The 57,671-nt window shown below is 58.3% G+C and carries 53 protein-coding genes and 1 pseudogene (2 of these 54 running past the window's edge); 34 read left to right on the top strand and 20 right to left on the bottom strand.

Annotated features, from left to right (window positions below):
- The 3 genes in view from NHF56_RS11220 to NHF56_RS11210 are tightly spaced (at most 3 nt apart) and all read left to right on the top strand, a layout consistent with a single transcriptional unit that may run on beyond the window.
- Positions 1-550 carry the 3' portion of a pyridoxal-phosphate dependent enzyme gene (locus NHF56_RS11220; protein ID WP_252804327.1) on the top strand. 509 nt of this gene lie to the left of the window's left edge, so the window shows 550 of its 1,059 coding nt (coding positions 510-1,059); its start codon lies beyond the left edge, outside the window; its stop codon occupies positions 548-550.
- Entirely contained in the window at positions 551-1,708 is a 1,158-nt protein-coding gene (locus NHF56_RS11215; protein WP_252804325.1) for a M24 family metallopeptidase, read from the top strand.
- 3 nt (positions 1,709-1,711) lie between these two features.
- Positions 1,712-2,461 carry an Asp/Glu racemase gene (locus NHF56_RS11210; RefSeq protein ID WP_252804323.1) on the top strand — a complete coding sequence of 250 codons (750 nt, stop codon included), beginning with the start codon at positions 1,712-1,714 and terminating at the stop codon, positions 2,459-2,461.
- On the opposite strand, the gene NHF56_RS11205 is transcribed toward NHF56_RS11210, so the two are convergent.
- Positions 2,458-2,997, bottom strand: coding sequence for a LuxR C-terminal-related transcriptional regulator (locus NHF56_RS11205; RefSeq protein ID WP_252804321.1), 540 nt, complete (start codon positions 2,995-2,997; stop codon positions 2,458-2,460). The two genes, NHF56_RS11210 and NHF56_RS11205, sit on opposite strands and share 4 nt — an antisense overlap.
- An 84-nt stretch (positions 2,998-3,081) precedes the next feature.
- Between NHF56_RS11205 and NHF56_RS11200 the strand changes: the two genes are divergently transcribed.
- The 7 genes from NHF56_RS11200 to NHF56_RS11170 all read left to right on the top strand — a co-directional run bounded on the left by NHF56_RS11200 (position 3,082) and on the right by NHF56_RS11170 (position 12,306).
- Entirely contained in the window at positions 3,082-4,401 is a 1,320-nt protein-coding gene (locus NHF56_RS11200; protein ID WP_252804319.1) for an acetylornithine deacetylase/succinyl-diaminopimelate desuccinylase family protein, read from the top strand.
- A gap of 99 nt (positions 4,402-4,500) precedes the next feature.
- On the top strand, positions 4,501-5,988 hold the full coding sequence (locus tag NHF56_RS11195) for an ABC transporter substrate-binding protein (protein ID WP_252804318.1): 1,488 nt from the start codon (positions 4,501-4,503) through the stop codon (positions 5,986-5,988).
- A 296-nt stretch (positions 5,989-6,284) separates the two neighbouring features.
- A complete protein-coding gene (locus tag NHF56_RS11190; protein WP_252804317.1) occupies positions 6,285-7,235 on the top strand; it encodes an ABC transporter permease in 951 nt (316 codons plus the stop codon).
- Positions 7,232-8,098 (top strand): ABC transporter permease, encoded by an 867-nt coding sequence (locus NHF56_RS11185; protein ID WP_252804316.1) that lies wholly within the window; start codon positions 7,232-7,234, stop codon positions 8,096-8,098. Before NHF56_RS11190 ends, NHF56_RS11185 begins: the two co-directional genes overlap by 4 nt.
- Positions 8,099-8,246: 148 nt before the next feature.
- Positions 8,247-9,863 (top strand): ABC transporter ATP-binding protein, encoded by a 1,617-nt coding sequence (locus NHF56_RS11180; protein ID WP_252804314.1) that lies wholly within the window; start codon positions 8,247-8,249, stop codon positions 9,861-9,863.
- A 171-nt stretch (positions 9,864-10,034) separates the two neighbouring features.
- Positions 10,035-11,483 carry an aldehyde dehydrogenase family protein gene (locus NHF56_RS11175; RefSeq protein WP_252804312.1) on the top strand — a complete coding sequence of 483 codons (1,449 nt, stop codon included), beginning with the start codon at positions 10,035-10,037 and terminating at the stop codon, positions 11,481-11,483.
- Between the two features lie 76 nt (positions 11,484-11,559).
- On the top strand, positions 11,560-12,306 hold the full coding sequence (locus NHF56_RS11170) for an SDR family oxidoreductase (protein WP_252804311.1): 747 nt from the start codon (positions 11,560-11,562) through the stop codon (positions 12,304-12,306).
- A gap of 41 nt (positions 12,307-12,347) precedes the next feature.
- Here NHF56_RS11170 and NHF56_RS11165 read toward each other — a convergent pair whose 3' ends face one another.
- Positions 12,348-13,175: an Abi family protein gene (locus tag NHF56_RS11165; RefSeq protein ID WP_252804309.1), complete on the bottom strand. Its 828-nt coding sequence runs from the start codon at positions 13,173-13,175 to the stop codon at positions 12,348-12,350.
- 220 nt (positions 13,176-13,395) lie between these two features.
- Positions 13,396-13,605 (bottom strand): heavy-metal-associated domain-containing protein, encoded by a 210-nt coding sequence (locus NHF56_RS11160; protein ID WP_252804307.1) that lies wholly within the window; start codon positions 13,603-13,605, stop codon positions 13,396-13,398.
- 250 nt (positions 13,606-13,855) lie between these two features.
- Between NHF56_RS11160 and NHF56_RS11155 the strand changes: the two genes are divergently transcribed.
- Positions 13,856-16,318, top strand: coding sequence for a heavy metal translocating P-type ATPase (locus NHF56_RS11155; protein ID WP_252804305.1), 2,463 nt, complete (start codon positions 13,856-13,858; stop codon positions 16,316-16,318).
- Between the two features lie 23 nt (positions 16,319-16,341).
- Here NHF56_RS11155 and cysN read toward each other — a convergent pair whose 3' ends face one another.
- From cysN to NHF56_RS11130, 5 genes are all read right to left on the bottom strand, one after another.
- Positions 16,342-17,817 carry a sulfate adenylyltransferase subunit CysN gene (gene cysN, locus NHF56_RS11150; RefSeq protein WP_252804303.1) on the bottom strand — a complete coding sequence of 492 codons (1,476 nt, stop codon included), beginning with the start codon at positions 17,815-17,817 and terminating at the stop codon, positions 16,342-16,344.
- Position 17,818: 1 nt separating this feature from the next.
- Positions 17,819-18,769 carry a sulfate adenylyltransferase subunit CysD gene (gene cysD / locus NHF56_RS11145; protein ID WP_252804301.1) on the bottom strand — a complete coding sequence of 317 codons (951 nt, stop codon included), beginning with the start codon at positions 18,767-18,769 and terminating at the stop codon, positions 17,819-17,821.
- Between the two features lie 21 nt (positions 18,770-18,790).
- Positions 18,791-19,546 carry a phosphoadenylyl-sulfate reductase gene (locus tag NHF56_RS11140; RefSeq protein WP_252804299.1) on the bottom strand — a complete coding sequence of 252 codons (756 nt, stop codon included), beginning with the start codon at positions 19,544-19,546 and terminating at the stop codon, positions 18,791-18,793.
- A gap of 128 nt (positions 19,547-19,674) precedes the next feature.
- Positions 19,675-21,075 (bottom strand): chloride channel protein, encoded by a 1,401-nt coding sequence (locus NHF56_RS11135; protein WP_252804297.1) that lies wholly within the window; start codon positions 21,073-21,075, stop codon positions 19,675-19,677.
- Positions 21,076-21,356: 281 nt separating this feature from the next.
- Positions 21,357-21,938: a hemerythrin domain-containing protein gene (locus tag NHF56_RS11130; protein WP_252804295.1), complete on the bottom strand. Its 582-nt coding sequence runs from the start codon at positions 21,936-21,938 to the stop codon at positions 21,357-21,359.
- 169 nt (positions 21,939-22,107) lie between these two features.
- On the opposite strand from NHF56_RS11130, the gene NHF56_RS11125 reads away from it, so the two are divergent.
- Positions 22,108-25,590 carry an indolepyruvate ferredoxin oxidoreductase family protein gene (locus NHF56_RS11125; protein WP_252804293.1) on the top strand — a complete coding sequence of 1,161 codons (3,483 nt, stop codon included), beginning with the start codon at positions 22,108-22,110 and terminating at the stop codon, positions 25,588-25,590.
- A 211-nt stretch (positions 25,591-25,801) separates the two neighbouring features.
- On the opposite strand, the gene NHF56_RS11120 is transcribed toward NHF56_RS11125, so the two are convergent.
- Entirely contained in the window at positions 25,802-26,587 is a 786-nt protein-coding gene (locus tag NHF56_RS11120; protein WP_252804291.1) for a DUF3825 domain-containing protein, read from the bottom strand.
- Positions 26,588-26,883: 296 nt separating this feature from the next.
- Positions 26,884-28,122, bottom strand: coding sequence for a phosphoglycerate dehydrogenase (serA, locus tag NHF56_RS11115; RefSeq protein ID WP_252804289.1), 1,239 nt, complete (start codon positions 28,120-28,122; stop codon positions 26,884-26,886).
- Between the two features lie 447 nt (positions 28,123-28,569).
- Here serA and NHF56_RS11110 point away from each other — a divergent pair, with 447 nt between their 5' ends.
- The 4 genes from NHF56_RS11110 (at position 28,570) to NHF56_RS11095 (ending at position 29,717) form a co-directional block, all read left to right on the top strand.
- Positions 28,570-28,779: a cold-shock protein gene (locus tag NHF56_RS11110; RefSeq protein WP_252804287.1), complete on the top strand. Its 210-nt coding sequence runs from the start codon at positions 28,570-28,572 to the stop codon at positions 28,777-28,779.
- A gap of 110 nt (positions 28,780-28,889) precedes the next feature.
- On the top strand, positions 28,890-29,225 hold the full coding sequence (locus tag NHF56_RS11105; protein WP_252804285.1) for a cold-shock protein: 336 nt from the start codon (positions 28,890-28,892) through the stop codon (positions 29,223-29,225).
- 1 nt (position 29,226) lies between these two features.
- Positions 29,227-29,463: a 30S ribosomal protein S21 gene (gene rpsU, locus NHF56_RS11100; RefSeq protein ID WP_252804283.1), complete on the top strand. Its 237-nt coding sequence runs from the start codon at positions 29,227-29,229 to the stop codon at positions 29,461-29,463.
- Between the two features lie 32 nt (positions 29,464-29,495).
- Positions 29,496-29,717 (top strand): hypothetical protein, encoded by a 222-nt coding sequence (locus NHF56_RS11095; RefSeq protein WP_252804282.1) that lies wholly within the window; start codon positions 29,496-29,498, stop codon positions 29,715-29,717.
- Between the two features lie 60 nt (positions 29,718-29,777).
- On the opposite strand, the pseudogene NHF56_RS11090 reads toward NHF56_RS11095, so the two are convergent.
- Positions 29,778-29,930: pseudogene (locus NHF56_RS11090) on the bottom strand (flagellin); the annotation flags it as partial.
- Between the two features lie 90 nt (positions 29,931-30,020).
- Entirely contained in the window at positions 30,021-31,670 is a 1,650-nt protein-coding gene (betA, locus tag NHF56_RS11085; protein ID WP_252804972.1) for a choline dehydrogenase, read from the bottom strand.
- Positions 31,671-31,750: 80 nt separating this feature from the next.
- Between betA and NHF56_RS11080 the strand changes: the two genes are divergently transcribed.
- Both NHF56_RS11080 and NHF56_RS11075 read left to right on the top strand, forming a co-directional pair.
- Positions 31,751-31,996 (top strand): type II toxin-antitoxin system RelE/ParE family toxin, encoded by a 246-nt coding sequence (locus tag NHF56_RS11080; RefSeq protein ID WP_252804280.1) that lies wholly within the window; start codon positions 31,751-31,753, stop codon positions 31,994-31,996.
- A 6-nt stretch (positions 31,997-32,002) separates the two neighbouring features.
- Positions 32,003-32,353, top strand: a complete 351-nt coding sequence (locus NHF56_RS11075) for a helix-turn-helix transcriptional regulator (protein ID WP_252804278.1) — start codon at positions 32,003-32,005, stop codon at positions 32,351-32,353.
- A gap of 225 nt (positions 32,354-32,578) precedes the next feature.
- Here the strand turns inward: NHF56_RS11075 and betB are convergent, their stop codons facing one another.
- The 3 genes from betB to betI are packed head-to-tail and all read right to left on the bottom strand — an operon-like array spanning position 32,579 to position 36,170.
- The gene (gene betB / locus NHF56_RS11070) at positions 32,579-34,042 is read right to left on the bottom strand and encodes a betaine-aldehyde dehydrogenase (protein ID WP_252804276.1); all 1,464 of its coding nucleotides are present in this window, start codon (positions 34,040-34,042) and stop codon (positions 32,579-32,581) included.
- The gene (gene betC, locus NHF56_RS11065; RefSeq protein WP_252804274.1) at positions 34,042-35,571 is read right to left on the bottom strand and encodes a choline-sulfatase; all 1,530 of its coding nucleotides are present in this window, start codon (positions 35,569-35,571) and stop codon (positions 34,042-34,044) included. Before betC ends, betB begins: the two co-directional genes overlap by 1 nt.
- On the bottom strand, positions 35,568-36,170 hold the full coding sequence (betI, locus tag NHF56_RS11060) for a transcriptional regulator BetI (RefSeq protein WP_252804272.1): 603 nt from the start codon (positions 36,168-36,170) through the stop codon (positions 35,568-35,570). Before betI ends, betC begins: the two co-directional genes overlap by 4 nt.
- A gap of 223 nt (positions 36,171-36,393) precedes the next feature.
- Between betI and NHF56_RS11055 the strand changes: the two genes are divergently transcribed.
- Positions 36,394-38,238, top strand: coding sequence for an EAL domain-containing protein (locus tag NHF56_RS11055; protein WP_252804270.1), 1,845 nt, complete (start codon positions 36,394-36,396; stop codon positions 38,236-38,238).
- A 71-nt stretch (positions 38,239-38,309) separates the two neighbouring features.
- Here NHF56_RS11055 and NHF56_RS11050 read toward each other — a convergent pair whose 3' ends face one another.
- Positions 38,310-38,567 carry a DUF1344 domain-containing protein gene (locus tag NHF56_RS11050; protein ID WP_252804267.1) on the bottom strand — a complete coding sequence of 86 codons (258 nt, stop codon included), beginning with the start codon at positions 38,565-38,567 and terminating at the stop codon, positions 38,310-38,312.
- 298 nt (positions 38,568-38,865) lie between these two features.
- Between NHF56_RS11050 and NHF56_RS11045 the strand changes: the two genes are divergently transcribed.
- From NHF56_RS11045 to NHF56_RS11030, 4 genes are all read left to right on the top strand, one after another.
- Positions 38,866-39,888, top strand: a complete 1,023-nt coding sequence (locus tag NHF56_RS11045; RefSeq protein WP_252804265.1) for an NAD(P)H-quinone oxidoreductase — start codon at positions 38,866-38,868, stop codon at positions 39,886-39,888.
- An 8-nt stretch (positions 39,889-39,896) separates the two neighbouring features.
- Complete coding sequence (locus NHF56_RS11040) at positions 39,897-40,340, top strand: thioesterase family protein (RefSeq protein WP_252804262.1); 444 nt, start codon at positions 39,897-39,899, stop codon at positions 40,338-40,340.
- Positions 40,341-40,346: 6 nt separating this feature from the next.
- Positions 40,347-40,793, top strand: coding sequence for a YiiD C-terminal domain-containing protein (locus tag NHF56_RS11035; RefSeq protein WP_252804261.1), 447 nt, complete (start codon positions 40,347-40,349; stop codon positions 40,791-40,793).
- 64 nt (positions 40,794-40,857) lie between these two features.
- The gene (locus NHF56_RS11030) at positions 40,858-42,753 is read left to right on the top strand and encodes a hypothetical protein (protein WP_252804260.1); all 1,896 of its coding nucleotides are present in this window, start codon (positions 40,858-40,860) and stop codon (positions 42,751-42,753) included.
- A 7-nt stretch (positions 42,754-42,760) separates the two neighbouring features.
- On the opposite strand, the gene NHF56_RS11025 is transcribed toward NHF56_RS11030, so the two are convergent.
- Positions 42,761-43,690 carry a sensor domain-containing diguanylate cyclase gene (locus tag NHF56_RS11025; RefSeq protein WP_252804259.1) on the bottom strand — a complete coding sequence of 310 codons (930 nt, stop codon included), beginning with the start codon at positions 43,688-43,690 and terminating at the stop codon, positions 42,761-42,763.
- 214 nt (positions 43,691-43,904) lie between these two features.
- Between NHF56_RS11025 and NHF56_RS11020 the strand changes: the two genes are divergently transcribed.
- From NHF56_RS11020 to NHF56_RS10990, 7 genes are all read left to right on the top strand, one after another.
- Positions 43,905-44,909: an asparaginase gene (locus NHF56_RS11020; RefSeq protein WP_252804258.1), complete on the top strand. Its 1,005-nt coding sequence runs from the start codon at positions 43,905-43,907 to the stop codon at positions 44,907-44,909.
- Positions 44,910-44,992: 83 nt separating this feature from the next.
- Complete coding sequence (locus NHF56_RS11015; protein ID WP_373456273.1) at positions 44,993-45,616, top strand: glutathione S-transferase family protein; 624 nt, start codon at positions 44,993-44,995, stop codon at positions 45,614-45,616.
- A 95-nt stretch (positions 45,617-45,711) separates the two neighbouring features.
- A complete protein-coding gene (locus NHF56_RS11010; protein WP_252804257.1) occupies positions 45,712-47,643 on the top strand; it encodes a hypothetical protein in 1,932 nt (643 codons plus the stop codon).
- Between the two features lie 275 nt (positions 47,644-47,918).
- Positions 47,919-48,809 (top strand): LysR substrate-binding domain-containing protein, encoded by an 891-nt coding sequence (locus NHF56_RS11005; protein ID WP_252804256.1) that lies wholly within the window; start codon positions 47,919-47,921, stop codon positions 48,807-48,809.
- Between the two features lie 108 nt (positions 48,810-48,917).
- Positions 48,918-50,069 carry a cytochrome-c peroxidase gene (locus tag NHF56_RS11000; protein ID WP_252804255.1) on the top strand — a complete coding sequence of 384 codons (1,152 nt, stop codon included), beginning with the start codon at positions 48,918-48,920 and terminating at the stop codon, positions 50,067-50,069.
- 178 nt (positions 50,070-50,247) lie between these two features.
- The gene (locus tag NHF56_RS10995) at positions 50,248-50,634 is read left to right on the top strand and encodes a hypothetical protein (RefSeq protein ID WP_252804254.1); all 387 of its coding nucleotides are present in this window, start codon (positions 50,248-50,250) and stop codon (positions 50,632-50,634) included.
- A gap of 139 nt (positions 50,635-50,773) precedes the next feature.
- A complete protein-coding gene (locus tag NHF56_RS10990) occupies positions 50,774-51,292 on the top strand; it encodes a copper chaperone PCu(A)C (RefSeq protein WP_252804252.1) in 519 nt (172 codons plus the stop codon).
- Between the two features lie 67 nt (positions 51,293-51,359).
- On the opposite strand, the gene NHF56_RS21025 is transcribed toward NHF56_RS10990, so the two are convergent.
- Both NHF56_RS21025 and NHF56_RS10980 read right to left on the bottom strand, forming a co-directional pair.
- A complete protein-coding gene (locus NHF56_RS21025) occupies positions 51,360-52,289 on the bottom strand; it encodes a DUF4189 domain-containing protein (protein WP_252804250.1) in 930 nt (309 codons plus the stop codon).
- A 20-nt stretch (positions 52,290-52,309) separates the two neighbouring features.
- Positions 52,310-52,933, bottom strand: a complete 624-nt coding sequence (locus NHF56_RS10980) for a DUF2799 domain-containing protein (protein ID WP_252804248.1) — start codon at positions 52,931-52,933, stop codon at positions 52,310-52,312.
- 270 nt (positions 52,934-53,203) lie between these two features.
- On the opposite strand from NHF56_RS10980, the gene NHF56_RS10975 reads away from it, so the two are divergent.
- The 3 genes from NHF56_RS10975 (at position 53,204) to NHF56_RS10965 (ending at position 54,900) form a co-directional block, all read left to right on the top strand.
- The gene (locus NHF56_RS10975; protein WP_252804246.1) at positions 53,204-53,614 is read left to right on the top strand and encodes a universal stress protein; all 411 of its coding nucleotides are present in this window, start codon (positions 53,204-53,206) and stop codon (positions 53,612-53,614) included.
- A gap of 39 nt (positions 53,615-53,653) precedes the next feature.
- Positions 53,654-53,977, top strand: coding sequence for a TraR/DksA family transcriptional regulator (locus NHF56_RS10970; RefSeq protein ID WP_252804244.1), 324 nt, complete (start codon positions 53,654-53,656; stop codon positions 53,975-53,977).
- Between the two features lie 239 nt (positions 53,978-54,216).
- On the top strand, positions 54,217-54,900 hold the full coding sequence (locus NHF56_RS10965; RefSeq protein ID WP_252804242.1) for a hemolysin III family protein: 684 nt from the start codon (positions 54,217-54,219) through the stop codon (positions 54,898-54,900).
- On the opposite strand, the gene msrB is transcribed toward NHF56_RS10965, so the two are convergent.
- Entirely contained in the window at positions 54,866-55,285 is a 420-nt protein-coding gene (gene msrB / locus NHF56_RS10960) for a peptide-methionine (R)-S-oxide reductase MsrB (protein ID WP_252804240.1), read from the bottom strand. The genes NHF56_RS10965 and msrB overlap by 35 nt on opposite strands.
- A gap of 231 nt (positions 55,286-55,516) precedes the next feature.
- On the opposite strand from msrB, the gene mbhE reads away from it, so the two are divergent.
- Positions 55,517-57,671: the 5' portion of a hydrogen gas-evolving membrane-bound hydrogenase subunit E gene (gene mbhE, locus NHF56_RS10955; protein WP_252804238.1), read on the top strand. It continues 287 nt past the right edge of the window; 2,155 of the gene's 2,442 nt are visible here — the first part of the coding sequence; it begins with the start codon at positions 55,517-55,519; its stop codon lies beyond the right edge, outside the window.

The following is a 57,671-nucleotide window of genomic DNA, read 5'->3' as shown; positions in this document are numbered from 1 at the left end:
CAATGGCTGGCAATTGCTGTCGGATAGCTCATGGCCAGGTTATATGGACCGGCCCTGGCGGCTGATGGAAGGCTATCTGCAGCTTGCCGCAGAAGCCGCCGACCAGATGGGTCAAGCGCCGACGCACATTTTTCTGCAAGCCGGGGTCGGCGGTCTGGCCGGTGCTGTTGCCGCCTATGCCCGTCACATCTGGGGCGACGCGCCGATCATCATCGTTGTGGAACCCGAAGAAGCGCCGGCTCTTTACGAAAGCATCGAGGCGGGAAAACCGGTTGTCGCCGAAGGCGGCGTTTCCTGCATGGGGCGGCTCGATTGCAAGGAGCCATCGCTGATCGCATTGAAGGGCCTTGCGCGCGATGCTGATGTGTTCATGACGCTTTCGGAGGGCACGGCAGAGGCAGCGATCCCGCCTCTGGTGGCCGCAGGTCTTGCCACCACCCCATCGGGTGGTGCGGGCCTTGCAGCACTTCTCGCACTTGGCGGCAAGGCGGAGGGGGCGGGGCTGAATGCGAATTCCCGTGTTCTCACAATTCTGAGCGAGGAAGCTTAGGTGGAAAATAATCTGCAACGTGGCTTTCCGGCAGATGAATTTGAGGCTCGCCTCAGCCGCGCGCAGACCTTGATGCGGGACGCCGGTCTCGATGCTCTTCTGCTGACGACCGAGCCGGAAATCCGCTATTTCACCGGCTATCTCACCCGTTTCTGGGAAAGCCCGACGCGCCCATGGTTCCTGCTGGTGCCGCAAGCAGGAAAACCGGTCGCCGTCATCCCGGCCATCGGCGAACCGCTCATGCGCCGCTGCGGTCTCGACGATATCCGCACCTGGCCGTCGCCCGCGCCCGATGATGGGGTGAGCCTGCTGGCCGATACCATTCGCGAAATCGCCCCCGGCGGCCGCATTGGCGTTCCCGATGGGCCGGAAACCCATCTGCGCATGCCGCTTGCAAGCTTCCAGGCGGTGGCCGAGCGTATCGCGCCCGCGACCATCGGCGGGGACAATGGCATCCTGCGCCAGCTGAGGCTCATTAAATCCGCTGCCGAAATCGCCAAGATTGAAAGAGCCTGTGCCCTCGCGGGCAGGGCCTTTGCCCGCGTCGGTGAAATCGCCACAGAAGGTGTGGGCCTCGACACAGTCTTTCGTCGGTTCCAGATGCTTTGCCTGGAAGAAGGAGCAGACTACGTGTCCTATCTGGCAGGGGGTGCAGGCCCGGCAGGCTATAGCGATGTCATTTCGCCTGCCACGCCCGAACCGCTCGCCAAGGGCGATATCCTGATGCTCGACACCGGCCTAGTCTGGGACGGCTATTTCTGCGATTACGACAGGAACTTCGCCATCGGCAAGCCGGACCCGGCCTTGAACGACGCCCACAAAATTTTGATTGAGTCCGCCCATGCCGGCCTTCAGGCAGCACGCCCCGGTATCACCGCAGCCGAGCTCACGCATGCGATGAAGGCGGCGATGACAAAGGCAGGCGGCACGCCGTCATCAGGCCGCTTCGGCCATGGTCTTGGCATGCAGCTGACCGAATGGCCGTCTCTTATCGAACATGACGGGACGGTCCTTGCCGAAAACATGGTCCTGACACTCGAACCCGGCATTGAAACGAAAGACGGTTTCATGCTGGTGCACGAAGAAAACATCGTCATCACAGCCCATGGTGCCCGCCCGCTCACCCATTTCGCTCCTCATTCTTTGCCGGTAATCTGAGCCATGACCGAATTTGCCTACAGTCTCGAAGACAAAAGCACCCAGCGCGCCCATCTCGGCCTCGTTGTCCTGCAATCGGATGAAAGCATCGAGCGTGACTTTCGCCACATGCTGCCTTCCGAAGCGGTCTCGCTCTATGTCACGCGCGTGGCAAGCGATCCCGAGGTCAGCTCCGAAAATCTCGCCAAGATGAAGAACCGCATCGAAGCCGCTGCCGGTCTCTTGCCGCGGCCCGTGACCTATCACGCCATCGGTTACGGCTGCACCTCCGGCACGTCTGTCATCGGTGTTGATGAAGTTTCACGACAGTTGCACGCAGGCTGCTCTGCCAAAGCCGCCACGCAACCCGTTTCAGCCCTCCTGGCCGCAGCCAAGGCACTTGGCGTGACCCGGCTCGCCTTTCTCTCGCCCTATGTGGAAGAGGTCTCATCCCATCTGCGCAACGTCCTTGCCGACAACGGCCTGCAAAGCCCGGTCTTCGGCACGTTCAACGAAGCGCGCGAGGAACGCGTCGCCTGGATCGACGGCCCCTCCATTCTCAAGGCCGCCAAGGCACTGGCGCAACAAGGTGGTGTAGACGCCATCTTCATGTCCTGCACCAACCTGCGCACGCTCGGCGTCATCGAACAGATCGAAGCCGAAACCGACTTGCCCGCACTCTCCAGCAATCAGGTTCTCTGCTGGCACATGATGCGCCTTGCCGGTCTTGATGACCGCATGAACGGGTTCGGGCGGCTGTTCCGCGAGGCTTAGGCCTCAAACCCCGATATCCGCGCCAGCAGCCCGGAAACGTTCTTCACCTCGAACTTCCGCAACAGGCGGGCGCGGTAATCTTCCACGGTGCGGGGAGAAATGGAAAGGTCGCGGGCGGTTTCCTTGGCTGTGAGGCCGCGGGCCAGGCATTTGATGATGTCGCGTTCGCGGCGGGTGAGCGAGATCACCGGCCGTGTCTCAGAAAGGTCGGCATAGGAGAGAATGGTGCGCTTGAGCGGATTTTCCGGGTCGAACGCATAGGCGCGGAACCGGCACCAGAACAGCGTTCCATCACGGCGCGGCATCAATCTTTCGTCAGAGTAAAGCCGCTTGGTCTTGAGTGCGGCAAAACCGATCTCGCGGATCGTTTCGAAGTCCGTATTCGAGGCATAGAGCATGCGGAAGGATTGTCCTTCCAACTCGTTTTGCTGATAGCCGAACATGGTCGCAAAAAGCCGGTTGCACCGCTTTATGATCCTGTCTTCCGTCAATACCAGCCCCACCGGTGCATGCTCAAAGGCCAGTTCGGCCAACATGTATTCTTCCGCCACGCTCTACCTGCTTTACCGTATTTTTACCGGATTGCTCCGCACCGGTTCCGCGGCGCAATCTAGTTCCCCATGAGCACTGATACCACACTCGAAATACAGTCCACAGATATTCAAGCCAAACTCTTGGCACGCATTGATGAAAAGCGCGACGATCTCGCCGCGCTGACCAGCGATCTTCTCAAGATTCCGACGCTGAACCCGCCGGGCGAATGTTATCTGGAAATCTGCGAATATCTGGAAAAACGCCTGCTGCGTCACGGCTTTGACGTCGAGACCGTGCGGGCCTATGAGACGCCCGGCGACAGCGAGAAATATCCCCGCTGGAATGTGATCGCGCGCCGCGAAGGCAGGTATAAGGGTGAGTGCATCCACTTCAACTCCCATACCGATGTGGTTGAGGTGGGGCGCGGCTGGACGAAAGATCCCTTCGGTGGTGAAATATCCGAAGGCCGGGTCTGGGGTCGCGGTGCCTGCGATATGAAGGGTGGCCTTGCCGCATCCATCATCGCTGCCGAAGCCTTTATCGAAGTCTGCCCCGACTTTGCCGGTGCCATCGAGATTTCCGGTACGGCGGATGAGGAAACCGGCGGTTATGGCGGTGTGGCCTATCTCGCTGAAAAGGGCTATTTCACGCCCGAGCGCGTGCAGCATGTCATCATTCCCGAACCGTTGAACAAGGACCGCATCTGTCTCGGCCATCGCGGTGTGTGGTGGGCGGAAATCGAGACTTTCGGCCATATCGCCCATGGTTCCATGCCGTTTCTCGGCGATTGTGCCGTGCGCCACATGGGCGCGGTGATTGCCGAAATGGAAGAAACGCTGTTTCCCGCGCTTTATGCGCGTGAGACCGCCATGCCGGTGGTGCCGGAAGGTGCGCGCCACTCCACCATGAACATCAATTCGCTGCATGGCGGGCTGGCGGAACCGGAGCCCGATTTCACCGGCTTTCCCGCCGCCGTGGTGCCAGACAGCGCCCGCATGGTGATCGACCGTCGTTACCTGATCGAGGAAAAGGCAGACGAGGTGAAGGCCGAAATCGTCGGTCTTCTCGAGCGCGTAAAATCCCGCCGCGATGGTTTTGAGTATAACATGAAGGAACTCTGGCAGGTCTCGCCCACGATGACCGAGCGTGATGCGCCGGTGGTGCGCACCGTGGCGAGCGCCATCCATGCCGTCATGGATCGCGAGCCGGCTTACGTCGTTTCGCCCGGCACCTACGACCAGAAACATATTGACCGCATCGGCCGTATGAAAAACTGCATCGCCTATGGGCCGGGCATTCTCGACCTCGCACACCAGCCGGATGAATATATCGATATCGACGATATGGTGGACAGCGCCAAGGTGATGGCGCTCGCCTGCCAGAAATTACTTATGAAAGACGCTTGAGAAGAAGGGATAAACCCCGGTAAAAGAAGCGTCGACTGTCCGGCATGAGCTTGGGGGAGGAGCCTTTAAGCTGCCATTGTTTAATCAGGGGAACGTCACATGAACAAGCCTTTCAAAACCACTGCTTTCGCCAGTTTTCTGGCACTCAGCGCTGCCTTCTCACCGGCTTTTGCCGCCAACACGGCGATCAATGTCGGTATGGTGCTGGAGCCTCCGGGCCTTGATCCGACATCGGGCGCCGCCGCTGCCATTGACGAAGTGGTCTATGCCAACATCTTCCAGGGTCTGACCCGTTTTGATGAAAATGGTGCCGTTCTGCCCGATCTCGCGAAGAGCTGGGATATTTCCGAAGATGGCCTGACCTACACATTCCACCTGCAAACCGGCGTGAAATTTCACGACGGCACGGATTTTGACGCCGAGGACGTGAAGTTCTCGCTGGATCGCGCCCGTGCTGATGATTCCACCAACGCCCAGAAGGCGCTTTTTGCTGATATCGCCTCGGTGGACGTGGTCGATCCGGCCACCGTCAAGATTACCCTTTCCAAGCCGAACGGCAGCCTGCTTTTCAACCTCGCCTGGGGCGATGCAGCCATGGTCGCGCCGGAAAGCGCCGCCGATGATGCCACCAAGCCGGTTGGTACCGGCCCGTTCAAGTTTGACGAATGGGCAAAGGGCGACCATGTCACCATGTCGAAATTCGATGGTTACTGGGGCACGCCTGCCAAGCTCGACAAGGTGACGTTCAAGTTCATCTCCGACCCGACGGCAGCCTTCGCCGCTGTGATGGCCGGCGATGTCGATGCCTTCCCGCTTTATCCGGCACCCGAAACGCTCTCGCAGTTTGAAGCCGATCCGCGCTTCCAGGTGATTGTCGGTTCGACCGAAGGCGAAACGATCCTCGCCATGAACAACGGCAAGGCCCCGCTCAATGACATTCGCGTGCGCGAAGCCATCGCCCACGCCATCAACCGGCAGGAAATTATCGATGGCGCCATGTTCGGCTATGGTACGCCCATTGGCACGCATTTCGCGCCGCATAACCCGGCCTATGTCGATCTGACGGGGCTTTCCAACTACGACCCGGAAAAGTCGAAGGAACTGTTGAAGGAAGCTGGCCTCGCCGATGGCCTGACGCTGAGCCTGAAACTGCCCCCGCCATCCTATGCGCGCCGTGGCGGTGAAATCGTGGCAGCCCAGCTCGCCAAGGTTGGCATCACGGCCAATATCGAAAACGTCGAGTGGGCGCAGTGGCTGGAAGGCCCGTTCAAGAACAGGGATTACGATCTGACCATCGTGTCCCACACCGAGCCGATGGATATCGGCATCTACGGCCGCGACGACTACTATTTCGACTATCACAGCGATGAATTCAAAAAGATCATGGCTGACCTGAACAACACCACCGACCCCGCCAAGCGCACCGAGCTTCTGCAGGCCGCGCAAAAGCGGATCGCCGAAGACTTTGTCAACGTCTACCTGTTCGAGCTTGCCAAGACAGGTGTTGCCAATGCCAAGGTCAAGGGTCTTTGGAAGAACCAGCCAACTCAGGCAAACGACATGAGTGCCGTTTACTGGGAAGATTGATTGAAACACATCCTCTCCCCGCATGCGGGGAGAGGACACGGGTAAGGGGCAAGACTCTGCTGCAGGAAAGATCGCCGTTTTTGAGAGGGTCGAACAAAATCCGCACAAACCGCACCAGGCGCATGCGTCAGACAGAAAATGACGTGGAGGCTTTTTTGTGGAGCGCGCTGGATGGACGCAGCACTTGCCAAACCAATCGGCTTCGCCTCTTGGGGCAAGCTATCCTCTCCCCGCAGGCGGGGCGAGGATGGGGCCTTGGCAAATTGCCGCCTCGACACGGGGTTTTGTGAGGCTGCATGCTTGTCTATTTTCTCAAACGTCTCACATCTGTTGTCCTGAGCCTCATCATGGCGAGCATTGTCGTCTTCGTGGCGCTGGAAATCGTTCCTGGCGACCCGGCCGCCTATATGATGGGCCTGAATGCTGATCTGTCCGCGATTGAGGCGCTGCGTGAGCAGATGGGCCTCAATGCCTCGGCCATTGTTCGCTACATGTCCTGGGTGGCTGGCATGCTGCATGGCGATTTCGGCATCAGCTACACCTACAAGGTTCCCGTCAGCGAGCTGATTGCCGACCGGCTCTGGGTGTCGCTGCCGCTGGCTCTGTTTGCGCTCGTCCTCTCCACGCTGATTGCGTTTCCCGCGGGTATCATTGCGGCGGCCAATCGTAACAAGCCAGCCGATTTCGGTATCATGGGCGTCACCCAGCTTGGCATTGCCATTCCCAATTTCTGGTTTGCCATGCTGCTGGTTTTCTTCTTTGCCATCACCCTTCGCTGGTTCAGCGCCGGTGGCTTTCCCGGCTGGTCTGCAGGTTTCTTTATCGCCATGAAGTCGCTGCTTCTGCCTGCCGTCGCGCTTGCCCTGCCGCAGGCCTCCATTCTGGCGCGCGTCATGCGCTCTTCACTGCTGGACACGCTGTCGGAAGATTATGTCCGCACCGCCCGCGCCAAGGGCCTGACGCGCCAGCAGACCCTGTGGCGGCACGCAGTGCGCAATGCACTGATCCCCGTTGTCACCATCATCGGTCTGCAATTTTCCTTCCTGCTGGCAGGTGCCATCATCATTGAAAATGTCTTTTATCTGCCGGGACTCGGCCGTCTCGTGTTTCAGGGCATCACCCAGCGCGACCTCATCACGGTAAAATCGGTGGTCATGCTGCTGGTCTTTGCCGTCATTGCCATCACCTTCCTCGTCGATCTGGCCTATGCCGTGGTCGATCCGCGCTTGAGGAGGCAGTCTCGATGAGCGAGATATTGACCGAGCCATCCGAACATATCCTGCGTTCCGCCTTCCGCTCCAAGAGCTTTGCAATCGGCTTTGCGCTCACCATCCTGTTCGTGGCGGCAGCCCTCATCTCCTTTTTGTGGACGCCCTATGACGTGACGGTGATGAGCATTGCCGACAAGCTGCAAACGCCGTCCGCCACCCATTTCTTCGGCACGGATCATTTCGGTCGTGATATTTTTTCGATGATCATGGTCGGCGCGCGCACATCCATCGCGGTCGCCATCATTGCGGTCGGTATCGGCGTCGTCCTTGGCGTGCCGCTTGGCCTTGCTGCCGCCTCCCGTCACGGCGGGCTTCTGGATGAGGTGATCATGCGCGGCAACGACTTGATCTTTGCCTTCCCGGCACTGCTGATCGCAATCCTCATTACCGCTGTTTTCGGCCCCGGTGCGGTCAATGCCATTATCGCCATCGGCATCTTCAACATTCCGGTGTTCGCGCGTCTGGCCCGCGGTGCGGCACTCACGCTTTGGACGCGCGATTTCATTCTGGCCGCGCGCGTCTCCGGCAAAGGTGTGACCCGCATCTCCGCCGAACATATCCTGCCGAATATCATGAACCTCCTGATCGTGCAGGGAACCATCCAGTTTTCGCTCGGCATTCTGGCCGATGCCGGCCTTTCCTATGTCGGACTTGGCGCACAACCGCCAACCCCGAGCTGGGGGCGCATGCTGGCTGAAGCCCAAACGATGATCAGCCTTGCGCCGCATATTGCGCTCTTTCCGGGCTTTGCCATCCTGCTCACCGTGCTGGGGCTCAACCTCATGGGCGATGGTCTGCGCGATCTGTTTGATCCGAAAATTCGCAGAGGGAGGGGATGATGCATAAGCGTCAGACTTTTTCTTCTCCCCTTGGGGAGAAGGTGCCCGAAGGGCGGATGAGGGGTTCCCTCGCATCCTCACATGAGAACCCCTCATTGCCTCGCGATGCTCGGCATTTCTCCCCAAGGGGAGAAAGAGGGAGCCAAGAATGACCCTCCTCAAAATCAGCAATCTGAAGCTTTCCATCGGTCGCGCGCAAATCCTGAAAGACGTGGATCTTGATGTTGGGCGCGGCGAAATTCTCGGCGTGATCGGTGAAAGCGGGTCGGGCAAATCGGTGACTGCCTTTTCCGTCATGCAGCTTCTGCCGCATGCGGCCCAGGTGTCCGGCTCCATCACGCTGGAAGGCACCGAACTTCTGACCAAAACCGAAGCGGAAATGTGCGCCGTGCGCGGACGTGACGTCGGCATGATCTTCCAGGAGCCGATGACGGCGCTGAACCCCTTGAAAAATATCGGGGATCAGGTGGCCGAAACCATTCTGGTCCATTCCGACAAGAGCCGTGCGGAAGCGCTCGCCACCGCCCGCGATATGCTGAACCGCGTTGGCCTGACGGAAGACCGCTTCCCGCTCACCCGTTTTCCGCATGAGCTGTCCGGCGGGCAGCGCCAGCGCGTGGTCATTGCCATGGCCATTGCCCTGAAGCCGAAACTGCTGATTGCCGATGAGCCGACAACGGCGCTCGATGTGACCACGCAGGCGCAGATTTTGGAGCTTCTGAAAAAGCTGGTTGCCGAAGATCAGATGGGCCTCATCCTCATTACGCACGATCTGGCTGTCGTCGCAGGCATTGCCGACAAGATTGCCATCATGAAATCCGGTGAGGTGATCGAGCGCGGCGAAACCGTCGAACTCTTCGCCAATATGCGCGAGCCTTATTCGAAGGCGCTTTTGGCGGCAACCAGCCATCAGCCGCCCCGCAATCCACCAACCATTGTTGAAGATCAGGTGCCGGTGTTGAAGGTGGAAAACGTGGTGCGCGACTATCCGCTGCCGCGTGTTTCCCTGTTCAAGCCGGGTGGCCACTTCCGTGCTGTCGATCATGTGAGCTTCACCATTCATCGCGGCGAAAATGTCGGGCTTGTGGGCGAATCGGGCTGCGGAAAATCCACGCTCACACGCGCCATTCTGGCACTGGAAAAGACGCAAGGTGGCGCAATCCATATTGATGGTGAACCGGTCAGCTGCGGGGCAGGGGCAAGCTTTGGCGTACGCCGCAAGATGCAGGTCGTCTTCCAGGACCCCTATGGATCGTTCAACCCGCGCCACCGCGTGCGGCGTCTTGTTGCCGAACCCTTCCATCTTCTGGGCAGCGATGCGCCCGATGGCAAAGCCCGCGAAAAGCGCATTGCCGAAGCGCTCGAAAATGTCGGGCTTTCTGCATCCGATGCGGACAAATATATCCACGAATTTTCCGGAGGTCAGCGCCAGCGCATTGCCATTGCACGCGCCTTGATTATTCATCCATCGCTGATCGTTCTGGACGAGGCTGTGTCGGCCCTTGATGTGTCGATCCGTGCGCAGATTCTCGATCTTCTGGCCGATCTCTCCGACCGGCTCGATCTCTCCTACCTCTTCATTTCGCACGACCTTTCCGTGGTGCGCGCCATCACCGATCGCGTGCTGGTGATGAAATCAGGAAAGATTGTCGAGGAGGGCGAAACCGAATCCGTCTTCCAGAACCCGCAGCATGAATATACCCGCGAGCTTCTCGCCGCGACGCCCATTCTGGAAACCGCACTCAAGGCAAGGGGCGTGGGATAGCCGCTGAATGGAACCTGGGCCTTCTCCCCTTGGGGAGAAGGTGCCCGAAGGGCGGATGAGGGGTTCTCAAACTGGTTCAGTGGGAACCCCTCATCGCCTCGCTTTGCTCGGCACTTCTCCCCAAGGGGAGAAGAAAGCCCGACGCAAGTATGAAAGACAAAGGAAACAACAATGATCAAACCCTGGTTTGAAACAGACAAATGCTTCATCAACGGCGAATGGGTGGCCCCGCTGAGCGGCGAGAAGCTGCCACTCGAAGACCCGTCAACCGGCGCTGAAATCGGGCATATTGCACGCGGCAAAAAAGACGACGTCGACGCCGCCGTTGCCGCCGCTGAGGCCGCGATGAAGGGCGAGTGGGGCAGGATGCCCGCGTTCGAGCGTGGTCGCCTCCTCACCAAGATTGGCCGCATGGTTCTCGAGCGTGTCGATGAACTCGCTGAACTCGAAGCCCACGATGTCGGCAAACCTTTGAAGCAGGCCCGCAACGACGCCGTCGCGCTTGCCCGTTACATGGAATTCTACGGCGGTGCCGCCGACAAGATCCATGGTGAAACGATCCCCTATCTCGATGGTTACACGGTTTATACGCTGCGCGAGCCGCATGGCGTCACCGGCCACATCGTGCCGTGGAACTATCCCATGCAGATCATTGGCCGCTCGGTGGGGGCAGCCCTCACCATGGGCAATGCCGCGGTTCTGAAACCGGCTGAAGAAGCCTGCCTGACCGCTCTTGCCTTTGCTGCCATCTGCGAAGAGGCCGGCATGCCCAGGGGCGCGCTCAATGTCGTGCCGGGCCTTGGCGAAGAGGCGGGCGCTGCACTCTCCTCCCATCCCGGCATCAACCACATTTCCTTCACGGGCTCGGTTGGTGTGGGCATGCTCATCCAGCAGGCGGCGGCGAAAAACGTTGTTCCGGTCACGCTGGAACTTGGCGGCAAGTCGCCCCAGGTGGTCTTTGCCGATGCCGATCTTGAAAAGGCGCTGCCGTTCCTGGTCAATGCCGGTATTCAGAACGCCGGTCAGACCTGCTCGGCCTCCTCGCGCATTCTCGTGCAAAAGGATATCTACCGGGATGTGATCGCCCGCATGAGCGAGCGCTACCGTGCACTCAAGGTTGGCCCGGCGATGGAAGACCTCGACGTCGGCCCGCTCATTTCCGCCCGCCAAAAGGAAATCGTCTCCGGCTTCCTCGATTTTGCCGACGAAAACGGCATTGCCGCGCGCGGCGAGATTGTCGGTTCTGCCCCCGCCGGTGGCCATTATCTGGCGCCTGCGCTGCTCGCCGATATCGACCCGAACCACAAGCTGGCGCAGGATGAAATCTTCGGCCCCGTGCAGGCCGTCATCCCCTTCGAAACGGAAGAGGACGCCGTCGCCATTGCCAATGGAACCGATTACGGCCTTGTTGCCGGCGTCTGGACCCGCGACGGCGCGCGCCAGATGCGCCTTGCCAAGGCCATCAGGACGGGCCAGGTCTTCATCAACAATTACGGCGCCGGCGGCGGCGTCGAACTGCCTTTCGGCGGTATCGGCAAATCCGGCCACGGCCGCGAAAAGGGCTTTGAGGCGCTCTACGGCTTCTCGGTCCTGAAGACCGTCGCGGCGCTGCATGGGTAATCCCTTCTCCCCAAGGGGAGAAGAGGGCAGCGCATCATGGCTGTAAGCATAAAGATTGAAATCAGGGAGAAACAAAATGCGTCTGAAAGACAAGGTGGCCATCGTCACCGGCGGAGCGTCCGGCTTTGGTGCGGGCATTGTGAAGAAATTCCTCGAGGAAGGTGCGCGCGTCGTTATCGCGGATATCAACGCGGAAGCCGCCCAGACGGCAGCCAAGGCAGCAGGCGATATGGCCATGGCCCATGTGGTCGACGTTTCCAAAGATGAAAGTGTCGCCATGCTGGCCAAGGCAACACTGGAGGCTTTCGGCAAGATTGACATCCTCGTCAACAATGCCGGTGTCACGCACCTGCCGTCTGCGCTGGACGAGGTGTCCGAAGCCGATTTCGACCGCGTCTTCTCGGTCAATATCAAGTCGGTCTACCTGACCGCCAAGCACATCGTCCCGCATATGAAGGAGAACGGCAAAGGTGCGATCCTGAACGTTGCCTCCACCGGCGGCGTCTCACCCCGCCCGCGCCTGACCTGGTACAACGCCTCCAAGGGCTGGATGATCACCGCCACCAAGGGCATGGCCGTCGAACTTGCGCCACAAGGCATCCGCGTGAACGCGATCAACCCGGTGGCTGGCGAAACCCCGCTTCTGAAAAGCTTCATGGGCGAGGATACGCCCGAAGTGCGCGCCAAATTCCTCTCCACTATCCCGATCGGCCGCTTCTCGACCCCGGAAGATATGGGCAACGCCGCTTGCTTCCTGTGCTCGGATGAGGCATCGATGGTGACTGGCGTGGCGATGGAAGTGGACGGGGGACGGTGTATTTAGAGGGATAAGGTGCACTCGAAACTGGTGCAGACCAGCGATCTTTAGAGATTTTCATCATTTGCGCGTTGATCAGAGTGGCTTGTCAGGCGCGTGAATGTGCTTTGAAATATTGCTATCTGGCTGTCGAGCAGCTCACGGTGCGGCAGCACAAACTTGGCGATAGCGGACTCTGGGTCTGGTCTGCGCGAACCCAGATTAGAGGAAATGAAATCTACGGCTTCTACGATTTTCTGAAGACGGGTCCCATAAACCGGCTCATGGTGAGCGAGCCGGTTTCTAATCTGGTAGAGTACCTCCAGTTGTTCGGCGATATCCGCGCGGGCGTAAGTCTTGTTCGGAAAGACTTTTTTGAGAGAGCGCTTCCACAATGTCGGTTCATATTGTTCTGAGAAGAGGCGCTTCCAGAAAAAGATGGTTAGCTGCGAAATAACTTGCCCAACTGATACCCCAATGGTCGCCTGCCGCTTCTTTGCAAGGTTGGAGTGTTTGATATTGGGAGGCACTCCTTGAGGAAATGCGATCGCATCCAGCGCCTCTTTTTGAGCCGTTTCGAGTTTTGAATAGGCGGCGCGACGTGCTTGGGCTTCAGCCTCATCAATCTTCTTTTTCTCAAGGGCATGCCAGTGAAGCCCGGTTGGCGGTGCCCGGAGGAAATCAACGACACCATAGTCTTGATGAATCTGATTGCAGACGGCGTTGCGCATAGCTATTTCCAGCATGCCAGTGACGGACATCAGCGATGAAGAGAGCAGCATGGAGGCTTGGTGCAATTCAATCGCATCCTCATCGGAATGTGTGATAGAGCGGAATGTTCCCAGACGCTCCTCGGAAATCAAAGCCTTGATTGCCAGGACATCAGCTTTGGTCAAATTCCTTGACATATCCCGGCGTAATCCCCATTATAACGCTCGAAACGTCGGGAATTAGGTCGGCAGCGCGCATGTTCGTGACGGACCCCCGGCGCTCTATAAAGAAGGTCACCAGTTTGGTGGCCTTTTGACTTTTTATCAACCGTTTTCTGCGCGCCTGTTTGGTGGCTGATTTGCGGCTAACCTACCCGTAAGCCAATCAAATCCGCGGGCATTCGGTTCACTTTACCACCTCCGGCGTATAGCCCGCATCGCGGATCACTGCTTCGGCCTTGGCCTTGTCGCCAGCAACGCTCACCGTGTGAGCGCCAAGGTCGATTTCGAAATCCACCCCTGGCATTTCGCTTTCCAGTGCTGATTTGATCGTGCCGACGCAGTGGTTGCAGCTCATGTCGGCAACATTGAAAACGGTCTTTGGCTGTTCACTCATAATCGCACCTCGTTGACTGTATTGGACCCAAGATAGGGCTTCCAGCGGCTGGAAGGTCAAGCGAAAAAACTCCCACGTCATCCCTTGACCTTCCAGTGACTGGAAAGCCTATCTAAAGCATGTCGCGTTCAATCGCACGCGGTTGAACGATAACGTACATGCGGCTGAACAAAGCATGAAGCGGGGCTCAAATGAACCCGGTAAAATGTGCTCCGCTTTCATGCGGCAGATCATTCGAAAGGGGTGCGCCATGACGCAACTTCAAAAAATCAATCTGCAGGTCAGCGGCATGTCCTGCGCCTCCTGCGCGGGCCGTGTGGAAAAGGTGCTCGCTGCTGTTCCCGGTGTCAAACAGGCCTCCGTCAATCTGGCCGCCGAAAGCGCGCTGGTGGAGTATGAAGGCGAAAATGGCCCGCAGCTTCTCTCCGGCGCTCTGGAAAAGGCGGGTTATCCCGCCGTTGAATCCGAACTGACGCTGGACGTTGAAGGCATGTCTTGTGCCTCTTGCGTCAGTCGCGTGGAAAAGGCGTTGTCCGCCGTTCCTGGCGTGAAGAGCGCCACCGTCAACCTCGCATCCGAAACGGCGAGCGTTCATTTCCTCGAAGGCGTCACTGCACCGCAGATGCTCACCGAAGCAACGGCGAAATTCGGATATCCATCAAAGGTCAAAGCCGCTGAGCTGAGCGAGGCGAAAGACCGCAAGGCCGAAGAGTTCATCGAACTGCGGCAGCGCGCCATCATTTCTGCAGCACTCACATTGCCGGTCTTCATCATGGAAATGGGCGGCCATATCGTTCCGAGCTTCCACATGTGGCTGCACGGGCTGATCGGCATGCAGACAAGCTGGATCATCCAGTTTGTGCTGACAACGCTTGTCCTTCTCTGGCCTGGCCGCATGTTCCTGACAAAAGGCTTCCCCGGTCTCTTTCGCGGTGCGCCGGATATGAACGCGCTGGTGGCGCTCGGCGCTTCGGCTGCGTGGATCTATTCGGTGGTCGCGACTTTCTTGCCCGGTGTCCTGCCGGAAGGCACGCGCAACGTCTATTTTGAAGCTGCCGCGATGATCGTCACGCTGATCCTGATTGGCCGCATGCTCGAAGCGCGCGCCAAGGGGCAGGCAGGTGCGGCCATCCGAAAACTCATCGGCCTGCGCGCCAAGACTGCGCGTGTCGTGCGCGATGGCAAAGATGTGGAAGTGCCAATTGATGACATTGTGCCGGGCGATCATGTCCGTGTGCGCCCCGGCGAGAAGATCGCAGTCGATGGCGCGGTGGTCGAAGGCACGTCCTTCGTGGATGAAAGCATGATCACCGGCGAGCCTGTTCCGGTCGAAAAGGAAGAGGGTGCACCCGTCACCGGTGGCACGGTCAACGGCAACGGCACATTCGTTTTCGAAGCCAAGAAGGTCGGCTCCGATACGCTGCTTGCGCAGATCATCCGCATGGTCAGCGAGGCGCAGGGTGCAAAACTGCCGATCCAGGGCTTGGTGGACCGTATCACGGCCTGGTTCGTACCGGCTGTCATCGCCGTCGCGATTGTCACCATTCTCGTCTGGCTGACTTTCGGCCCAAACCTCAGCTATGCGCTGGTCGCCGGTGTCGCCGTCCTCATCATTGCATGCCCCTGCGCCATGGGGCTTGCCACACCCACCTCCATCATGGTGGGCAGTGGACGGGCGGCTGAACTGGGCGTGCTTTTCCGCAAGGGCGATGCGCTGCAATCCTTGCAGGAATGCCGTGTCGTTGCCTTCGACAAGACCGGCACGCTGACGGCAGGCCAGCCGGAACTGACCGGGCTTGCCCTCGCCGAGGGTTGGAGCGAGGCCGATGCGCTTCGCCTGGTTGCCGCGCTCGAAGCCTTGTCAGAACACCCGGTTGCCGCCGCCATCGTGCGTGCGGCCACCTCTCGCGGCCTCGAGCCCGCCAAAACCACATCTTTCAACGCCGTGACCGGCATGGGCGTCAAAGGCACGGTCGATGGCCGCGCGGTGATCGTGGGTGCCGACCGCTTTTTTGCCAAGGAGAACATCGATCTGGCCGATCTCGCCGCCAGGGGCGCGGAATTCGCAGCAGACGGTGCAACGCCGCTTTATGCTGCTGTTGATGGTGTCGCTGTCGCCGCAATCGGTGTATCTGACCCCATCAAGCCAAGCGCGAAGCAGGCCGTGCAGGCGCTGCAATCGGCAGGCATTGAAACCGCAATGATCACCGGCGACAATGCCAGGACGGCAGACGCCATTGCGCGCCAGCTCGGCATTGCCCATGTCGTGGCTGAAGTTCTGCCCGGCGGCAAGGTCGATGCGCTGAACGCGCTACGCAACACCCATGGCAAGCTTGCCTTTGTCGGCGACGGTATCAATGATGCGCCCGCACTGGCCCATGCCGATGTTGGCATTGCCGTGGGTTCCGGCACGGATGTTGCCATAGAGAGTGCCGATGTGGTGCTGGTGTCCGGCGACATCGGAAAGATCGCCACCGCCTTCGATATCAGCCGCCGCACCATGGCCAATATCCGCCAGAACCTCTTCTGGGCCTTTGGCTATAACGTGCTGTTGATCCCGCTCGCCGCTGGAGCGCTCTATCCCTTAAACGGCACCATGCTGTCACCGGCAATTGCCGCAGGCGCCATGGCCCTGTCTTCGGTGTTTGTGCTTACAAATGCATTGAGGTTGCGTCTGGTCGGACGCCGTGCGGGTGCTGAAAAGCAGGCATAAAAAAGGGCCCGAAGGCCCTTTGATCAATCGTCCAGTCCGCTGAGCAGCTCGGCTGCCCGGCCCGGATTGGTGCGGCGGATGTCCACCTCGTCGCGGCGCTCGGCCAGTGCCTCGCTCGCCAGCAGTTGATCGGCAAGATCAGCCGGCAGGGAGAGGATCACGCGCTCATCGCCCGAATGCAGGCCTGAAACGCCCGCGCGCTTGCCCTGGATCATGCCACCGGCCACCGTGTTGTTGGTGTCGGGGTCGATCAGGATGAAAGCGCCGGTGTGGCGGTTCAGTTCATAGGGGTCGAAAATCGCCTGTTCGTCAAAGTTCAGGTGAACCTTGCCGATGGCGTTCATGGCGAATGCCTCCTTGTGCGCTTCCCACTTGCCGGTTTTGAGATCAAGCTGGCTTGCAGGCTGCACCTGCACACGCTGGCGGCGTGCACCGGATTTCAGCCAATAGCGCTTGCCCGGCTGAATGCCCTCGGCCTGCAGGGCCACGATCTGCGCATCGAAGGCGCGACCGGCCTGCGGCTGTGCATCAATGCTGGCGATCAAATCGCCGCGTGAGACGTCGACCTGACGGTCGAGAACGAGCGTGATCGCATCGCCTGCAACAGCTGCATTTCGAACAAGGTCAAAGGTCACGATCTGCTTGACATTGGCAACCATGCCGGATGGCAGGATCACCACACTGTCGCCGGGCTTTACCGAGCCACCGGCAACGGTGCCCTGATAACCGCGGAAGCTTTCACCCGGGCGCGACACGCGCTGCACGGGAAGACGGAAACCTACAGTCTGTGCAGAGCGCACGGTTGCCAGTTCCAGCACTTCCACCAGCGTCGGACCCTTGTACCAGGGCATGGAGGCCTTACCGTCATAAACGACATTTTCGCCCTTTAGCGCCGAGACCGGGATCGCGGTGATCTGTTTGACGCCGAGAGAGAGAGCAATTTCGCGGAATTCGGCAGCGATCTCGTCAAACCGGGCCTGTGAATAGTCCATCAGGTCGATCTTGTTGACAGCAAGCACGAACTGGCGAATGCCCATCAGGGTCGCAATCGTGGCGTGGCGGCGGGTCTGCTCCAGAATGCCGGCGCGCGCATCCACCAAGAGAACGGCGAGATCGGCGGTTGAAGCGCCGGTCGCCATGTTGCGGGTATATTGCTCGTGGCCGGGTGTGTCGGCAACGATGAACGAGCGTTTGTCGGTCGAGAAATAGCGATAGGCAACATCAATCGTGATGCCCTGTTCGCGCTCGGCCTGCAGGCCGTCGAGCAGCAGGGCAAAATCGGGCAGGCCGAGATCGTTCTGCTTGCCGGAACTGTCGCGGTTCAGCGCCGCCGCCTGATCTTCCTTCACTGCTTTGGTGTCCCAAAGCAGACGGCCGATCAGGGTTGACTTGCCGTCATCCACCGATCCGCAGGTAATCAGGCGCAGCGGACGCGAATCCTTCGAGGCGGGGGCGAGTTCTGCTGCCGGAGCAGCAACATTTGCAGCCGTTGAAGACATCTTAGAAATACCCCTCACGTTTTTTCTTTTCCATGGAACCGGCCTGGTCCTTGTCGATGGCGCGGCCCTGGCGTTCGGAAACCGTTGCGATTTCCAGTTCCGCAATCACTTCGTCCAGCGTTGTGGCATGCGACTTGATCGCGCCCGTCAGCGGCCAGCAGCCGAGTGTACGGAAGCGGATATAGTCTTCCTGGATCTGCTCGCCAGGAAGCGCTTCAAAACGGGGGTCTTCGGCCCAGATCAGCATGCCGTCGCGCTCCACGAACTTGCGCTTCTTGGCATAGTAAAGCGGGGTCAGTGGAATGTTTTCCGCCTGGATGTAGCGCCAGATATCCACTTCGGTCCAGTTGGAGAGCGGGAAGGCGCGCACGCTCTCGCCCTTGCGGATCATGCCGTTATAGACATTCCAGAGTTCCGGGCGCTGGTTGCGCGGGTCCCAGCGATGGTCGGGCGTGCGGAAGGAGTAGATACGCTCCTTGGCGCGGGAGGCTTCCTCGTCACGCCGCGCACCACCGAAGGCCACATCATACTGACCGGCATCCAGTGCCTGGCGCAGGGCTTCGGTCTTCATGATGTCGGTATAGAGCGCCGAACCATGGGTAAACGGCGTGATGTTCTCAGCCGGGCCGCGCGGATTGGTGTGCGACACCAGATCGAGATCGAAGCGGCGAACCATCTCGTCGCGAAACTCGATCATTTCGGGAAACTTCCAGCCCGTGTTCACATGCAGAAGCGGGAAGGGGATACGGCCCGGATAAAATGCCTTGCGCGCCACGTGCAGCAGAACGGACGAGTCCTTGCCGATGGAGTAAAGCATCACAGGCCGCTCGAATTCACCAGCGGCTTCACGGAAGATGTGAATGGCTTCGTTTTCCAGCGCCTTCAGGTGCGGATCGAGCGGCGGCTTGTTCGGCTTATCCTGCGTGTGCAGGTCGAATTCGGATATATGCATAAGCTGTATTCCTGACAGGTATCACAGTGAACTTGAATTGTAGGATTCGGATGCGGCTTCCGGCACGTGCAGACCGCATTCGCGCTTCTCATCCTGCTCCCACCACCAGCGTCCGGCGCGTTCGGGTTCGCCGGGCTTGATGGCGCGCGTGCAGGGTTCGCAGCCGATCGAGGGGTAACCGCGGTCATGCATGGCGTTGTAGGGAATGTCGTCTTCCTTCACATGCGCCCAGATATGGTCGATATCCCAATCGGCAAGCGGGTTGATCTTGATGAGATTGCGCTCTGCGTCATATTCGGCAAACGGCGTGTTGGCGCGGTTGCCCGACTGGCCGCGGCGCAGGCCAGTGATCCAGAAGGAAGCCCCTTCCAGCGCGCGCGCCAACGGCTTCATCTTGCGAACGCCGCAGCAGGCATGGCGCGCTTCAACGCTCTCATAAAAACCATATCTGCCGAACTGCGCGATATAGTCCTCGACGTCAGCCTTTTGCGGATGAAATTGCTTGATTTCAATCCCATAGCGCTTTTCCGACGTCTCGATCAGATCGACCGTTTCTTTAAAAAGCATGCCCGTCTGCAGCGTTGCGACTTCGATCTCGCGACAGTGCTCGCCAATCGCAGCGGTGATCACCTGATCTTCAACACCGAGCGACGTGGTGAAGACGGCACGCCCGCCAAGGCTTGCGACAAGCTGCAGGCGTCCGGCCAGATCAAGCGCGGCCAACTGGCTGTCGAGAGATGTTGCAGTTTCGGTGCTGGGAGAGATGGCAGCAGTCATGATGTAATCCCTTAAAAATCTATCAGGGATTATTTCAGGCAACGCGCTTTGGGGACAGAAATACGGATTTCCGCGATGCTGGATTTAAGAGCAAATATCTCTCTCAATCCGGCAAATGATGGAAAAGCCTATTGCTGCTGCATAGTGCGGTCGCGGGGGGCTTGGGACTCTTCTTCTTCCTGCTCGGCAGCTTTCTCGGCCTGCGCATTGGCGCGCATCACCCGGATCGTGTCCGCAATGAAAGCGCGGGACAGCCCGTGATAAAGCGGTTCGGGGCTGATCATGCGGGCCGCCACATAGCCCATCATCGCCGTTGCCATCAGCGCAATCACATTGTCATGGCTGCCGGTCATTTCCAGAATGATCACGAAGGCGGTCATGGGGGCCTGCACGACGCCGGAGAAATAACCGGCCATGCCGAGCAGCGCTGCAATACCCGCAGGGGTTCCAAGAAGCTGGCCGATGGTCGAGCCGAGCCCCGCCCCCACCGCCAGCGACGGCGCAAAAATGCCGCCGGGAATGCCCGACATCATGGAAACGAAGGTGGCGAGCAGCTTGCCAAGGAAGAAGAGCGGCGGCAGGGCTTCGCCTTCCAGCGCGCCATGGGCCATTTCATAACCTGTGCCGAAGGTCGTGCCGCCGGAAACTATGCCGATAACAGCCACGATGAAACCGCTGACAGCGGCGACAATGACGATACGCGGGCGTGGATTGACAATCCACCAGCGCTTCAGGCGAAGGGTCAACCACAAAGCGCCTTGAGAGAATAGCGCGCCGAAAATGCCCCCGCCAATGCCGCAAAGCGGCACCAGCAGCCATTGGCGCGTGCCGTGGATCACATCGCTCGTTTCGCCGAAATAGGTGTAATTGCCGAGAAAGGCCAGTGATGCGAGACCCGCCAGAATGACGGCGGTCAGGATCGCGCCGTTGGCGCGGATCTGAAAGTTGCGGCTCATTTCCTCAATGGCAAACACAATACCGGCAAGCGGCGTGTTGAAGGCCGCCGCAATACCGGCTGCCGAACCTGCCAGAATAAGCCCGCGCGCATGCAGAACCCGGCCAAGGCGGGCGGATTGCAGCATGATTGCCGCACCAACCTGCACCGTCGGCCCCTCGCGCCCGATAGAGGCACCACAGAGGAGGCCCAAAATGGTCAGCAACACCTTGCCGACGCCGATTTTGAGCGACAGCAGGCGGGCGCGATACGCCTTGGTCTTGAAATGCCGCGCAGCAATGGCCTGTGGAATGCCCGACCCTTGCGAATTCGGGAAGTAGACATAGGCGAGCCAGGCAGAGGCAACAAAACCGGCAGGGGTGATGATCAGCGGATAAAGAAAGGCATATTCCGAAGAGGTGGTGACGCTGTGGAATATGTCCAGCGCATAGTCCGATGCAATGGCAAAACCGACACTGACTGCACCGATGGCCAAAGCGCCCAGCCAGAAAACGGCCCTGTCTCGCCAGCTCCCGCGTCTACCCCGCATCACCTTGATACGGCGTAAAAGCTTCAGCTTGCGATAGTCGCCCATTTTTCTTCTTTCTGGCAGTTATTTTGTTGCGGAGGCGGTCTGTCCGGTCAATTGGGTTTTGTTAAAACCCTGTTGGCAGCATCTTTCAAGGTGCTCGCCGCAATTTCTCCGAAAAAAGTAAACACACAGCTTTCAACCGCGACAATTCAGCGCTTTTTAAGTCCAATAGCCGAGGAAAATGGGACATTTGGCCAGCGTTTGACGAGCTTGGTCAGCGGACAAGCATTTCCGCATGCTCGAAACCTGCGGGTTGAAGCCCCTTTGATGCTGCGCCGGCGGCGTCAATAGTGGCCGAACTTGTCCTCCCCCTGTTCCATCAACAGCGGCAGGATCAGGTCTTCCTCGTCTTCCAGGTGGCGCTCCAGCCCCTTGAGGAGGCCCTTGGCTTCCAGGGCATACTGCTCCAGCGCCTTGCGCGGATCCTCACCGGTTTCGCTCTGCAAAGCGCGGATGAAATCGTTGGCGGCGGATGCGTTGCGTGCCAGCATGTCATGGATCAGGTGGTGATCTTCCTCCAGAAGCTCAAAGCCGCCTTTCAACCGCCCATCAGCCGCCATGAACAGTGGGAAATATTGATAATCCTCGATCTGATGATGGCCGTTCAGTGCGCCGAGAAAATGGTTGAGCCGCGGCGCAAACCACTGAGCAAATTCGCCCGGCTGCACCTGGCCTTCCAGCGCCTTGTCGGTTGCTTCGTCCAGCACTGCGGAGAACTGGCGAAAACCGTCATGCCGGTCGAGCCAGAATTGCCCCAGCATGCCGATCGTGTGCACCGCGCCCCATTCCGCACGCGGGAATTTGTCGATCAGCACCCGGTATTCCGGCGGAAGTTCGGTGCGCGTGAGAAGCGAGAAAGGGTTCAAGGCTGAATATTCTTTCGTTTGGGCAGCATTTTTGGAAACAAAACGAATGTTCCCCCAGACATAAGGTGCCTGTCGTTGCTTCTGCAACCGTGAGCGTCGAAAAGATTTGACGAAACGCACGGATAAGGAAACAATTTCAACACGAGGATATCGGTTTGGGAGGACCGTAATGCATCAGCACATTTCGCTAGACGACAAATATGACCTGACCAAAAACCGGGTTTATTTGACCGGCGCACAGGCCATCGTGCGAATGATGATGATGCAGCACGAGGCCGACAAGGCCGCCGGGCTGAACACGGCAGGTTTTATCTCCGGCTATCGTGGTTCGCCGCTTGGCGGGCTCGACGGGCAGTTTGAAAAAGCCCGCAAGCATTTCGACGCGCACAACATCACCTTCATTCCCGGCCTGAACGAGGAACTGGCGGCCACCGCCGTCTGGGGCTCGCAGCAGGCCGAGCTTGGCGGTCACGGCAAATATGACGGTGTTTTCAGCCTCTGGTACGGCAAGGGACCGGGTGTCGACCGTTCCGGCGACGTCTTCCGCCACGGCAATCTGGCGGGCACGTCGCCCCATGGTGGCGCCATCGTGCTGATGGGCGATGATCACACCGCGGAAAGCTCCACCAACGCCCACCAGACCGAATTCAATTTCGTGGATTACATGATGCCGATCCTGAACCCTGCAGGCGTTCAGGAACTCATCGACTATGGGCTGCTCGGTTATGCGCTCAGCCGCTATTCCTCCACCTGGGTGGCACTGAAATGTGTGAAGGATAATGTTGAATCAACAGCTTCGGTGAATGCCGGGCTCAACCGCCTGGATATCCAGTTGCCGCCTTTTGATGGTCCCGAAGGCGGGCTTCATATTCGCCCCAACGACATCGATTTCCTGGGCCAGGAAGTGCGGCTGAATGAATACAAGCGCCTTGCCGCCAACCTCTTCATTCGCGCCAACAATATCAACCGCACGATCTGGAGCGGTGGCCCCAATGCCAAGCTTGGCATCATCTCCACCGGCAAGAGCTATCTTGATGTGCTGCAGGCCTTTTCCAATCTCGGCATTGGCGAAGCCGAAGCCAATGCCATGGGCATTCGCCTCTTCAAGGTCGGCTGCACATGGCCATTTGACTATGAAGACGTGAAGGCTTTCTCAGAAGGGCTTGCCGAAATCATCGTCGTGGAAGAAAAGCGTTCGCTCATCGAAACGCAGATCCGCGAGGCGCTTTATGGCACGGCCAACCAGCCGGTTGTCGTCGGCAAGAAGGATGAGCGCGGCGAGTGGCTGTTCCACGTCAAGGGCGCGCTCGACCCGAACGATATCGCCATTGCCGTTGGCGAGCGCATCACCAAATTCATCGGCGCGCATGCAGAAGTTGAAGCCCGCACCGCGCGGCTGAAACAGGCACAGGCGATGATTGCGGGCATCAATGATGTCGGCAATCGCGTGCCGTATTTCTGTTCCGGCTGTCCGCACAACACCTCCACCCGCGTGCCGGAAGGCTCGGTGGCCGGGGCCGGTATCGGCTGTCACTTCATGGCGGTCTGGATGGACCGCGACACGGTGGGCTTCACGCAGATGGGCGGCGAGGGCGCACAGTGGGTGGGCCAGGCACCGTTCTCTGACCGTAATCATATTTTCCAGAATCTGGGTGACGGCACCTATTCGCACTCGGGATCGCTTGCCATCCGCTTTGCGCTGTCGGCTGGCACCAACATCACCTACAAAATCCTCTTCAACGACGCCGTTGCCATGACCGGCGGCCAGCGGGTGGATTCCGGCGCAAGCGTCGACCAGATCGCCCGCCAGGTGGCCGCCGAAGGTGTGAAGCGCATCGCGCTTGTCACCGACGAGCCCGACAAATATCCAGCCGGTATCGACTGGCCGAAGGGCATGACCATCCATCACCGCCGCGAGTTGGACGATGTGCAGCGGACCTTGCGCGATATCCCCGGCGTCACCGTGCTGATTTATGACCAGACCTGCGCGGCCGAAAAGCGCCGCCGCCGCAAGCGCGGAACCTTCCCTGACCCGGACAAGCGCGTTTTCATCAACGAAGCCGTCTGCGAAGGCTGCGGCGATTGCGGCAAGAAATCGAATTGCGTCTCCATCCAGCCGGTGGAAACCGCCTTTGGCCGCAAGCGCAAAATCGACCAGTCAAGCTGCAACAAGGATTTCTCCTGCCTTGAGGGCTTCTGTCCCTCCTTCGTCACCGTACATGGGGCCAAGCTGCGCAAGGCTGAAGCCAAGGTGACCGACGCATCGGGCTTTGATGCGATGTACGAGAGCTTGGCTCCGGCCAAACTCGCAAGCCTCGACAATGGCTGGGCCGCGATCATCACCGGCATTGGCGGCACCGGCGTCGTCACCATCGGCCAGATTCTCGGCATGGCCGCCCATATCGAGGAAAAGGGCTGCGGCCTGATCGACATGGCCGGTCTTGCACAGAAGGGCGGGGCGGTTGCTACCCACATGCGCATTGCCAAAACGCCGGAAGACATTTCCGCCATCCGCGTTCCTGCCGGCGGCTCCAACCTCATTCTCGGTTGCGATCTTGCTGTTTCAGCCACCAAGAAAGTGCTCTCCACCGTCACCGAAGACCACACACTGTTCATCGCCAACACGGCTGAAATCATGCCGGGCTCGTTCACCCAGAACCCGGACTTTTCCTTCCCCGCCGAATTGATGAAAAAGACGATCCGCAAAGCTGCAGGCGAGGGCAAGACGCGCTTTTTCGATGCAGACGAAGCTGCCCGCCAGCTCTTCGGCAATGCGCTCGCCGCCAACATGTTCATGCTGGGTTTTGCCAGCCAGCTCGGCGGTCTGCCCGTCACGCCCGCATCCATTGAAGAAGCCATTGCGCTGAACGGCCAGGCGATCGACATGAATATCTCGGCCTTCCGCTGGGGCCGCGTGGCCGCCGAAAACCCCGACAAGGTGCTCGACCTCTACCGCGAGCATATCCACGCGCACGCCGTCACCGAAACGGTGGACGATGTCATTGCCCGCTACCGCGACCTTCTCACCGCCTATCAGAATGCGAGCTATGCCCGCCGCTTCGAACACGCAATTGCGCAGATCGGCAAACGCGAGGCGGATGTTTCCGGCGATGCTGGCCCGGTTACACGCGCCGCCGCCAAAAGCCTCGGCAAACTGATGGCCTACAAGGATGAATACGAAGCTGCCCGCCTCTTCACCAATGGCGACTTCATGCACGAACTTTCCGAGCAGTTTTCAAGCTGGGACAAGCTCGAATTCCACATGGCCCCGCCAGTCTTCGCCAAAAAGGACAAACACGGCCACCTGCAGAAATCAAGCTACGGCCCCTGGATGCTGAAAGCCATGGGCGCACTCGCCAAGTTCAGGTTCCTGCGCGGCACAGCCCTCGACATCTTCGGCAGAAGCGAAGAACGCCAGATGGAACGCCAGCTGATCGCCGATTTTGAAGCCCTGCTCACCCGCATAGCCCCGGCCATGACCGCCGAAAACATCGGAGCCGTCACCGAACTCCTCGAACTACCCCAAAAAATCCGCGGCTACGGCCACGTGAAGGAAAAGGCGGAAAAAGAAGTGCGGGCGAAGATGGCAGCGCTGGAAGCAACGATCTTCGATCCTGCTGGCACGCCGGTGCATAGGGAAGCGGCGGAGTAGGGGCGAGAGCGGCAGTCATCCGGGGCTTCCCTTAAATGGCAAGAGCAGGTTGACGGCTTTACGCCTTCAATTCGGGCGTTCGAGGCGGTCATTGTACGTACCGAAAACGGGTAAATGTATTTGCCCGGCGAAGTCGCGTCTCCTATCCAGCGCGAGCCAATTATAAAGGAAAGCTCTCCCTATCTCGTTGCCTCTTAAGGCCAAGATTTTACTACGGAACCAACCAGTCTCTGTCAGGCCGCGCCAGCTGACGAGCATTATTGTATGCCATATCCAATGTTAGGCAGGTAGCGGCACGGTAAAAATCGGAGAAGCGCTCCACAACCAGCGCTAAATCCGCGCGACCTGGATCAGTCAGTGCAAGGGGAACTAACAACTGAACCTGTCCTTGATAATACTGAGGAATCGCTGTCTTATAGTTCCTCCGAACACGCTGCCATGCGGCGTCGCGAGCGCCGCTTACTAAGTTTTGTAGGCCGAACGAGTTCATTGAACGAAGTGGTTCGGGGAATCGTTCAACGTTATCAGCGACTACATGCTCAACGTTCATCCGTAATTCCTTGCGTGTATCGAGCACAAGAACCGACGGATCCTCAAAATAATGTGCCATATCGGGCAAGGAGGCGAATTTGTTGAGATCCCACTCACCACGACGGACCCATTTTGAAAAATGCCAATAAGGATCGAGATTATCGATCTTATTTCGGCTTAATAACATATAGATCTGTTCCTGCGTGGAAGTTATCAAGCCCGTGTTCCAGCAGCAGAAATTTTCATCGGCACTAACTGCCACTTTCTTTTCTTCCGCAATCCTACCATACGTATGAATAATATAGTTTCGAAGAATAGGCTTGGCGTGCGACGAGGCAGTGAATCTATATTCCCAGTCCTCGTTCTCTGCCAAGTTTGCCAATGCATCAACGTCTTCATTGAACTTCGGCATCATTGCGAAGTCGTAAAATGATTCAGGCAGGTCATATGGTTGCTTCTTCGGCAATTTCGGCTCCTATCAATTGTCTGATGCAATCATAGCGTGATTTAGAAAAACAGAACATCGTCTATATTTATATTTTGATAAGCAAAGCCAAATGGTTCTCTGCTCTCACTGAAGTCGACCATCTGCAAACGTAGATTTTAAACACTTGCATGTCACTTTCTGATGATCGCTTGAGCTAGGTAGAAGCGATATAAACAGGCGGTATGGATGTTTGTTTATGGAGGAATCGTTGTTTTGGCGGTCAGTCCCGCTCCGGCCTCATACCCGCCATCACAGCCCCCAACTCGACACCCCCCTCAATACAACAACCGCGTCCTGATCGTCCCCTCAATCGCCTTGAGCGCATCATGCACCTCATCGGCGGCATCGCCCACGCCTTCGGCTTCGATCACCACATAGCCGGTGTCACCGTCCGTCTGCAGGAATTCGCCGACGATGTTGAGGCCGCGCGATGAGAAGATCGTGTTGAGGCTGTTGAGGATGCCGGGGCGGTTCTGGTGCACATGGATGAAGCGCGTGCCATTGGGGCGCGGCGGCAGCTGCACCTGCGGGAAGTTGACCGCACCGAGCGTCGAGCCGATATCGGAATATTCCACCAGCTTCCGCGACACCTCGCCGCCGATGCGCTCCTGCGCTTCCTCCGTCGAGCCGCCGATATGCGGTGTCAGAATAACATTCTCAAGGCCCTGCAGCGGTGATTCAAAGCGCTCCTTGTTGGAGGCCGGCTCCTTGGGAAACACATCCACGGCAGCGCCTGCCAGATGTCCTTCCTTCAGCACTTTGGCGAGCGCGTCGAGATCAACCACCGTGCCGCGCGAATTGTTGATGAAAATGGCGCCCTTCTTCATCCGGCGCAGCTGTTCTTCGCGGATCATGTTCTGCGTGCCGCGCGTTTCAGGCACATGCATGGTCACGAAGTCGGAGATTTCCAGAAGCGCTTCAAGTGTGGGGGTCGACTCGGTATTGCCATGGCGCAGCTTGTCAGACAGATCGAAATAGCGCACCTGCATGCCCATGCTTTCGGCCATCACACTGAGCTGCGAGCCGATATTGCCATAGCCGACAATGCCAAGTGTCTTGCCGCGAATTTCGTGACTGCCAACCGCCGACTTGTCCCATCCGCCTTCATGGGCGGAAGCCGACCGCGGGAAAATCCGCCGTGTCAGCATGATGATTTCACCAATCACCAGTTCGGCCACCGAGCGCGTATTGGAATAAGGCGCGTTGAACACCGGGATACCACGCCGACGCGCTGCATCCAGATCGACCTGATTGGTGCCGACCGAAAAACAGCCCACCGCCATCAGCTTCCGGGCATGCTCGAAAATCTCATCCGTCAGATGCGTGCGCGAGCGAATGCCAATAATATGCGCTTCGGCAATACGCGCTTTCAGCTCATCGGCATCAAGCGCCTTCGGCTCATGCACCAGATTGACGTAGCCGGAAGACTTGAAATAGTCGACAGCGCTCTGGCTGATGCCTTCGAGCAAAAGGACGGAAATCTTTTCACGCGCAAATGAAAGTTGTTGGCTCATTGTAATGCCGTCATCTCTGAGGTTGGTTTGGGTGGGATTTGCAATGGTGGGCATGGTTTAACGTCGAGGCGGTGCTTAGCACAAGTCAAAATACGGACCGCCCGCACAATTGGGCAAATTCCGACCGTGCTGCCTGTTGGCGGGCCATTTCATCGTCCACGCCCTTGCTCTTTGGCAAATCCCTGATCAATATTATCCTGATAAAACAGAAATATTTCAAAATACTTTCCCGCTTTAACAAGGGCTTACCAGCCATTTTTCTGGTATTTCGGCAATAAGACGTCGCCTGCATTGTAAAATCAAAAATTGAGCCTATATTAGGTTCATCGACCATTGCTTGTAGCTTCAGTCCTGCGCTCCGCGCTTATTGGAATTCCTCTCAAATAATCGATCTCATCCCGCAAGGTATCGCGGGAACAACAACGGTTACTTCGAAAGGAAATCGTTATGAACACTGGTACAGTGAAGTGGTTTAATTCCACAAAAGGCTTCGGATTTATTCAACCTGACGACGGCGCTGCGGACGTTTTCGTCCACATCTCTGCTGTTGAGCGCGCTGGCATGCGTTCGCTGAACGACGGTCAGAAGATCAGCTACGACATTGTCCGCGACAAGAAGTCCGGCAAAAATTCGGCTGACAATCTGCAGGCCGCATAAGTTTGTTATTCGCCAGCGCTGACCACGGATGTACTGGCAGCCAGGCTGAGTAACGTTGAGAGGTCGGGGGCAATCCCGGCCTTTTTGTTTTTGGGCCATTGGAGACTTTCATGACTACTCCGCATTTCCATCCCGGTGACTTAATTGTCTTGAAGCCCCGTACGCTGGGGCGGGTTGAGTTCAAGGGAAGCGCTCGCATCGTCGCCGTTCAGCCCGCCGAAACGCATGGCCATGTGCGCTACCGGGTGAGGTTGGACGAAGAAAATTTCGACCGCACCGTGGCCCATGACGATATCGAAGCCCCGGCCGCTCAAGCGGCTGATGCCTCGCAAGCGGCTGATGCCGATGGCAGCGCAGGCGTTGCGACACACAATCCAGCACCAAGTTGGGTGAATATCAACACGATCAGAACACGCAATAGCGGCGAACGCCGGTCAAGGAGATAATTTGCAGGTTTTAGTACGCGACAACAATATCGATCAGGCGCTCCGCGTCCTGAAAAAGAAAATGCAGCGCGAAGGTATCTTTCGCGAAATGCGCGCACGGCGTGCTTTTGAAAAGCCGTCGGAGAAGCGCAACAGAGAAGAAGCCGAATCCATTCGGCGTCATCGCAAGCTGGCAAGAAAGAAGATGCAGCGCGAAGGTCTTCTGCCAGCCCCGAAGAAAGCCGCCCGGCCACGCTGAGGCCCGCGGCATTCCTTTCCAAGGAGGTCACCATGATCATGACCAAAGAAGCGTTTTTCAAGCCTGGCAGACTCTCTGCCAGCGACAAGGCGTCAGCCATCGATTACGCCGCACGGCAGATTGTCGCCAAGGAAAATGCGCAGCGCGACAAGAAGACAGAACGTCTTCGCGAGCTGCGCGAAGCCCGCGACGCAGAACTGGCCGCCGCAGCTCCCGACCAAGCCAAAAAGCCGGCGCGTTCACGCAAAAAGTGAATACGAAGCGGTATTCAGCGCACACCCCATACGTTGTTCCATAGGCAGTCTCAGGCCGCACTACTGGAACAGTTGCAGGATGGAATTCGGCTGCGTGTTGGCGATGGAAAGTGATTGAATAGCCAGTTGCTTCTGCGTTTGCAGCGCCTTCAGTCGCGCTGATTCTTTCTCCATATCGGCGTCAACCAGTCGCCCGAAGCCTTTTTCCAGCACTGCTGAACAAAACATCTGGCTTTCAGCTGCCATATTTGAAAAGGCACAAAGCACATATCGGGACGCCTGGTGGGCATCCCGCGCCTTATCTCACCGATCGCTCACCTCCCAGCGCGGATTGATCCAGGGCTCATGGTTGGAGCGGGGCAGGCGGTCCTTGCCGAGGATGTGGTCGGCGGCTTTTTCGCCGGTCATGATCGAGGGGCCGTTCAGGTTGCCATAGGTGATGTGGGGGAAGATGGAGCTGTCTGCCACGCGCAGGCCCTCCACGCCGATCACCTTTGTATCGGGGTCCACCACCGCCATTGGGTCGTCTTTCGCGCCCATCTTGCAGGTGCCGCAGGGGTGGTAGGCGCTTTCCAGGTGTTCGCGCAGGAATTCGTCGATCTCGGCATCCGACTGCCGGTTTTCGCCGGGCTGGATTTCCGGGCCTCGGAACTCGTCAAAGGCTTTCTGCGCGAAGATTTCGCGTGTCAGCCGTACTGTGTGGCGGAATTTCACCCAATCCTCGTCCGTGCTCATATAGTTGAAGCGGATCACCGGATCATCCTTCACATCCGGCGAGCGCAGCGTCACCGAGCCGCGCGACTTTGAGTGGTTGAAGCCGACATGCACCTGGAAACCATGGCTCTTGGCCGCCGCCTTGCCGTCATAGGAAATCGCAACGGGGAGAAAGTGGAACTGGATATCCGGTTGACGCACGCCGGGGGCCGACCGCACGAAGGCACAGCTTTCAAACTGGTTGGATGAACCAAGGCCAGACTTGGTAAGAAGCCACTGCGCACCGGCGACCCCCTGCCAGAACCACGGCAACCAGGAATAGAGTGACACCGGCTTGGTGGAGACCTGCTGGAAATAATATTCCATGTGGTCCTGCAGGTTTGCGCCCACGCCCGGACGGTCGGCAATGACCTCGATGCCCATTTCCTGCAGATGCTGGGCCGGGCCGATGCCGGAGAGCATGAGAAGCTTTGGCGAGTTGAAGGAAGAGGCCGAAACGACGACTTCCTTGTTGGCGCGCACGATCTCGATCTTGCCGTTGCGCTCGACTTCCACGCCCACCGCACGCTTGCCTTCAAAAACGATTCTGCGTGCAAGACAGCGATAAAGGTTCACATTGTCGCGCTTCAAAGCAGGTTTCAGATAGGCGGATGCGGCAGACCAGCGGCGGCCCTGATAGACCGTCTGCTCCATCAGGCCGAAGCCTTCCTGTTTCTCGCCATTATAGTCTTCGGTCGTCTCGAACCCGGCCTGTTTGCCGGCCTCCACGAAGGCGCGCACCAGCGGATTTTTCGCCGGGCCACGTTGCACATGCAGCGGCCCGTCGGTGCCGCGCCAGCCGTCCTGCCCACCATGCGAGGTCTCCATGCGCTTGAAATAGGGCAGCACATCGGCATAGGACCAGCCGTTCGCCCCCAGCTCCTCCCAGCGCGCATAGTCCTCGTAGGAGCCGCGCACATAGACCATGCCGTTGATGGAAGACGACCCGCCAATCACCTTGCCGCGCGGAGCGGTAATGCGGCGATTGTTGAGGTTCGGTTCCGGCTCGGAGAGGTAGCCCCAATTGTACATCTTCATGCTCATCGGCCAGGCGAGAGCCGCCGGCATCTGAATGAACGGCCCAGCATCCGACCCGCCATATTCCAGCACGAGAACGGAGTTCTTGCCGTCTTCCGACAAACGGTAAGCGAGTGCGGAGCCGGCAGAACCCGAACCGACGATGACGTAATCAGCTTGCATGGTCATAGGGAAAGACCTCTGGATAGGTTGTATATGTGGTTAAGGTTGCCGAGAGTATAGCTCTGTGCTATATTTTCAGCATGAAGAAGATCATCGTTTCGAAAGAGGCCGACAAGGTGCTGCAGAAGATGCAGCCGAAACGAAAACAGGCGATTGTCGCCAAGATTAATGCTTATGCGCGTGGCGAGCGCGTTGATATCAAGAAGCTGGTCGGTTCCGACCTTTATAGGATTCGAGTCGGCCAGGACCGCATCATCATCGATGACAATGGGATCATCGTTTTTATCGTAGAGGTTGGACCGCGCGGCGGCATTTACAAGGAATAGCAAATTATGGGCGACATCCAGAAAATTACCCTCGACGGCAAGAATTACGTTCTTCTTAGCGAAGATGATTTTGAAGACCTCATCGACGGCTTGAAGGCTCAGGCCGTTCTGGCTCGCGTTCAGGCCGGAGAGGAAACGTGGCCTTGGGAGATCGTGGAGGCACGCGCGAATGGTCAAAACCCGGTTCGGGTCTTCCGCAAATACCGCGGCATGACGATGACGGAACTGGCAGCGGTGGCCGGCATTTCGCAACCGCATCTTTCCGATATCGAAAACGGCAAGAAGACCGGTTCCGTCGACGTACTCAAGCGCATCGCGACCGCTCTGAAGGTCGATCTCGACGATCTCGTGGTTTGAGCTGAACCCGCGGGCTATTGCCGCAGCTTTCCCAGACGCATTTCGGGTTTTATCTATGCTGGGGAGCATTTCCTCTCTCTCGTTCTTCACGTTGCCCCTCATACTCGCCCTCTCCCCGCCGGCAGAAAGAGGGGACGATTGCAGTCTCCGCTTGCCCCTTCTCCCCGTTTGACGGGGAGAGGTGGCCGAAGGCCGGATGAGGGGCTTTGCACCAATTCCACAAACTCAATAAGGCGCTTCACACGGGCCCATGCCCACATAAACCGTCTTGATTTCACTGAAATGATGGATCGCGGCGAGCGAGTTTTCGCGCCCGAAACCGGATTGCTTGACGCCGCCGAAGGGGATTTCTACCGGGCAGAGATTGTAGGTGTTGATCCACACCGTTCCTGCTTCCAGCTGATCCACCACCCGGTGTGCGCGGGTCATGTCGGCGGTGAAGACGCCGCCTGCCAGGCCGAATTCGGTGGCATTGGCACGCGCGATTACCTCGTCTTCGCTGTCGAAATCGAGAACGCACATAACGGGGCCAAAAATCTCTTCCCGCGCGATTGTCATGCCATCGGTCACATCGGCAAACACGGTCGGCTGGACGAAGCAGCCTTCGGAAGAGACGTGGTTCGGAATGCCTCCACCGGTCAAAAGGGTTGCACCTTCAGCCTTTCCCTTCTCGATATAACAGAGAACCTTTTCCTGCTGCGCCTTGTTGACCAGCGGACCAAGATGGGTTGCCTCATCCATCGGGTCGCCCATGATGATCGCCTCGGTGCGCTCCTTTAGCCGGGCGAGAAATTTGTCCTTGATCCCCTTCTGGATGAAGACGCGCGTGCCGTTGGAGCAGATCTGGCCCGAGGAATAGAAATTGCCGAGCATGGCACCGGAAATCGCGCTTTCAATATCGGCATCGTCAAATACGATCATCGGCGATTTGCCGCCAAGCTCCATGGTCACATGTTTCATCTGGCCGGCGGCAGCGCCCGCGACCTTGCGGCCCGTCGGCACGGAGCCGGTGAGCGTCACCTTGGCAATGTCAGGATGATTGACGAGCAGCGGCCCGGTGTCCCGGTCGCCCTGGACCACGTTGAACAGACCCTTTGGCAAACCGGCTTCAATCAAGATTTCGGCAATCTTAAGTGCACCCAGCGGCGTGTTTTCAGACGGCTTGAACACCATCGCATTGCCAGCCACCAGGGCAGGGGCGGCCTTCCAGCAGCAAATCTGCTGCGGATAGTTCCAAGCCCCAATGCCAAGAACGACGCCCAGCGGAATGCGTTTGGTATAAGCCCAGTCGCCACCCAGCGGAATCTGCTCGCCATTGAGGGCCGCCGGGGCAACGCCGCCGAAAAACTCAAGCGAATCCGCCCCCGATGTCGGGTCGGCCACGATGGTCTCCTGGATCGGCTTGCCGGTGTCGAGCGTTTCCAGTTCTGAAAGTTCGCGGTTGCGCTCCCGCATGATCTGCGAGGCTTTGTAGAGAATGCGCCCGCGCGCGGTCGGGCTCATCTTGGCCCATTCTGTCTGCGCCGCTTTCGCCGAGGCAACTGCCTTTTCCACGATGGCAGGTGTCGCGGCATGCAGGCGGGCAATCACTTCGCCGGTGGCCGGGTAAACGCATTCGATCACCGTGCCTGCAGTGTCTTCTACATAGTCGCCATCAATGAAATGGCTGGCTTTGGGTTGAGCTTTCATCATTCACCCCTTGGGTAGCGTTTGTCGTTTTCGAGCGTGTCGAGATTCATGTGGTTGCGCATGTAGCGCTCTGAGGCGAGCTGCAGCGGCTGGTAGTCCCACGGGAAATAGGAGCCGTTGCGCAGTGCGGGATAAACCACCCAGCGGCGCGCCTGGCTTTCGCGCACGTCGGCATCAAATTGCGCCATGTCCCAGCGCGCGCGGCGCTTGGCGGCGAAATCGGCCAGCACACCTTCGAAAATCGGTTCCTCGGCCAGATTGTTCAACTCGTTCGGGTCCGATTCCAGATCGAAAAGCTGGTCCGGATCGAGGGCGCAATGCACGTATTTCCACTGGCCTTCGCGGATGCAGACCATCGGCGCATAGGAGCCTTCAGCGGCATATTCCATCAGAACCGGCGAGATGCGCGCTCCGCCGTTGATCACCGGCACCAGGCTTTCGCCATCCGTCCAGGGCTTGACCGCATCCATGGAAACGCCGGCGAGATCGCAGACTGTCGGGGTGATATCAAGGTTCGACACCGGCGCTTCGTGCAACCCCGCGCCAACGCCCGGACCGGCAATCATCAGCGGTACGCGCGCCGAGCCTTCGTAGAAGCTCATCTTGAACCACAGGCCGCGCTCACCCAGCATATCGCCATGGTCTGAGCAGAAGACAATGATTGTATTGTCATACATGCGCGTGCGCTTCAGCGTGTCGATCAGCGCGCCAACCTTCTCGTCCAGATAGGAAATATTGGCGTAGTAAGCGCGGCGTGAGCGGCGAATATTCTCGTCCGTAATGTCGAAGGCCTGATAGTCGAAGGAATGCAGAAGGCGCTTGCCATGTGCATCCTGTTCCTCATAGGGAATGGCCGGAACGGTCGGCTCCAGATGCTCGCAATTCTCGTAGAGATCCCAGAATGTCCTGCGCGCAACATAAGGGTCGTGCGGATGGGTAAACGAGACCGTCACGCACCACGGACGGCGCTCTTGATCGTCGTTCTCGCGGGAAAGCTGATAGAGCTTCTGCTGGGCGAGGAAAGCGACCTCGTCGTCATATTCCATCTGGTTGGAAATTTCCGCGACACCGGCTCCGGTCACCGAACCTAGATTGTGATACCACCAGTCGATCCGCTCCCCGGGCTTGCGGTAATCCGGCGTCCAGCCGAAATCGGCGGGATAGATATCCGTCGTCAGCCGCTCTTCAAAACCATGCAACTGATCAGGGCCGACAAAATGCATCTTGCCGGAAAGGCAGGTGTAATAGCCGGCATTGCGCAAGTGATGCGCATAGGTGGGGATCGACGAGGCATATTCGGCCGCATTGTCATAGACGCGCGTGCGGCTCGGCAATTGCCCCGCCATGAAGGAGGCACGGGCAGGGGCGCAAAGCGGCGAAGAGGTGTAGTTGTTCTTGAACCGAGCTGCCCGTTCAGCCAGCTCCTTCAGGTGCGGCACATGCAGAAAATCGGCTGGACCATCGGGAAATAATGTCCCGTTCAGCTGGTCGACCATGATGATGAGAATATTCGGCTTGCCTTGTGTCATGATGCGGTCGTGCCTCCCAGCGTCTGAGTGAGTTGCATTGATACGTAATTTTCCACCAGTGCCCGCGCGCCGGCCACATCGGTTGCACCGGCATTCAGCGCCTGGCGAATGTAAAGTCCGTCAATCATGGCCGCCGCACCTTCGGCAATCAGCGCTGCCTGCATCTCGCTGCAAAGCGGCTTGAGAGCGTGGACAAGATTGGAATTCAACCGGCTTGCATAAATGGTCAACAGCCGCCGCGTCTCAGAAGAGCGCTGCGCCTCGACATAGAAAGCCAGCCATGCCGAAATTGTCGCGGCGGTGAACTGTTCGGCCTCCAGCGACGCGCCGATAATGGCGCTCACCCGGGCGCGCGGCGTCTGCGCAGCGCTCAATCCGCGAATGGTGGCCTGCGTCAATTGTTTGAGCAGGCTGCGCATGGTCGCCAGCAAAAGCTGGTCTTTGGAGCCGAAATAATGGAACGCCAGCGCGGGCGAAACACCGGCGCTGCGGGCAATCTCCTGCATGCTCACGGACAGCGTGCCGTGGTCGCCGATTGCTTTCAACGCAGCATCAACCAGGGCCTTTCGGCGCACCGGTTCCATTCCCACTTTCGGCATAAAATTGTCCCTTGGTTGAAGGCAGTATATTTTTGATTGACTCATCAATCAATAAAAAAATTGACAATAGCGCAATCCGGCCCGGCACCTCTTTGGCTAATGCGTCCCGCAAGGATCGTTCAGGCCAGCAGCCAAAATGTCATCAAACTGTCACGCCCGATTCAGGGTTTGTGAATTTTTCGGGGCTTAGATGTGCGCAAGGCATAAAGTATTGGGGTGTATTGTGTTTAAAGCTTTTGCATTGTCTCAGGGGCCTGAAAGCGCGCCCCATGAACCGGATATTTTTCCGCTTGCCAAACTAGCAATCGATATCGCCTTTCAACCGATCGTCGAAACGGTGTCTGGCGAAACCTATGGCCATGAATCCCTCATGCGCGGGTTCGACCAGTTGGGTTTTTCTGGGCCACATGATCTGCTCGACATGTTTGCCTTGAACGGCGATCTTCAGCGGCTGGAATATCTGCTGACCTCACGGGCGCTTGCGAAATTCACGACCCTGCCGGGCTATCAATCGAAAACGCTCTTCCTCAATCTCGACAACCGTCTGCTGCCGCAGGGCGCGGAGTTGATGGAGCGGCTGCTGCCGCATCTCGAGCGCAATAAAGTCCCGCCATCCTCGATCTGCTTTGAGCTTTCCGAACGCAGCGATGCCACCCGGACCGCCGACCTTTCCGCAGTCCTGAGCCGCGCCCGCAAGCTTGGCTTCAGGCTGGCGCTTGATGATTTCGGCACTGGCGCGGCAGAATGGAGGTTGCTGAACGATTTCGAGATCGACTATCTGAAGATCGATCGTCACTTCATCTCTGGTATCGATACCAACGCCCGCAGCCGCCATCTGGTGAAAAGCGTGGCCGAAGCCTGCCATGTTCTCGGCGTGCGCGTCATCGGCGAGGGCGTGGAGACGGAAAGCGAGTTCATCGTGGCCAAGGAGCTTGGTCTCGATTTCGTCCAGGGCTTCTTCATTGCAGAGCCCTCCACCAGCGTCAGTAATGTGGCACCCAGCTACAGCTATCTGCGCGAGGTCGGACGCAGAAACCGCACAACCGCCTCGCTGGATGAACTTTTGATCCGCAAAACGGTGCAGGAACTGCCGACCGTCTACGAAAACGATCCTGTCGACACGCTTTTCGATCTTTTTCGCAGCAATCCGATGCAGAGCTACTTCCCGGTTCTCAATGCCAATGGCGAGCCCCGCGGCATCGTGCACGAACATCGCCTGAAACAGGTGATCTACCAGCCCTTCGGGCGCGATCTCCTGCACAACAAGAATTATGGGCGCACGGTCTCGAGTTTCGTGGAGCCTTGCCCGGTGGTCAATCTCGACACCAAGGCGGAAAAGATGATGTCGCTCTTTTCCGCAGGCGAGCGCACCGCATGCGTCATCCTTACCGAAAACCTCACCTATGCCGGTGTCATTTCAGCAGAAGCGCTGATCAAGATCATCAGCGAAAAACAGATCAAGGCCGCGCAGGATCAGAACCCGCTCTCCGGTCTGCCGGGCAACCAGGCAATCAGCGAGTTCATGCAGCAGGCAGCGATTGACGGTGATACCTGCCGCCATTTCTGCTATTGCGATTTCGACAATTTCAAACCCTTCAACGATCATTATGGCTTTCAGCGCGGCGATGAAGCGATCGCACTGTTTGCACGGCTGTTGAAGCGCTATTTCTTCTCCGCCGGCACCATCGTCGGCCATGTCGGTGGCGATGACTTCTTCATCGGGCTGCAAGGCTGGGACCGTGCCGAGCTGAGCGAGATCATGTCCCGTCTTCTCAGCGACTTCGACATGGACATTCAGCAATTTTACGACACTGAAGACCGCGAACGCGGCTATATCGAAGGTGCCGACCGCGACGGCAATGCCCGCCGCTTCGGCTTTGTCCGCTGCTCGATCGGGGTTCTGGAAATTCCGCAGGGCGCCATGTTCGGCGACACACGCCACATCGTCTCAGAGATCGCGGAGTTGAAAAAGAAGGCCAAGAAAAGCGACAGCGGCCTTGTATTCAACTGTGTCGGCAGCAATGGCCTCGTCGATATCAAGTCATCTGAAGCAGGTGCCTGCTGCTGAGTCAGATGATCGTTTGAAAATGTTGACAGGGCGGAGGTTCGCGACCCCCGCCCATTGCCTTCAGCGAGTGCTCATTTTACGACAGTCACGCTCGTCGCTTCATTCTTCTTGTTCATGACGTCGAAGGCGACATGCACCTTCTCGCCGGCCTTCAGGCCCTTGGCGGAGAAATTCTTCGGCAGCATATAGCTGCTGCCATCGGCAAGCGTCAGTGTTTTCGAGGTCAGATGTTTGATCTTCCCGTCAATGCTTTGCGGGGCTGCGGCCATGGCTGCGCCAAAGGCAAGAACGGAAGCTGCGGTGATCGTTGAAAAGAGAAGTGCACGCATTGTGTGAACCTTCGTGGGAACCCGGACAGTCGTCGCGGGGCTGTTGAAGGACCGTCTGGAAGCGTCGAGTCGCAATATCGGGCTGACCCCTTTGCCGGCGCTTTCCGGTCCGAGAAGCAAGCTATGATCGGTGAAAGACTTTCTCAAATTAAATTAATTTAATTATTACAATTGGTTATACGCCAAAATCATGTCTGTGGTTTGCCATAATCGCGTCGGATTGTGGCGGTGATAAAAAAAGCTGGTTGCCTCTTGGGGCAAGATTGTTAGAGCATGTGGCCCATCGCGAGGAGAGAACATGAGCCATTTGCCTGAAGAAATGACCTTCATCGACCTGCCGTCGGCAGGCGGTCCTGATGCCATGCAGGTCGCCAAAGGCCCGCTTCCGGTGTTGAAAGCGGGGGAAATTCTCATCAAGGTCGAAGCGGCCGGCGTCAATCGCCCTGATGTTGCCCAGCGTCAGGGAACCTATCCCCCACCGCCGGACGCAAGCCCGATCCTGGGCCTGGAAGTTGCCGGCGAAGTGGTGGCAGTCGCCGACGGCGTCGAAGGCTTGGCCATCGGGGATAGCGTCTGCGCGCTCGCCAATGGCGGCGGCTATGCGGAATATTGTGCGGTTCCGGCCAGCCAGACATTGCCCTGGCCAAAAGGGTATGATGCCATCCGCGCCGCAGCCCTGCCTGAAACCTTTTTCACCGTTTGGGCCAACCTGTTTCAGATGGCAAAGCTTGAAAAGGGCGAGAGCGTGCTCATCCATGGCGGCACCAGCGGCATTGGCACTACAGCCATCCAGCTCGCCAAGGCCATTGGTGCCACGGTCTACACCACGGCCGGCTCGGATGAAAAATGCAATGCCTGCCTCAAGCTCGGGGCTGACTATGCCATAAACTACAAGCAATCCGATTTTGCCAAGGTGATCCGCCGTGAGACCATCGAGAAGGGTGTCAATGTCATTCTCGACATGATCGGCGCGGCCTATTTTGAACAGAACATCCGCTCGCTGTCGAAGGATGGCAGATTGTCCATCATTGCTTTTCTGGGCGGGGCCGTTGCCGAAAAGGTCAATCTCGCGCCCATCATGGTCAACCGTCTCAGCGTCATGGGTTCCACCATGCGCCCACGCACGGCGGCAGAGAAAATGTCGATCCGCGATGAACTGCGCGAAAAGGTCTGGCCGCTTCTGGAAAACGGCAAGGTGGAGCCGCTCATTCACGCGGTCTTCCCGCTCGAACAGGTCGCAAGCGCCCATCGTCTGATGGAGGAATCGAGCCATATCGGCAAGATCGTCCTGACGCTCGACGGCGTCAACAAGACGCATTGAGGCAGCCGATGAGCGAACGCAAAGCCCCGGCCAGCCGGTCTGACTATCACGCTTTCCTGCCCATCCAGACCCGCTGGATGGACAACGACATCTACGGCCATATGAACAATGTGGTGCACTATTCGCTGTTTGACACAGCCGTGAACGGATGGCTGGTCAGTGCCGGATTGCTGAAACCGCGGGCCGGCGAGCATATCGGCCTCGTCGTCGAAACCGGCTGCAAGTATTTCGCCGAAATGATGTTTCCGGACATCATTCATGCTGGCATTCGCGTTGCCCGTATCGGCTCATCTTCGGTGCGCTATGAAGTCGGCCTTTTCCGCAACGACGAAGAGCACGCCAGTGCCGAAGGCTTTTTTGTACACGTCTATGTGGACCGTGAGACCCGCCGCCCCAAGGCGCTGTCCGACCAGTGGCGGGCAACGCTGGAAACGATCCTCATTCGGGAGTAGCCATCAGTGAGCCCTGCCGAACTGGAAGACTATCTGCACAGTCACATTCCGCTTTCGGCGGCCATGGCAATTCATGTGGATGATATCAGCAGCGAGAGCGTGCGGCTGACGGCGCCGCTGGCACCCAATATCAACCACCGCGAAACGGTGTTCGGCGGTTCGGCCTCGGCGATCTGCATTCTGTCTGCTTGGTCGCTTCTGCATCTGTCCCTCAAGGCGCAAGGTCTGGAAAGCCGCGTGGTCATCCAGTCCAACACGATGGATTATTCAAGGCCTGTCACCAGCCAATTCTCTGCCCGTTCCTTCTTCGAAGAGCCGGCGGCATGGCCGCGTTTTATCGCCATCCTGAAACGGCATGGCCGCGCCCGCATCGCTCTCGGTGCGGTGTTGGAGGCCGATGGCGAAGCGGCGGGACGCCTGCATGGTGAGTTCGTTGCGCTCCGTGGCGCTTGACCGGACAGGTTCGGGCAATCTGTAACGGCTATCAGCAACCATCACGGAGGTGGTTTTCGACGAGATGAGCAGGGAGATACTGGCAGAGGCAATCGCGGCCTATCAGGCGGGTGACTTTCCCAAAGCCTTGAGTGGGCTTGAGCTTGTGGCAAAGGGCGTAACCGCGCCTGACGCGGGGTTTCTGGCGCTCCTCGGCAATGTGCATTATCGCCTGGGCAACCGCGTGGAGGCTGCGGAAGCTTTCCTCGCCGCCGCCCGCCAGCGCACCGCTGAAGCTTCCCAATATGCCGAACTCGCCGCAAATCTCTTCTTTACCTCAGCGCGTCACAAACCGATTGTCGACAATGCCGAATTCCTGATCGAGGCTGCACCGGCTTCCCCAAGCGTGGCCTATGCGTGCACCAAGGCTCTGTTTCAGGCACGTCAGCGCCACCGGCTGGAGCCGTTCCTGAAATATTTGAACCGCGGCGATGATGCCCATGTGGGCCTGCTTGTGCAATGTTATCGCGTGCAACAAAGGCTCGAGGATCTGATCGCGGAACTGAAAGCCATTCTGGCGGCCGATCCGGGCCGCGATGGCGTGCGCATGCTGCTCTATTTCACCGCCCAGGATGCCTGCGATTTTGCCCTGCAGGCGGAGCGTGACGCCTATCTGGCTGCATTGGAAAAACAGGCTTTTGAGGCCTTTCTGGCCTTTGAGCCCCTACACGGGCGGCTGTTTCGCAGTGAAGACGAGCGCGTGAACATCTTGCCTGCCCAGCAATATGCGCATTTGAATGCGCAAAAGCGCGACCGTGCGCAGCGCCGCGCTTTCTCATCGGCGCAAGCGCGTATTTCCGTCGGCTATCTGTCCAACGATTTCCACAACCACGCAACCATGGTCCTGCTGGGCGAGGCGCTTCATCATCATGACGAAAGCCGTTTCGACATTTCGCTTCTCTGCTTTACGCCGGATAATGCCGCTGTCGATCAGGCCAACTGGCCGGACAAGCTGCGCAAGTGGATTGTCCCGGTTGGTGATCTCAGCGATCAGGCGACGGCACAGCTGATTGCTTCGCGTGATATCGATATATTGGTCGATCTGAAAGGCCACACGCTTTCGGCGCGCCCCGGCATTGTCAATCTCTCGGACGCGCCAATCAAGGTGTCCTATCTCGGTTTCCCCGGCTCCATTCCCGAACTTGATTACGATTATATCCTTGGCGACCGCATTGTAACGCCGGATGCCTTCAAGGACGTTTATCCTGAAAAGCTCTGCCGTCTGCCCGATAGCTATCAGTGCAACAATTCCACCTGGCGGCAGACACCCAAAGCCGCATCGCGCGCCGACCACGGCTTGCCGCAAGAGGCTTTCATATTCGCCTCCTTCAACCAGGCGATCAAGATCACCCGGCGCACGGTGGAATTGTGGTCGCAGATCCTGAACCGCACACCCGGCTCGCTCATATGGCTGATGGCAGGTGGTGATCTGCGCCGGGCGAACCTGACGGCTGAATTTTCAAGGCATGGCGTTGCGCCCGAGCGTATCATCTTCACCAACAGCGTTTCCTTTGCCGATCACAACAACCGCATACCGCTCGCTGATCTGGCGCTCGACACGTTCCCCTGCAACGGCCACACCACGACATCCGACATGTTATGGGCAGGCTTGCCGGTGGTGACGTCTCTGGGAACCGGCTTTGCCTCGCGCGTCTCGGCCAGTCTGTTGAACGCCGTCGGGCTGAGCGAACTGGTGACGGACAGTGACGAGGATTTTGTGGCTCTTGCAACTGCGCTTGCTGACGACGCGCCGCGCTTGAAGGCCCTACGGGACCATCTCTCCCTAAACCGCATGCGCCTGCCGCTTTTCGACACGCCACGCTTTACCAGAAATCTCGAGAGAGCCTATGAAATGATGGCCGTGCGTGCACGCACAGGCCTTCCCCCCGATCACATTGATGTTCCAGCTGTGGATGCCTGACAGAGGCTCACCCGCAGCGGCTGCAGTTTCGGCCGTCCCGCTTGGCCTGATAGAGTGCAGCGTCGGCACGGCGGATAAACCCTTTCAGGCTATCCCCGTCATAAGAGGCAATGCCGCTGGAAAACGTGTATTTGATGGAAAGGCCCGATATCGGTTTGGCCACAATCTCGCTGCGGATGCGGTCAACGATCGAAAGCGCCTCCGCCTCACCCGCACCCGGCATGATGAGGATAAACTCTTCGCCGCCAAACCGTGCGAACATATCCGAGCGGCGCAGCTGCCAGCTGGCAGTCACGGCAAAATGGCCCAAGACCTCATCGCCGCCATCGTGACCCTGCGTATCATTGATCGCCTTGAAGTGATCAAGGTCGATAATGGCGACAGACAGGGGGCGTTTGCTCGTCTGCGCCTTGCGGATTTCCGCGTCGAGCATCTTCAATGCCGCGCGGCGGTTGTAGATGCCGGTCAGCACGTCGGTTTCGGCATCCTGCTGGGCAAGGTCGCGTGAGATGGTCAGCTTTTGTTCATTGGTCTTGAAAGCTGTAATTTCGGTCAGGAAGTTCCACACCCAGGCGCCGCCCACCACTGTCTCGTTGACCAGAAACCAGCGCCCGTTGGTTAGGTTCAGCTCGTAGACGCGGTGGCGCAGCTTGCGCCGCTCCGCCATTGCGGATTGCAATTCCGCCTGTAAATCCCGATGCATTTGCGGCCCGCTGCCGCTTGCATGCCAGTGATGGACGAGCTCCGAATAGGTCTCCACATGCGCCGGCACATCCAGAAGGTCGCGATAGGCATCGGATATGTAGGCAATCTCATCTTCAGGCGAGAAGAGCACGGCAGGCATGCCGCTGGCATTGAGCCCCGCTTCCAGCAGTTGATCGGCCAGTGGAAGTACGATGTGGGTGTCGGCGGCGCGTCTCTTTGAGTTTTCCTGCATGGCTGATGCGACCCATCACGTGGTTTTTCGCTCTCGAAAATTGCATCAGGTAATGTAAAAACTGCTAAAATTGCAGTCCCCATAACTGCCCGCCTGCGGTAACGAAACGTTAACATCTGGCCGGCCTCGCCTTGCAACACCTGCTGGCAAGATTTTTCTTGCCACCGCACTACCGATTAAAGCATAGAGCGGCCATGTCGGAAGGAATGGAAAAATGACAAATCCCGTGCTCGTCGAAGTCACCCGTGGCCCTCTCGTGGAAAGCCGTCACCGCGGCCAGATTGCCGTTGTCGATGGCGATGGTGCACTGGTTCTTGCGCTGGGCGATGTGGAAAGCCCCGTCTATCCGCGCTCCTCGTGCAAGGCCATGCAGGCTCTGCCGCTGGTGGAAAGCGGTGCCGCGGACGCTTATGGTTTTGGCAACAAGGAGCTTGCCCTTGCATGCTCCTCCCATTCCGGGGAGCCGGAACATGCAGCCCTTGCGCTTTCCATGCTCAAGGCCGCAGGGCGCGGCGAGGAGACACTGGAATGCGGCTCGCATTGGGCTTTCCAGCAGCCGGTTGCGCTTCAGCAGGCCCGCGCGATGGACAAGCCGACGCCGATCTACAACAATTGCTCGGGTAAACATGCAGGCTTCATCTGCACCTGCTGCCACAATGGCGATGACCCTGAGGGCTATATCGCTGCCGAACATCCCATCCAGCGCGAAATCCGCGCCACGATGGAAAGCCTGACTGGCGCGCAGCTGGGCGGGGACGTTTGCGGCATCGACGGTTGCTCCATACCGACCTATGCCGTCCCCTTGAAATCGCTGGCCCACGGATTTGCGAAAATGGCGACCGGCACGGGGCTGGCGCCGCAGCGCGCGAAAGCCGCAAAACGCCTCATGGACGCCTGCATGGCCGAACCCTTCTTCGTTGCCGGAACCAGGCGCGCCTGCACCGAGATGATGAAGATTGCGCCCGGCCGTATCTTCGCCAAAACAGGCGCTGAAGGCGTTTTCGTTGCGGCAATCCCCGAACAGGGCATTGCCATGGCCATGAAATGCGAAGATGGCGCATCGCGCGGTGCCGAAAGCATGGTCGCCGGCATGCTGGCGCATTATTTCAAGGCCGAGCCGGATATTGCCGAACCCCTGATGGCGATGGCCAATTACCGGATGAAAAACTGGAACGGCATGGATCTCGGTGAAGTGCGCGTCACCGGCCTGCCGGCGTGACCATCACTTCGCCCATCAAAATTTGTCATTTGCCAATGCGTCAGGCTTCGGTTTCGATGGCGGTCTGAAACGCGGAGAGGATCATGACAATGAAGTTCTATTTCGGGCGGGGCACGGTCGCGCTCGCCAGCCTGATCGCCCTTGAAGAGACAGGCATCACCTATGAGCCGGTGCGCCTCGATATGGCCGCCGGTCAGCAGCGCTCGCCAGACTATCTGGCAATCAATCCCAAGGGGCGCGTGCCGGCACTCGTGACCGATCAGGGTATTTTGACCGAGACACCGGCACTTCTCGTCTATATCGCGCAGCTTGCGCCCGAAAAGAAGCTCGCGCCGCTTGACGATGCTTTCGCTTTCGCCAGATTGCAATCCTTCAATTCCTACCTCTGTTCCACCGTTCACGTGGCGCATGCGCACAAGCTGCGCGGCAGTCGCTGGGCAGACCAGGAAAGCTCGTTTGAGGACATGCGCAACCGCGTGGCCGGCAACGTGACCGAATGTTTCAGCCTGATTGAGAGCGAAATGTTTATCGGGCCGTGGGTGCTGGGCGATCAATACAGTGTTGCCGACGCTTATCTCTTCACCGTGGCGGGCTGGCTTGCGGGCGATGGTGTGGATGTCAACCAGTTTCCTGCCATCGCGGACTTCGTGGCCCGAATGCGCGCGCGTCCGGCGGTTGCAAAGGCGGTTGCCCTGGAAAACGCCTGAGCGGTTCGAAACGCTTTCGCTCATCATAAAAAGCCTCGTGCAAGACTTTCGCTTTATGCCCTTTCACAGGGTCTCAGGCCCGGTGGGAGAGCGAAATGTACGAGGCGCTTAAAAAGGCATTGGAAGATTTCAAGGCTGGCCGGTTCGAAGCGGCGCATGAAGGCTTCAATGCCTTGCCGGCGGCCGCGCGCGAAACTGAGCCGGCCCTGGTGCTTCTCGCCAACCTGCATGCCAAGGCGGGCAGACCGGCAGAGGCTGGTCTCGCCTTCCTCAAGCTCTGCGCCTTGCCGGCAGCGGCAGTCGGCAATTATGCCCGAATGGCGGTTAAGCTGCTCTCTCAGACAGGTGAGGGCGCTATTGTGGCCACCAATGCCGAACGGCTCTTGCGCGCCGCAGAGGGTGACGCCGATACCTGCGCCGCCATTCTGGCTGCCTGCGAAGCAGCAGGCCGTTACCGCGAATCAGCCGGCCATGTCGGGCGCCTCGACCTCTCCAATCCGCATCAGGCCATGCTGGGCCTCAGATTGTTGCGGGCTGCCGAGCGGCATAACGATGTTATCCCCTTTCTCGACAAGGTGCTGACCTTCCGCCCCGACGACGGCCTTTTCAACGCGGAGCGTTTTTCCGAGGCGCTGAATTTCTGTCACTTCGACGTGGCGGAGGAATGCGAGGCGGCAATTCTCGCCGCTGATACGCCACGCGGGCGCAACATGAGCGCAGCCGAAGCGATGCATCGCAGGCTGCTCTGGTCGGATGATCCAGCCTATATGAATGCACCCGCGCTCGAAAAACGTTTGATCGAAGTTGAGACCGGTGGAGCCATGCCGCCGCCGCGCCGGCCCATATCGGCAACGGGCGAAAAGCTGCGCATTGCCTACCTTTCCAACGACTTCTACAGCCATGCAACCATGACCCTCATGCGGCAGGTTCTGCTGGAGCACGATCGCGGACGCTTTGATATTGGACTTTTCTGCTATACCGAGCCTGCCAAGGCCGTTCAGCAAGCCGATTGGCCCGCCGCGCTCAGAAATGAAATCATCACCATTGCAGCCCTGAGCCATCAAGAAGCCGCAGCCCGGATTTCCGAGTGGAGAGCCGATATTCTCGTTGATCTGAAGGGTTTTACCGGCGGCGCAAGGCCGGCGATTGTGAAGCTTTCCGATGCGCCGATCAAGGCGGAATGGCTGGGGCATCCAGGCTCGGTCCCGTGGATTGATCTGGACTATTGCATCGCAGATCCCGTGGTCGTCCCGCCGGGTGCAGAGGGCTTCTTTGAAGAGAAATTGTGCCGCCTGCCGGAAACCTATCAGCCCAATGATGCGGTTTCGAGGCCCTTGCCAATCCCGCAAAATCGAGCCGACCACGGTCTGCCGGAGGGCGCATTCGTCTTTGCAAATTTCAACAGCGCCGCCAAGGTCACGCGCCGGATGATTGCCCTATGGGCGAGCCTTCTGCGCGAAACACCAGGTTCGGTGTTCTGGTGCCTTGCCCCATCCGAACCGGCTCTGGGCAATATCAAAAAGGCCTTTACCGATCATGGCATCGCCGCTGACCGGCTGACATTCGCGCCACCAATGGCCTATGCCGATCATATCAATCGCATCCCGCTTGCCGACCTGGCAGTCGATACTTATCCCTGTGGTGGTCACACCACCACGTCCGACATTTTGTGGGCAGGTCTGCCGGTTCTGACGCTCGCCGGAAAAGGCTTTGCCGCCCGCGTTTGCGCAAGCCTCCTGACGGCCATCGGCGCGCCGGAACTGATCGTCGAAACCGAAGAAAACTATGTTCGTGTCGCTCTTGAACTGGCGCGCGACCAGAGCCGTCTTTCGGCCTTGCGCAGCCGTATCGTCGATAACCGCTTCAAGGCGCCACTATTCGACAGCGAGCGCTTCACCCGCCATTTGGAACAGGCCTTTGAGGCGATGGCCGAGCGTGCCCGTGCTGGCCTCAAACCTGATCACATTCACGTGCCGGCGCTTGCCCCGCGCGAAGGAAGCTTTTCTGCGTCACGCCAGCGGTTCTAACCGAAGACAATCTGTCACGCGCCGGCAAGATCGGCATGGGCAGGTCGCCCAACCCGCGGGCATCCATTTTCGCTATATCGGGATGGCGCAACGGATCGTCGAAATAGGTGATCGTATCAAGTTTGAACGCATCGTCGCACGGCTTGAAAAGATTTAAGAAAAACTTCAAAGAGCGCATCGTAGGAAGGTCTCCTGTTTGTTGAAAATCAGGAGATACAAAGGAATTCCCCTTCCATTCAATTGAGATTGCCTCTCATCTGATATAGAAAATCTATATGAGCGAACTGAACCGCATACATCTGAATGGCCTGCGTGCCGTTGAAACGGTCTACCGGCTGGGCTCGCTGCAGGCGGCCGCCGATGCGCTGGGCGTGTCTCCCGGCGCGGTCAGCCAGCAGATCATCCGCACGGAATCGCAATTGGGCCAGCCGCTTTTCGAGCGCACGCCCAAGGGCCTCAAGCCGCTTGATACGGTGGTGCCGGCACTGCAACGCATGACGGACGCATTCGACATGCTGGCATCAGCCACCGCCATGGCCCGCCACCGCGACGACGATATCCTCACGGTCTCGATTGCCCCCATTTTCGCCGCCCGCTGGCTGGTCCACCGCCTGCCGGATTTTCTGGAGAAAAACCCCGGCATCCGCTTGCGCTTTGATGCAGTCGACGGGCTGGTCTCCTTTACCGGCAGCGATATCGATGCGGCCATCCGCTACGGTCCAGGTGGCTGGCCGGGCGTCGATGCGGACCTGCTTTTCGAGCAGGATATCTTTCCCGTTTGCGCGCCGGCACTCGCTAAAACCTTGAAAACACCGGCAGACCTTGCCCGCGTGCCGGTCCTCGTTGACGACAATTGGCACTTCGGCTGGGAAACCTGGATGGAGCCCGCCGGCATTGCCGACCTGCCGCTAAGGCGCGGCCCGAGCTTTTCCAATGCCTCACTCTGTCTCGATGCAGCCATCAGCGGGCAGGGCGTGGCGCTGACCTGGGATATTCTTGCGCAATACGCGCTGGACAACGGCCAGGTGGTCGAGCCCTTCCATGTGCGCGTCAAATCCGGATGGGCCACTTATTTCGTGACTCCCCAGGGCAAACGCCTGCCCAAATCGGTCAATCTCTTCCGGGATTGGCTGAAAGCGGAATTGAAGCTGGCCGGCAAAGGTTAAACTGCCCCCGGCCGGTTTGCGCTATCTCAAAGATAAATGTGTCATCGGCGCTATGTATAGATCAAAACGCATGTCAGCGGACCTGCGGAAAGGATTGGGTTTGTTCGTATGAAAAAAACAGTGTCTGTCTCGTTCGTGTGTCTCGCAATCGCCTTGGCAGCGCCGGTCGCCGGCGAGGAGGCCGACAATGGCGAAGACAATATCGCCGTGCTCGGACAGATGCTGTTCAATGACGTCAATCTTTCCAAAAACCGGACGCAGGCCTGCGCCACCTGCCATGCGCCGGATATGGGTTTTGCCGATCCCCGTGACGGCGCGCCGGGCAGGGCGGTATCGCTTGGCGATGATGGCCATTCGCTCGGCAGCCGCAATGCCCCGACTGCAGCCTATGCCGCGCATGTGCCGCCCTTTGGAAAAGACGCCGTGGGCAACTGGATCGGTGGCCTGTTTCTCGATGGCCGCGCTCATAGCGGTCTTGAAGATCAGGCGGGCGGTCCCCCGTTGAACCCGGCTGAAATGGGCATGCCCGACAAGGCGGCTGTCGTTGAGCGTCTGAAGGAGAATGACTATTATGTGGACGGCCTGAAAGCAGCTTTCGGGGACGCTATCTTCGATGACACTGATGCGGCCTTTGCAGCCATGGCTAAGGCCATCGCCGCGTTTGAACGGAGCGCTGAATTTTCCACCTTCGATTCCAAATATGACCGCTACTTGCGCGGTGAGGAAAAGCTCACGGATCAGGAGGAATTGGGCCGCGTGCTATTTGCCTCCACCCAATTCACCAATTGCAATGTCTGCCATGCGTTGAAAGGCGAACGGGGATTGCAGGATTCGGTCTTTTCCAACCACCGCTATTTCAACATCGGCGTGCCTGCCAATCCTGATCTGGCTGCGACTGAGGCAGACCCGGGCCTTGGCGGCGTGTTGCAGGGCGCAGACGCGGCAGCAGAGCGTGGCAAGTTTCGTGTGCCCACCCTGCGCAATGTCGCCGTCACCGGACCTTACATGCACAACGGTGTCTTCAAGGATCTGCGCACTGTCATCCTCTTTTACAACAAATATAACAGCATCCGCAAAAGCCGGCAGATCGATCCGGAAACCGGCAAGCCTTGGGCTGCGCCGGAGGTGGCCGATAACATTGCCATGAAGGAGTTGCAGGACGGTCCCGCTTTGGGTGATCAGCGCATCGACGCATTGGTCGCGTTCCTCAAAACGCTGACGGATCGCCGATACGAGCATCTTCTTGACGTGGAAAAATGAGCACGGCCAAGTTGCCGCATTGACCGTGAAACGACACTTGTCTACCAGTTCTAAAGCATAATTCGACCGGAGTGAAACGAGGATCGATAAAATTATGCTTTATAAATAAGCGGTGAGAGTGCCGACCTGATTCAATCAGGTCGAATGGCGCTCTCACGAACGGCCTTGATGGAAGAGCATGAAACAATTTGGCAGAAAACTGGGACTGACGCTGCGCATCATTTGCGCGCTGGCGCTCCTGTCCATTGGTTTTGCCCAGGTGGCACAGGCCGGGAACCGCGTGGTTCCGGCTGCCGAGCTTGCACTTTACGTTCTTCCCGACGGCAGTCTTCCTGATCTGTGCATCACCATTCCCGACGGTTCGGGTGGTGGCAAGATCGTCCGGCTGGGCAGCGACACGATGGGCGCGCTTCATGCGCATCCGTTCATGCCCCCTGAACAGGAAACCGGCGCGCGTGTGCTTCTGGCTGGCGCACGTCTTCTGCCGGTGCAAATTGCGCCTGTGTCGCGCCATCTTTACAGACCGGGCAGCGGCCCGCGGGCGCCACCCGCTTTCCTCTCTTAAATCTGAACCCAAAACAACACATGCGGACCGGTCGCTGGATGCGGTTCCGCTGGTCAGAGGCACGGAAAACCCGCCCGAAGGAAGAGCGGCAGCCCGGAGCCGACGACCATCAGATAAACAATTTGAGAGGACACTCCATATGAACATTTTTGCCAAAATCGCCGCTGCCGCTGCTCTTGCCGCCTTTGCCGTCGCACCGTCTTTCGCCCACGAATTCAAGGTCGGCGATCTTGAGATCATCCACCCCAATGTTCGCGCCACGGTGCCGGGCGCCAAGGTCGGCGGCGGTTTCATGACCATTTCCAACAATGGCACGAGCGACGACCGGCTCGTCTCCGTCACCGCACCGGATGTGTCCGACGATGTGCAGCTTCATGAAATGACCATGGAAAACGACGTCATGAAAATGCGTCAGCTGGCTGACGGCATTCCGCTGCCTGCCGGTGAAGTCACCGAGCTGAAGCCCGGCGGCCTGCATGTCATGTTCATGAACATCAAGCACCAGTTCAAGGAAGGCGAGATGATCAAGGGCACGCTGCATTTCGAAAAGGCAGGCGATGTGGATGTGGAATTCTCGGTCGGCCCGGCTGCCGGTGGCGAGATGAAGCACGACAACATGAAGATGGGTGACATGAAGGGTGGCAAGGCGAGCAACTGATTGCCAATCGCCTGAAACATGAAGATTGAAAAAGGGCGGCCTAGGTCGCCCTTTTTATGTGGGCCTCTCAGTTGCGGCAGTAGGAGTAGCCGATTGTGCAAGTGCCGCCGTTAGACCCCGCCTGACAATGGCTGCGGGCCTGCATCTCGGCTGCATTTTTGCTTTGGCCTGCGCCATACCAATAACTGTTTCCGACGCTGGCAACAGCCTGACAGGCTTCCTGTGTTACATTGGTCACCCGGCAGGAGGCGTCGCCGCAAAACTGCATTGAGCGCATTTCTGCCTGCTCGCGGGCCATATCTGCCCCATGTCCGATTTGACCGTTGGCACCGATGGAAAACGCCATCCAGCCGGGACCGTCACGTCTGCTGCCGGAAACGGTTGGGCAGGCGGTGTAGATGCCACCGATAAAACCGCCATCCGAACACATGATGCCGCCCCATTGAAAGCCGCGCGTGCCGTTGCGCAACTGCACTTCAAACCAGTCGTAACCATCCATGCTCACGCCGGTATTGCGCAGGATCATGAGCGGTGTATTGGCCGCAGCACTTCCCACCTGCCGATAATTCAAACCCGGTCCGGCGCGCAATTTTCCGCCCAGCGAAGCGCCGGGCGTATTGGTTTCCGCACCAATCCGTGGCGGGGCAGTTTTTGCGCCCGCGTCGGCCACCTGCCTGCAGGAGAATTGCTCGCTGCTCAGCATCAGAACCGGTGGCGGATCGCCCATGATATCGCGCCCGAATTCGGGCGGAAAGAACTGCACCGCTTCGACACCCGTGGGATCGTCCCACACGCCGTCCTGATTGCGCTTCAGCGAAACCGTGCCGCTATCGCTTTGAAAGACGCTTTGTTCCGAATCAGAAGACAGCGTCACCGAGAGGTTGAGGCCCGCACGCCTGTCGCCGCAGTCGAAACTCCGGGTCTGACTGGCCTGTGCGGCCGTTGTTGTCACACTGGCGCAAAGGCCCAGTGCGGCAGCATATAGGATTGCTTTCACTTCCACCTCCCGGATTGTCGTCAATAGTAGCGGCCTGGAAGCCTCTGGTTCGGATCGTTGCGGAACCAGTCGATGTCGCGGTCGATCTGGCCTTGTTCGTAGCGCAGATTGTCAATCCGCCGCTCCAGATCGCGGATCTGCAGCTCCTTGTCATGGATCTGATCGCGGTAGGTGAGTTTCTTCCCATTGTCCGTTTCGGCGCTTTCGGCGGCCTGCAGCCGGGATATGTCAGACCTGAGGAAACTGATGCGGTTTTGATTGCTGTCGATATCGCGGCCCTTGGAATAGGATGCCCGGCCAAGCGTGTAACCGCGCAGGAAGCCTTCAGACGTTTCCGGCGGGCAGACATTGGCATAGCTCTTTCCGGCCTGTCCGGCGGCAAGTCCGCTCATTGGGGTGCAGTAATTCACCAACCCGCGGTCATAGCCTTGCCGCCACACGGTCTGGTCCGGTGCAATGCCGATTCGCGCGCAGGCTTTCACGTGCTGGGCAAAGCGGTCCTGCGGATCGTAACCCGCAGAGCCATCGTTCTCGCCAACCACCTGCCAGTCAGCGATCTGACATTCCTCCTTGGTCATGGATTGGCAGGAGGACAGCGCGCCAAGGAGAAGCACTGAAAAAGCGAAGGAAAGAATAAGTCTCATATTTGACCCCGATGATCTGCAAGTGCTCAGCGCGCGATCGCCCATATCGCCCAACCGCCGCCGTTTATAGCAACATTTGTTCGATCCGTTCATCGGCCAATTTTGGGCAGATTGCAATTATCCTTCCGCGCGCGCGAGACCGTTGTCGCTTTACTGAACTTGATTTCAATCAATGCAGGGCCCTGCAGGAAGCGCGAGTTTGAGAGCAAGGAAAGGCGCTGGATTGAACAGGCAAGGGGCTCTCTCAATCACGGCGAAAGAGGAAGCACGATGTACAAGAAGATTATTGTTCCCGTTGATCTCAGCCAGGAGGAAAAGGGCAGAAAGATCGCCCGGAAGGCCGTTGAACTTCTGGATGAAGGCGGCGAAATCGTCCTGTTGAACGTGGTCGAGGACGTGCCCGGCTATCTGGCGATCGATCTTCCTGCAGACGTTGTCGAAAAGACCCGCACCAATGCGGTGGACGCGCTGAAAGCCATGCGTGCGGAACTTTTTCCCTCTGCCCGCGTTGAAGTTCGTGTGGGAGCGCCCGCGCGCAACATTCTCGCATCCGCTGCAGAAAACGAAGCCGACCTGGTGATCGTTGCCTCCCATTGCCCGGATTTATCCAACTATCTCTTGGGTTCCACAGCCGACCGCGTGGTGCGTCACGCCAAGATTTCGGTGCTCGTGGATCGCTGAAAATAACCCCCGACAGGGGACAAAGGAGAGGAGCTGCCAATGGACAATATTGCAGTCTACGAAAACAAACTGAAGGCCCGCCATGCCGAACTGGACAAGCGTTTGCACAAGATCGAGACCGATCTCGATCAGACGCCCAACCCCGATAGCGAAGAACGCGCCACCGAACGCGAAAATGACGAGGTTCTCGAAGGTCTCGGCGTGCAGGGCCAGACCGAACTGAAGGCCATTGAGGCTGCCCTCAAGCGCATTGAAGATGGTACCTATGGCACCTGTGTGCGCTGTGGCAACGAAATTTCCGCCGAGCGGCTTGACGCCGTGCCACACGCAGCCCTGTGCAGGGACTGCATGAGCGGAAGCTAAGAACACTTATCCGGCAGGGAAAGGCCGGATAGGCGGCTGGCGCTGAAAAAGCGACGGCCAGAGCCGGGCGTGTGGGGACTCGCCCGGCTTTTTTTATAGCGTTTTGCCCCGTTACAGCGGAGAAACGAAATGTGATCCCGATTTTGGCCGCTTTTTCCGATTCTGCTTGCTACGCTTCATAAAACTTTTAACCCTGCAAATCATTCTAGACGGGTAGGCGTTACCAGCAGCGATCGATTATGGATTATAAGAAGTTCACGCATTTCAGATGGAATTACGACCGGCATGAGATCATTGCCGATGGCATCGTTCACGGGATCGGCATTGTCGCCGCGCTGATTGGCGTGACGGCATTGATTTTCTACGCATTTGTGTGGGGTTCCGCCGGCGATGTTGCAGCCGCCTGGATCTATGGCATCGGTCTGGTCGGTGCGCTGTCAATTTCGTTTACCTACAATATCTGGCCTGTATCGCAAACCAAGTGGATCCTGCGCCGGTTCGATCACTCTGCGATCTTCATACTGATTGCCGCAACCTATACGCCCTTTCTCATGCGCGCTGCCGACGACTGGCGCTTGATCGCGCTGCTGGTCTTCATCTGGACGAGCGCCATTGGCGGCATTTTGTTGAAGTTCTTCTTTCCGGGTCGTTTCGACCGCGCAGCGATTGCGCTTTATCTGGCCATGGGCTGGTGCGGTGTTCTTGCCGCCGGTCCGCTGTGGGACCGGCTGGCAACGCCGACCATGGTGCTGATCATCGTCGGCGGTGTGATCTATTCACTCGGCGTCATTTTCCACGTTTGGGAAAAACTCCGCTTTCAGAACGCCATCTGGCACGGCTTTGTGGTCAGTGCCGCAGCCGTGCATTATGCAGCGGTGTTTACCGCCATCAGCCTGCAGCTTCCACTGCCTCAAATTTCATAGCCGTGCCGTTCAGGCAGTAGCGCAATCCCGTGGGCGGCGGTCCATCGGGAAAGACATGACCCAGATGCGCATCGCATTTCGCGCAACGGATCTCGGTACGAACCATGAAATGCGACCGGTCTTCATATTCATTGATCGCATCGGGTGAGACGGCCTTGAAAAAGCTCGGCCAGCCGCAGCCCGCATCGAATTTGGTGTCCGATAGAAACAGCGGATTGCCGCAGCACACACACGAATACATGCCCGGCTTGAACGTGTCCCAATAAGGGCCGGTGAAAGGCCGTTCGGTGCCGGCCAGCCGTGTCACCTGATATTGTTCGGGCGTCAGCAGCGCGCGCCATTCATCGTCACTCTTGGTCACCACGGGTACGATTTTTTCTGCCATTTTTCTCTCCGGCTTTTTGTTTCCTGAAGATAGGCGTCCTTGACCACCCCTTCAATAAGGCATGCTCTTCACATCTGCTTTACTGGCAAAGGCTGAAAAAGAACCTTGAAAAACCTTGCCAAAATGCCGCGCTGTCCGCTTAGGCCTTGAGGATTGGGATTCTTTATCCTATCTGGAGAGAGGCTTTGGCGAAGCGCGTGGCCACAAAGATAACAATAGAGGGAAACAGGCATGACGATGGATGTCACGGCCATGACATTTTTGATGCTCGTCCTGCCTTTTGTTGCCGCCCTTGTCGCACCGCCATTGACGCGGGCGCTCGCTCAGAATGCGGCCTGGCCGCTGGCTCTGGCTCCGGCAGCCATCTTCATCTATTTCGCCCGTTATATTCCAGCCGTTTCCAATGGCGACGTCATCCAGGGCGGCTTTGCCTGGGTGCCGCAATTCGATGTCACCTATTCCTGGATCATCGACGGCCTTTCGCTGACCTTCCTGCTGCTGATCAGCGGCATTGGAACGCTCATTGTGATTTATTCGGGCGGCTATCTGAAGGGCCACCCACAGCAGGGGCGCTTTCTTTCTTTCCTCTTGATGTTCATGGGCGCAATGCTGGGCATTGTCGTTTCCGACAGCTTCCTCATGCTCTTCATCTATTGGGAATTGACATCGATCACGTCCTTCCTGCTGATCGGCTTTGACCATAAGCGCGAGGCATCGCGCCGCGCCGCACTTCAGGCACTGGTTGTCACCGGTGGCGGCGGTCTTTTCCTGCTGGCAGGCCTTTTGCTCATCTGGCATGTCACCGGCATTTCCTCGCTTTCGGCGCTGCTTGCAAGCGGCGACATGATGCGCGAAAGCCCTTATTATCTGGCAGCCCTCATTCTCGTTCTGGGTGGCGCCTTCACCAAATCCGCACAGTTCCCGTTCCACTTCTGGCTTCCCAACGCCATGGAAGCGCCAACGCCGGTTTCCGCCTTCCTGCACTCGGCCACCATGGTCAAGGCCGGCGTGTTTCTGATCATGCGCCTCAATCCCGTCTTCGGCGATACGGGGGTGTGGGAAACAGTCCTGCCGGTCTTCGGCGGGCTGACGCTGCTGATTGGAACCTTCATCGGCTTGCGTCAGACCGATTTGAAGCTGACGCTTGCTTACACAACCGTCGCCTCGCTTGGCCTGCTGGTGATGATGACCGGCTTTGGCGCAGAAGGCGCAGTGGAAGCTGCCGTTCTCTATCTCATCGCCCACTCGCTCTTCAAAGGTTCGCTCTTCATGGTCGCGGGCGGCGTGGACCACGAAGCTGGCACACGCGATGTGACCCGTTTGAGCGGACTTGGCAAATTCATGCCGATCACCTTTGCCGCGGCCATGCTTGCGGCGCTCTCCATGGGGGGGCTGCCACCCTTCGTGGGCTTCCTGGCAAAGGAAGAGATCTATTATGCGCTCGCCCACGGCGACACTTGGGATATTGTCTTCACCGTGGTTGCGATTGCCGGCAATGCCATGATGTTCGCGCTCGCATTCGGTGTTGCGCTACGCCCATTCATCGGCGAGCCCTGCGTGGTGCCGGGTCCGCATCACGCCCATTCAAGCGAGCATGAGGAAGATACGGCCGCGGGCTCCGATCACGGCGACAAGTCGCACACGGTTCACGAAGCGCCGCTGATGCTGTGGCTTGGCCCAGTTGTTCTCGCCGTTGCGGGCGTGCTGGCTGGCATCTTCTCAGGCACCTTCCACACCCTGTTTTCCTCTCCGATGTCTTCTGCCATTGTCGGTGCGCCTGTCACGCTGGAAATTTCGGCAATCCCGCATATTTCCCTGCCGTTCCTTTTGTCCATCATCACGGTGGCAATCGGCATTGTCATGTACCTGGCCGCCGACCGGCTGCGCACGCTGGCCGATAACACGCTGACGGCCATCGGCTGGGGGCCCGATAAAGGGTTTGACCAGTTCATGCGCGGCGTGGTGCGGCTTTCCCATCGCGTGACGCTCACCCTGCAGCCCGGCAAGCTGGAAATTTACGTCACCCTCAGCTTTGTCTTTGTTGCCGCGATCCTGCTTGTGCCGATGACCGTCTACGGCGAGTGGCCTGACATGCCGGCATGGCCGAGCATGATGTTCCACGAGGTGATGATCTTTGCCATCGCCATCATCGGCCTCTTTGCCGTGGCACTTGCAAAGGGCAGGCTCACCGCCATCGTGTCGCTCGGCATTCAGGGTTTTGCCGTCGCCGTCATCTTCATGCTCTATGGTGCGCCGGACCTCTCGTTCACCCAGTTCATGGTGGAAACGCTGTCTGTGGTCATCCTGGCCCTGGTCATGACCCGGCTGAACCTGCAGCCGACGGACCACCGCCCGGCAGTGCACCGCATCATGGACGCCTCCATTG

Origin of the sequence: Rhizobium sp. L1K21 (assembly GCF_024055895.1) — a bacterium.
Taxonomy (GTDB): domain Bacteria; phylum Pseudomonadota; class Alphaproteobacteria; order Rhizobiales; family Rhizobiaceae; genus Ensifer_A.
Note: the sequence above shows the minus strand (reverse complement) of the source record. Positions and strands in the feature narration are given on the sequence as shown.

Coding starts and splice junctions, on each gene's coding strand:
- NHF56_RS11210 (WP_252804323.1), top strand. CDS start 1,712: ATGACCGAATTTGCCTACAGTCTCGAAGACAAAAGCACCCAGCGCGCC.
- NHF56_RS11205 (WP_252804321.1), bottom strand. CDS start 2,997: ATGTTGGCCGAACTGGCCTTTGAGCATGCACCGGTGGGGCTGGTATTG.
- NHF56_RS11200 (WP_252804319.1), top strand. CDS start 3,082: ATGAGCACTGATACCACACTCGAAATACAGTCCACAGATATTCAAGCC.
- NHF56_RS11195 (WP_252804318.1), top strand. CDS start 4,501: ATGAACAAGCCTTTCAAAACCACTGCTTTCGCCAGTTTTCTGGCACTC.
- NHF56_RS11190 (WP_252804317.1), top strand. CDS start 6,285: ATGCTTGTCTATTTTCTCAAACGTCTCACATCTGTTGTCCTGAGCCTC.
- NHF56_RS11185 (WP_252804316.1), top strand. CDS start 7,232: ATGAGCGAGATATTGACCGAGCCATCCGAACATATCCTGCGTTCCGCC.
- NHF56_RS11180 (WP_252804314.1), top strand. CDS start 8,247: ATGACCCTCCTCAAAATCAGCAATCTGAAGCTTTCCATCGGTCGCGCG.
- NHF56_RS11175 (WP_252804312.1), top strand. CDS start 10,035: ATGATCAAACCCTGGTTTGAAACAGACAAATGCTTCATCAACGGCGAA.
- NHF56_RS11170 (WP_252804311.1), top strand. CDS start 11,560: ATGCGTCTGAAAGACAAGGTGGCCATCGTCACCGGCGGAGCGTCCGGC.
- NHF56_RS11160 (WP_252804307.1), bottom strand. CDS start 13,605: ATGAGTGAACAGCCAAAGACCGTTTTCAATGTTGCCGACATGAGCTGC.
- NHF56_RS11155 (WP_252804305.1), top strand. CDS start 13,856: ATGACGCAACTTCAAAAAATCAATCTGCAGGTCAGCGGCATGTCCTGC.
- cysN (WP_252804303.1), bottom strand. CDS start 17,817: ATGTCTTCAACGGCTGCAAATGTTGCTGCTCCGGCAGCAGAACTCGCC.
- cysD (WP_252804301.1), bottom strand. CDS start 18,769: ATGCATATATCCGAATTCGACCTGCACACGCAGGATAAGCCGAACAAG.
- NHF56_RS11140 (WP_252804299.1), bottom strand. CDS start 19,546: ATGACTGCTGCCATCTCTCCCAGCACCGAAACTGCAACATCTCTCGAC.
- NHF56_RS11135 (WP_252804297.1), bottom strand. CDS start 21,075: ATGGGCGACTATCGCAAGCTGAAGCTTTTACGCCGTATCAAGGTGATG.
- NHF56_RS11125 (WP_252804293.1), top strand. CDS start 22,108: ATGCATCAGCACATTTCGCTAGACGACAAATATGACCTGACCAAAAAC.
- serA (WP_252804289.1), bottom strand. CDS start 28,122: ATGAGCCAACAACTTTCATTTGCGCGTGAAAAGATTTCCGTCCTTTTG.
- NHF56_RS11110 (WP_252804287.1), top strand. CDS start 28,570: ATGAACACTGGTACAGTGAAGTGGTTTAATTCCACAAAAGGCTTCGGA.
- NHF56_RS11105 (WP_252804285.1), top strand. CDS start 28,890: ATGACTACTCCGCATTTCCATCCCGGTGACTTAATTGTCTTGAAGCCC.
- NHF56_RS11095 (WP_252804282.1), top strand. CDS start 29,496: ATGATCATGACCAAAGAAGCGTTTTTCAAGCCTGGCAGACTCTCTGCC.
- betA (WP_252804972.1), bottom strand. CDS start 31,670: ATGCAAGCTGATTACGTCATCGTCGGTTCGGGTTCTGCCGGCTCCGCA.
- NHF56_RS11080 (WP_252804280.1), top strand. CDS start 31,751: ATGAAGAAGATCATCGTTTCGAAAGAGGCCGACAAGGTGCTGCAGAAG.
- NHF56_RS11075 (WP_252804278.1), top strand. CDS start 32,003: ATGGGCGACATCCAGAAAATTACCCTCGACGGCAAGAATTACGTTCTT.
- betB (WP_252804276.1), bottom strand. CDS start 34,042: ATGAAAGCTCAACCCAAAGCCAGCCATTTCATTGATGGCGACTATGTA.
- betC (WP_252804274.1), bottom strand. CDS start 35,571: ATGACACAAGGCAAGCCGAATATTCTCATCATCATGGTCGACCAGCTG.
- betI (WP_252804272.1), bottom strand. CDS start 36,170: ATGCCGAAAGTGGGAATGGAACCGGTGCGCCGAAAGGCCCTGGTTGAT.
- NHF56_RS11050 (WP_252804267.1), bottom strand. CDS start 38,567: ATGCGTGCACTTCTCTTTTCAACGATCACCGCAGCTTCCGTTCTTGCC.
- NHF56_RS11045 (WP_252804265.1), top strand. CDS start 38,866: ATGAGCCATTTGCCTGAAGAAATGACCTTCATCGACCTGCCGTCGGCA.
- NHF56_RS11040 (WP_252804262.1), top strand. CDS start 39,897: ATGAGCGAACGCAAAGCCCCGGCCAGCCGGTCTGACTATCACGCTTTC.
- NHF56_RS11030 (WP_252804260.1), top strand. CDS start 40,858: ATGAGCAGGGAGATACTGGCAGAGGCAATCGCGGCCTATCAGGCGGGT.
- NHF56_RS11025 (WP_252804259.1), bottom strand. CDS start 43,690: ATGCAGGAAAACTCAAAGAGACGCGCCGCCGACACCCACATCGTACTT.
- NHF56_RS11020 (WP_252804258.1), top strand. CDS start 43,905: ATGACAAATCCCGTGCTCGTCGAAGTCACCCGTGGCCCTCTCGTGGAA.
- NHF56_RS11015 (WP_373456273.1), top strand. CDS start 44,993: ATGACAATGAAGTTCTATTTCGGGCGGGGCACGGTCGCGCTCGCCAGC.
- NHF56_RS11010 (WP_252804257.1), top strand. CDS start 45,712: ATGTACGAGGCGCTTAAAAAGGCATTGGAAGATTTCAAGGCTGGCCGG.
- NHF56_RS11005 (WP_252804256.1), top strand. CDS start 47,919: ATGAGCGAACTGAACCGCATACATCTGAATGGCCTGCGTGCCGTTGAA.
- NHF56_RS11000 (WP_252804255.1), top strand. CDS start 48,918: ATGAAAAAAACAGTGTCTGTCTCGTTCGTGTGTCTCGCAATCGCCTTG.
- NHF56_RS10995 (WP_252804254.1), top strand. CDS start 50,248: ATGAAACAATTTGGCAGAAAACTGGGACTGACGCTGCGCATCATTTGC.
- NHF56_RS10990 (WP_252804252.1), top strand. CDS start 50,774: ATGAACATTTTTGCCAAAATCGCCGCTGCCGCTGCTCTTGCCGCCTTT.
- NHF56_RS10980 (WP_252804248.1), bottom strand. CDS start 52,933: ATGAGACTTATTCTTTCCTTCGCTTTTTCAGTGCTTCTCCTTGGCGCG.
- NHF56_RS10975 (WP_252804246.1), top strand. CDS start 53,204: ATGTACAAGAAGATTATTGTTCCCGTTGATCTCAGCCAGGAGGAAAAG.
- NHF56_RS10970 (WP_252804244.1), top strand. CDS start 53,654: ATGGACAATATTGCAGTCTACGAAAACAAACTGAAGGCCCGCCATGCC.
- NHF56_RS10965 (WP_252804242.1), top strand. CDS start 54,217: ATGGATTATAAGAAGTTCACGCATTTCAGATGGAATTACGACCGGCAT.
- msrB (WP_252804240.1), bottom strand. CDS start 55,285: ATGGCAGAAAAAATCGTACCCGTGGTGACCAAGAGTGACGATGAATGG.